This is a genomic window from Helicobacter sp. T3_23-1059, from assembly GCF_053654515.1.
The window spans coordinates 1-46,649 of record NZ_JBSIUV010000021.1 but is presented as its reverse complement, the minus strand read 5'-3'; the positions used below and the strand labels follow the sequence as shown (position 1 = coordinate 46,649).

At 40.6% G+C, this 46,649-nt stretch carries 37 protein-coding genes and 1 pseudogene; 12 read left to right on the top strand and 26 right to left on the bottom strand.

Annotation, left to right across the window (positions count from 1 at the left end):
- The 3 genes and pseudogenes from ACWIX0_RS07470 to ACWIX0_RS07460 all read left to right on the top strand — a co-directional run.
- The coding region (locus ACWIX0_RS07470; protein ID WP_454173282.1) for a TonB-dependent receptor at positions 1-2,159 on the top strand (2,159 nt) is incomplete at its 5' end.
- Entirely contained in the window at positions 2,146-2,568 is a 423-nt protein-coding gene (locus tag ACWIX0_RS07465; protein ID WP_454173280.1) for a hypothetical protein, read from the top strand. The genes ACWIX0_RS07470 and ACWIX0_RS07465, both read left to right, overlap by 14 nt.
- A gap of 476 nt (positions 2,569-3,044) precedes the next feature.
- Positions 3,045-3,783: pseudogene (locus ACWIX0_RS07460) on the top strand (hypothetical protein); the annotation flags it as partial.
- A 187-nt stretch (positions 3,784-3,970) separates the two neighbouring features.
- Here ACWIX0_RS07460 and ACWIX0_RS07455 read toward each other — a convergent pair.
- Positions 3,971-4,162 (bottom strand): hypothetical protein, encoded by a 192-nt coding sequence (locus tag ACWIX0_RS07455; protein ID WP_454173278.1) that lies wholly within the window; start codon positions 4,160-4,162, stop codon positions 3,971-3,973.
- Between the two features lie 372 nt (positions 4,163-4,534).
- Here ACWIX0_RS07455 and ACWIX0_RS07450 point away from each other — a divergent pair, with 372 nt between their 5' ends.
- Positions 4,535-5,737: a hypothetical protein gene (locus ACWIX0_RS07450; RefSeq protein ID WP_454173276.1), complete on the top strand. Its 1,203-nt coding sequence runs from the start codon at positions 4,535-4,537 to the stop codon at positions 5,735-5,737.
- Between the two features lie 662 nt (positions 5,738-6,399).
- Here ACWIX0_RS07450 and ACWIX0_RS07445 read toward each other — a convergent pair.
- The 3 genes from ACWIX0_RS07445 to ACWIX0_RS07435 form a co-directional block, all read right to left on the bottom strand.
- On the bottom strand, positions 6,400-7,647 hold the full coding sequence (locus ACWIX0_RS07445) for an AI-2E family transporter (protein ID WP_454173274.1): 1,248 nt from the start codon (positions 7,645-7,647) through the stop codon (positions 6,400-6,402).
- A 140-nt stretch (positions 7,648-7,787) separates the two neighbouring features.
- Positions 7,788-8,537, bottom strand: a complete 750-nt coding sequence (gene thiE / locus ACWIX0_RS07440; RefSeq protein WP_454173272.1) for a thiamine phosphate synthase — start codon at positions 8,535-8,537, stop codon at positions 7,788-7,790.
- Positions 8,538-8,573: 36 nt separating this feature from the next.
- Positions 8,574-9,110, bottom strand: a complete 537-nt coding sequence (locus ACWIX0_RS07435) for a DinB family protein (protein WP_454173271.1) — start codon at positions 9,108-9,110, stop codon at positions 8,574-8,576.
- Between the two features lie 231 nt (positions 9,111-9,341).
- Between ACWIX0_RS07435 and ACWIX0_RS07430 the strand changes: the two genes are divergently transcribed.
- A complete protein-coding gene (locus ACWIX0_RS07430; RefSeq protein WP_454173270.1) occupies positions 9,342-10,448 on the top strand; it encodes a hypothetical protein in 1,107 nt (368 codons plus the stop codon).
- A gap of 219 nt (positions 10,449-10,667) precedes the next feature.
- Here the strand turns inward: ACWIX0_RS07430 and ACWIX0_RS07425 are convergent, their stop codons facing one another.
- The 10 genes from ACWIX0_RS07425 to ACWIX0_RS07380 all read right to left on the bottom strand — a co-directional run bounded on the left by ACWIX0_RS07425 (position 10,668) and on the right by ACWIX0_RS07380 (position 24,771).
- Entirely contained in the window at positions 10,668-10,790 is a 123-nt protein-coding gene (locus ACWIX0_RS07425) for a hypothetical protein (RefSeq protein ID WP_454173268.1), read from the bottom strand.
- 77 nt (positions 10,791-10,867) lie between these two features.
- Positions 10,868-13,603: a hypothetical protein gene (locus tag ACWIX0_RS07420; protein ID WP_454173266.1), complete on the bottom strand. Its 2,736-nt coding sequence runs from the start codon at positions 13,601-13,603 to the stop codon at positions 10,868-10,870.
- 400 nt (positions 13,604-14,003) lie between these two features.
- A complete protein-coding gene (gene mfd, locus ACWIX0_RS07415; protein ID WP_454173264.1) occupies positions 14,004-17,309 on the bottom strand; it encodes a transcription-repair coupling factor in 3,306 nt (1,101 codons plus the stop codon).
- Positions 17,287-17,694, bottom strand: a complete 408-nt coding sequence (locus ACWIX0_RS07410; protein WP_454173262.1) for a bactofilin family protein — start codon at positions 17,692-17,694, stop codon at positions 17,287-17,289. Before ACWIX0_RS07410 ends, mfd begins: the two co-directional genes overlap by 23 nt.
- Complete coding sequence (locus tag ACWIX0_RS07405; protein ID WP_454173260.1) at positions 17,652-18,542, bottom strand: M23 family metallopeptidase; 891 nt, start codon at positions 18,540-18,542, stop codon at positions 17,652-17,654. The genes ACWIX0_RS07410 and ACWIX0_RS07405 overlap by 43 nt, the downstream gene beginning before the upstream one ends.
- A 75-nt stretch (positions 18,543-18,617) precedes the next feature.
- Positions 18,618-19,580, bottom strand: coding sequence for a M23 family metallopeptidase (locus ACWIX0_RS07400; protein ID WP_454173258.1), 963 nt, complete (start codon positions 19,578-19,580; stop codon positions 18,618-18,620).
- Positions 19,567-20,949, bottom strand: coding sequence for a bifunctional folylpolyglutamate synthase/dihydrofolate synthase (locus tag ACWIX0_RS07395; protein WP_454173256.1), 1,383 nt, complete (start codon positions 20,947-20,949; stop codon positions 19,567-19,569). The genes ACWIX0_RS07400 and ACWIX0_RS07395 overlap by 14 nt, the downstream gene beginning before the upstream one ends.
- Before the next feature lie 3 nt (positions 20,950-20,952).
- Complete coding sequence (lptE, locus tag ACWIX0_RS07390) at positions 20,953-21,480, bottom strand: LPS assembly lipoprotein LptE (RefSeq protein WP_454173254.1); 528 nt, start codon at positions 21,478-21,480, stop codon at positions 20,953-20,955.
- Between the two features lie 58 nt (positions 21,481-21,538).
- Entirely contained in the window at positions 21,539-24,406 is a 2,868-nt protein-coding gene (locus ACWIX0_RS07385) for a leucine--tRNA ligase (protein WP_454173253.1), read from the bottom strand.
- A gap of 23 nt (positions 24,407-24,429) precedes the next feature.
- On the bottom strand, positions 24,430-24,771 hold the full coding sequence (locus tag ACWIX0_RS07380; protein ID WP_454173251.1) for a DUF6394 family protein: 342 nt from the start codon (positions 24,769-24,771) through the stop codon (positions 24,430-24,432).
- Between the two features lie 160 nt (positions 24,772-24,931).
- On the opposite strand from ACWIX0_RS07380, the gene ACWIX0_RS07375 reads away from it, so the two are divergent.
- Positions 24,932-25,078 carry a hypothetical protein gene (locus tag ACWIX0_RS07375; protein ID WP_454173249.1) on the top strand — a complete coding sequence of 49 codons (147 nt, stop codon included), beginning with the start codon at positions 24,932-24,934 and terminating at the stop codon, positions 25,076-25,078.
- A gap of 28 nt (positions 25,079-25,106) precedes the next feature.
- Here ACWIX0_RS07375 and secF read toward each other — a convergent pair whose 3' ends face one another.
- The 4 genes from secF to nhaA all read right to left on the bottom strand — a co-directional run bounded on the left by secF (position 25,107) and on the right by nhaA (position 29,678).
- Positions 25,107-26,090 (bottom strand): protein translocase subunit SecF, encoded by a 984-nt coding sequence (gene secF, locus ACWIX0_RS07370; protein ID WP_454173247.1) that lies wholly within the window; start codon positions 26,088-26,090, stop codon positions 25,107-25,109.
- Positions 26,091-26,133: 43 nt separating this feature from the next.
- Complete coding sequence (gene secD / locus ACWIX0_RS07365) at positions 26,134-27,816, bottom strand: protein translocase subunit SecD (protein WP_454173246.1); 1,683 nt, start codon at positions 27,814-27,816, stop codon at positions 26,134-26,136.
- Between the two features lie 15 nt (positions 27,817-27,831).
- Positions 27,832-28,146 (bottom strand): preprotein translocase subunit YajC, encoded by a 315-nt coding sequence (yajC, locus tag ACWIX0_RS07360; RefSeq protein WP_454173245.1) that lies wholly within the window; start codon positions 28,144-28,146, stop codon positions 27,832-27,834.
- Between the two features lie 80 nt (positions 28,147-28,226).
- Positions 28,227-29,678, bottom strand: coding sequence for a Na+/H+ antiporter NhaA (gene nhaA, locus ACWIX0_RS07355; RefSeq protein ID WP_454173243.1), 1,452 nt, complete (start codon positions 29,676-29,678; stop codon positions 28,227-28,229).
- A 272-nt stretch (positions 29,679-29,950) separates the two neighbouring features.
- Between nhaA and ACWIX0_RS07350 the strand changes: the two genes are divergently transcribed.
- Complete coding sequence (locus ACWIX0_RS07350) at positions 29,951-30,268, top strand: hypothetical protein (RefSeq protein WP_454173241.1); 318 nt, start codon at positions 29,951-29,953, stop codon at positions 30,266-30,268.
- Positions 30,269-30,558: 290 nt separating this feature from the next.
- Here the strand turns inward: ACWIX0_RS07350 and def are convergent, their stop codons facing one another.
- The 4 genes from def to tig all read right to left on the bottom strand — a co-directional run bounded on the left by def (position 30,559) and on the right by tig (position 34,452).
- Positions 30,559-31,155, bottom strand: a complete 597-nt coding sequence (gene def, locus ACWIX0_RS07345; protein ID WP_454173239.1) for a peptide deformylase — start codon at positions 31,153-31,155, stop codon at positions 30,559-30,561.
- Positions 31,121-32,233 (bottom strand): GGDEF domain-containing protein, encoded by a 1,113-nt coding sequence (locus ACWIX0_RS07340; protein WP_454173237.1) that lies wholly within the window; start codon positions 32,231-32,233, stop codon positions 31,121-31,123. Before ACWIX0_RS07340 ends, def begins: the two co-directional genes overlap by 35 nt.
- A gap of 161 nt (positions 32,234-32,394) precedes the next feature.
- Complete coding sequence (clpP, locus tag ACWIX0_RS07335) at positions 32,395-32,982, bottom strand: ATP-dependent Clp endopeptidase proteolytic subunit ClpP (protein WP_454173235.1); 588 nt, start codon at positions 32,980-32,982, stop codon at positions 32,395-32,397.
- Between the two features lie 21 nt (positions 32,983-33,003).
- The gene (tig, locus tag ACWIX0_RS07330) at positions 33,004-34,452 is read right to left on the bottom strand and encodes a trigger factor (RefSeq protein ID WP_454173234.1); all 1,449 of its coding nucleotides are present in this window, start codon (positions 34,450-34,452) and stop codon (positions 33,004-33,006) included.
- Positions 34,453-34,630: 178 nt separating this feature from the next.
- On the opposite strand from tig, the gene fliI reads away from it, so the two are divergent.
- Entirely contained in the window at positions 34,631-35,935 is a 1,305-nt protein-coding gene (gene fliI / locus ACWIX0_RS07325) for a flagellar protein export ATPase FliI (protein WP_454173232.1), read from the top strand.
- A gap of 220 nt (positions 35,936-36,155) precedes the next feature.
- Here fliI and ACWIX0_RS07320 read toward each other — a convergent pair whose 3' ends face one another.
- Positions 36,156-36,404: a hypothetical protein gene (locus ACWIX0_RS07320; RefSeq protein ID WP_454173230.1), complete on the bottom strand. Its 249-nt coding sequence runs from the start codon at positions 36,402-36,404 to the stop codon at positions 36,156-36,158.
- Between the two features lie 105 nt (positions 36,405-36,509).
- Between ACWIX0_RS07320 and ACWIX0_RS07315 the strand changes: the two genes are divergently transcribed.
- Entirely contained in the window at positions 36,510-36,845 is a 336-nt protein-coding gene (locus tag ACWIX0_RS07315; protein WP_454173228.1) for a hypothetical protein, read from the top strand.
- Positions 36,815-37,018 carry a hypothetical protein gene (locus ACWIX0_RS07310; RefSeq protein WP_454173226.1) on the top strand — a complete coding sequence of 68 codons (204 nt, stop codon included), beginning with the start codon at positions 36,815-36,817 and terminating at the stop codon, positions 37,016-37,018. The genes ACWIX0_RS07315 and ACWIX0_RS07310 overlap by 31 nt, the downstream gene beginning before the upstream one ends.
- 27 nt (positions 37,019-37,045) lie before the next feature.
- Here ACWIX0_RS07310 and ACWIX0_RS07305 read toward each other — a convergent pair whose 3' ends face one another.
- Positions 37,046-39,979: a hypothetical protein gene (locus ACWIX0_RS07305; protein ID WP_454173225.1), complete on the bottom strand. Its 2,934-nt coding sequence runs from the start codon at positions 39,977-39,979 to the stop codon at positions 37,046-37,048.
- Positions 39,980-40,202: 223 nt separating this feature from the next.
- Positions 40,203-40,394 carry a hypothetical protein gene (locus tag ACWIX0_RS07300; RefSeq protein WP_454173223.1) on the bottom strand — a complete coding sequence of 64 codons (192 nt, stop codon included), beginning with the start codon at positions 40,392-40,394 and terminating at the stop codon, positions 40,203-40,205.
- A gap of 223 nt (positions 40,395-40,617) precedes the next feature.
- Here ACWIX0_RS07300 and glmU point away from each other — a divergent pair, with 223 nt between their 5' ends.
- Complete coding sequence (gene glmU / locus ACWIX0_RS07295; protein ID WP_454173221.1) at positions 40,618-42,021, top strand: bifunctional UDP-N-acetylglucosamine diphosphorylase/glucosamine-1-phosphate N-acetyltransferase GlmU; 1,404 nt, start codon at positions 40,618-40,620, stop codon at positions 42,019-42,021.
- A 200-nt stretch (positions 42,022-42,221) separates the two neighbouring features.
- Here glmU and ACWIX0_RS07290 read toward each other — a convergent pair whose 3' ends face one another.
- Positions 42,222-43,607 carry a S41 family peptidase gene (locus tag ACWIX0_RS07290; RefSeq protein ID WP_454173219.1) on the bottom strand — a complete coding sequence of 462 codons (1,386 nt, stop codon included), beginning with the start codon at positions 43,605-43,607 and terminating at the stop codon, positions 42,222-42,224.
- Between the two features lie 371 nt (positions 43,608-43,978).
- On the opposite strand from ACWIX0_RS07290, the gene ACWIX0_RS07285 reads away from it, so the two are divergent.
- Complete coding sequence (locus ACWIX0_RS07285) at positions 43,979-46,570, top strand: ATP-dependent Clp protease ATP-binding subunit (RefSeq protein WP_454173218.1); 2,592 nt, start codon at positions 43,979-43,981, stop codon at positions 46,568-46,570.
- Positions 46,571-46,649: the final 79 nt, after the last annotated feature.

Sequence of the window (46,649 nt, the reverse complement as noted above, 5' to 3'; positions counted from 1 at the left end):
TCTATCAAAACAACTTCCAAATCGATGGCTTTAATATGAATAATGATTTAGAACCAGCTGGTGGGACTACAAATGGACCTACAACATTGAGAGGTGGGCGTTCTCAAGGGTTAAATATTGATACTAGCCTTTTAGAATCTATCACCGTGCTTGATAGTAATGTAAGTGCAAGTTATGGGGGCTTCACAGGTGGCGTAGTGGAGGCACAGGTGCGCAAGCCACGCAAAGATAATAGTGGTATCAATGGTTGGCACGCAAATATTAGCTATCAGCATACTTCAAACCACCTCACACAATACCATATCCACCAAGACCAAGAAGCAAACTTTGCGACAAGTGCTGATGAAAACTACCAACCACAATTTCATAAGCATCTAATAAAATCTAGCGTGGAGGGCTATATCACGGAGAATCTAGGGCTTATAGCGAGCTTTAACACCACGCAGAGTTTTATCCCGCTACAAGCCTACGGAGATTTTATGGGTGCTGGGGCAGATTCTAAAAAGACACGCGAACAAAAACGACAAAGTTACAATTATTATGCAAAGATATTTTATAACCCGAGTGAAAATCTCACGATAGAGGCAAACCTCGCTTATATGCCACAATTTAACACCTATTACCACGCACTTGCAAAAGACAGCTACTATTCAATGGAAAGTGGCGGATGGCAAGCGGGACTAAAAGCGTTATGGCAGAGTAATGCGGGGCTATGGACAAACTCGCTAGGATACTCAAGGTTAGAAAATTCTAGGCGCAGTGATACAAACTATTGGCTAAGCTGGTTTGTGAGTGATGAGAAAAATTGGGCGTATTCTCCTACTGCGAGCGTAGGGACTGCAAGGGCAAATGAGGGTGGTTATGGTGATATAGATGAGTTACAAAATACGCTTAATTACAAAAGTGATTTTACATTTAGTCCATTAAGCGTGTGGCGCACTGCGCATAATTTCCGCGTAGGAGTCGATTTGGATTATCAAAAGTTAGGCAAAAATCGCTTAAATGAGTATTATGGCTTTACTAATCCAGCTCCATTAGTAGGGCAATCTTGTCCAAATACGCCTGATAGCTTTGGTATTTGGAGTTGCTCAAATGTGCGACCAAAAGACAAAGTGCCTAACAATGCCACATTTAATCAGTTAGGTTGGAATGCAAATTGGGATACAATCGTAGGGCAGTATTTTAATCTGCTTACATTTTATTTACCAAAGGGCAATGTAGAGTTTGATAATATCGCTTATGGGGCTTTTGTCGAAGATGATATAAATTTTGATTTAGGAAAGGTAGGAGAGATAAATACGCGCCTGGGCTTGCGCTTTGATGGGGATAGCTATATGAGCAAGCAAAGCCTTGCGCCTAGATTCTCTATTAACTATGCCACGCCTGCAAGTTCAGAATTTAAAACACAAATCACATTTGGGGCAAATCGCTACTATGGACGCAATCTTTTTTCGTATCGATTCTATGATTATCTCAATAGCTCTGCTAGCCAATGGACTAGAAATTCTCCAAATGATGCGTGGGTAGAATCCACAAATCCAGCCGCAATGGTGTATTCAAGTTATAAATTTAGCAAACTAAAAGTTCCATATAGTGATGAGTTAATGGGCGCAATCACACAAAATCTAGGAATCTTTGGCGCGACACTGAAATATATTTATAGAGATGGTAAAGATGAGATAATGCAAATGCAAAGAAACAATTTGAAACCTCAACCGCCACTTGAGCCGGGCTATGGATATGGCACAAATGGCGGAAACTATACTACTTGGACAAATGATGGAAAAAGCGAAAGTCATATTATTTCTTTCATTGTGCAAAATACCAAACTCATACAAACTTATGGAATAACACATAATTATCTTTTTGCCTTTGACTATACACAGGTTAATCGCGGATACAACATTTATGGCACAGATAGCGCGTATTATGACAACGATGATGTGGTGTATAATGGGCAGATTATCAAGTATAGAGATAGACCTGTGGATAACTATGCGCGACCTTGGACTTTGCGATTAAATACCACACACACCTTTAATATAGGCAAAACTAAATGGCTACTCAATAACTTTTTTGGTTACAAGTGGGGTATAAATTTTAAAAAGTTGTCATACTTAAGCGCGTGCGTGCAAAGTATCTCAAATGCAAAAAAATAACAAGAGAGATATTTCGCTAACGCTCAATATGACAAAGAAAACTCCGTCATTGCGAGTGAGTGAAACGAGCGTGGCAATCCAAAATAAGCCCCCTCCCTTAGCACGATGGGGACTAAGGGGGTGGTTAGATTTTACGCTAGCAAAATTTGCATTATTAGATTTTGCTTTTTCAAGGCTTGCAACGCTAGATTTTTCTTTTGCAATATCTACTTTGCTAGAATCTGCTTTTGAATTGTGCAAAGAAATCTTGGAAGTGGAATCTAAAGATACCCACCCCCTAGCCCCCTCCGCACGGGAGGTGGAAATTCTGTCATTTCAAGAATTTGTGTTGCTGTCATTGCGAGCGAACGCAGTGAGCGTGGCAATTTATCGCTATAAAATGTCAAAAAAAAAAAAAAAACACTTTTGACAAAATCTAATAAATGGATTGCCACGCGTTTCATTTGAAGCTAAAAATGCAACGCGTGTAATGACAGCACGAGTGTAGATTACCACGATTTTGCAATTTTTGTTCAGGTAGCAAAAACTCGCAATGACAATAAAATCTGCTAAGATAGTTTCTTGTCAAAACGCTAAGCCTTTAGAAGCAAAATTTCAAAGGTTTAATATGGAAGTCTTAAATAGCACAATCATAATCAAAGCATTTAGATTTTATGTTTAAATGTTTTCACTCCTTAGGTTTTTTATTAAGGCTCAATCCAACTTAATCTCACATAAAGGAGTCTTAAGTTATGATGTCAGCGATAAAAAACAAGTATATTGATACACATAAAAACCTTTGCAAGAATTTAAGAGGCTAAGAGAATCAAAAACAAGATAGATTTAAAAAAAGATTCTTAAATATGTTTCTACTTCGCTTACACTCTTAACTTTGCAAGAAGTCTTGATATTGAAGCTGTTAAAATTGCAAAATTAAGCAAAATTTCTCGTCAAAGTATCAATAAAATCATCAATCAAATCCGCATTTTAATCGCCAAAGAATGTGAAAAAATCTCTACATTAAATGGTGAAATCGAAGTTGATGAAAGCAATCTTTTGATATAGATTTTGGGTGCTAAAAGAGTGAGAGGCAAAAGAGGGCGTGTAGCAGATAAGAAAACTTCTGTATTTTTGCTTTGTTTCACTTACAACTGCAAGCAAAAGGTATGCTAAAACGAAATAATTGTGTTTATACTCAAATTGTAAAACATTGCTTGGCAGATGAGCTTTTGCCTATAATACAGAATTTAAGCAATATGAGTGAGACAGAATTTTATAGTGCAAAATTGTATGATGATTGGAGGGCTTATGATGGGCTAGTAGATTTTTTGCTTCGCTTACGCTTACAACTGCAAGCAAAAGGGGCAAAGGCACATCATCGTGTCAAACATAGCAACAATGAGTTTGCAAAAGGCAAAAATCATATAAATGGCATTGAGAATGTTTTTGCTTCGCTTTTGCTCGCAAATGTAAGCAAAATTGGCTATGCAAAGCATAGATTTGCTAATTTAAAGGAATCAAAAAAGAGAATTTCTTGCTTCATTTAAAAGAAACAGAATTTAGGTATAATACTCAAATTAAACAGCAAGATTTGTATAAAATCTTGCTGAAAATGATAAAAGAAAATCTGTTTAAGTTGGATTGAACCTATGTTTTTTCCATACATTGCGGATTTATAAGCCTCTTAATCTCCCCTCCCTTAGCACGAGGGAGATTAAGGGGTGGTAAAATTGTCATTGCAAGTGTTGCTTATGCCACGCGTGGCAGTCTATTATTTTTTCATTACATTGTAGATTTTGCTTACACAATTTGCGACCACTTGCGCTTGCACGCTAAATTGCTACTTTGTAGCTGTAGGCTTGTGCCACGCTCACTTTGCTTGCTCGCAATGACAAAAACTCATCAAAAAACCCTACCTCAACCACAAAAACCCCCAAACAAAATCCACCAAAAGCCACCCCACAAAAAACCCCCAACCACATAAACCCAACACAAAATCTAAAACCCAAAAAATCCAAACTCACTACAAAAACCCATAGATTGCCACGAATTTGCAACTTTTAACAAAGCCACAAATTCTCGCAATGACAAAAAAACCCTCACTACAAAACCCCAACAACACATAACCCCAACAAAATCCAAATCCCAAAAAAAACCAAAAACCCCCCTCCCAACAAAATCCAAAACCCAACAAAAATCCACACCAAAACCCAACAGCAAGCCCACCAAAAACCCACAAAACCCCCCAAACAAAATCCAAAATCCCATCGTTTTACACGATTTTTACATTTTTTGTATCTCATTTTTACTTCTTTTTGGCAAAATACCAAGCATTAGGATTTTGTGCCTATCTCAAGTAGGCAAATCCTAAAATCAAATCCCAAAAAGGAGACAAAATGAAAAAAGTGGCTTTAAGTGGCGCGCTAGCTGCGCTAGTAGCACTTCCTGCGCTAGGTATCGAAGTGTATAACAACGAGGAAAAAGATGCTTCTGTAAATATTTATGGAAGTTTGCGGGGCTTTCTAGGTGGCAGTGGCAATTTGGGCAATATAGGTCAAGCAAACTACGAACAATCAAGCAATAAAGGAAACTTCCTAATCGGTTTCCAAACCAACTCTCACTTTGGTATCGATACCAAGTATGGCAAGCTAACCACCAAAGTAGAATTTGGCTTGAGTGAGAATAACTTTCTTGGTAGTACTGATAGTCCTACTGATGCTAATGCTTTTAGACCCGGGCTACGCAAAGTCTATGGCACTTATGACTTTGGCTCTGGTGGTAAGCTAACCTTTGGTAAGCTAGATACCCCTACGATTGAGGGAGGGTTTCAAACCAACTTTGCCAATAATGACGCAGGTGGAAATGGCTTTGGCTCTATCACCACAGGCTCTCGCAAACTCCAAGTCCAATACGAGCACTCAGGGGCAAAAGTAGCGATAATAGCAGATGAAGCAAAAGCGGGTAGTTCTGCGGCTACCGCTTATACACAGAGTTATGGTGTAAATACTAGACTACAAACTTTCCCTAGAATCGCCCTTAGCTATGAGTCCAAGCTAGGCGACAAAGGCAAGCTAAAAGCTGGTATCACTTATAAATACTACGCAAATCGAGGCAATACAAACAATGTCCACGCTGGACACTTGCTAGTGGGCGCGAAGTTTGGCGTGGGTGGAGACTCTACACTATCGACATTTTTCCACTACGGGATAAATGGGCATCTATACGGCGAGCAACAAACTGCGCAAAACACAGGTTTGTATGGATATGATAGCAAAGCCATCAATGCAGGGATATGGGCGCAAAGAGCAGGCTTGCTTTTTGAGTTTGGCACAAAGCTAAATGATACATTGTCCCTAGCAGCAGGTGCTGGCTACCAAGCGACATTTAATGGTGTTGGAAGTGAAAGGGAAAACTACCATAGCGGACAAAACCAAATACACGGCTACCAAGTCTATGCAAACCTCCCTATCAATGTCGCAAAAGGCTTCCAAGTCGTCCCACAGCTCGCTTTCTATGACACTATCCAAACATACAGAGGTGCTAAAGCGACTCACAAAAGCGCACTCGTAGGACTTCTCCGCCTCAAATACGACTTCTAAAAGTTTGTTTTATAGCCTCTAACCTACGCGCTTTAATATGATTTTAAGAGGGGGTTTTTAAACCCCCTCTTATAAGACTTAGCTTTCACAAGAAAACAAAAATATCTCAAAGCACAGCTTCTTTAGAAAAACTTCAAAACACAAACAGAGATATTTCGCTAAACACTCAATATGACAATAGGTAAGAGATAGAGATATTTCGTTTTCTACGAAAACTCAATATGACAATAAAAGGTTTTTGCGCTTCATAAGCCTGTCAAAAAATTCCGTCATTGCGAGAATCTAGGATTTTGTTAAAAAACCTAGATTCGTGGCAATCCAAAATCCCCCTCCCTTTGCACGAGCGGACTAGGGGGTGGGTATCTTGTCATTGCGAACGGATTTGTCAAAATCCGCGTGGCAATCTATATCTTTGTCATATTGAGGTTTCGCAGAAACCGAAGTATCCAAAACATTAACCATTGTCATACTTAGCGCAAGCGAAGTATCTATAAAATCTAAAAACGCAAATAGAGATATTTCGATCGTTTCACTCCCTCAATATGACAAAGAAAAATCCGCTCACAATGACAAAACCTAAGACAAAAATCCATACAAATCTAATGATTTTCTAACGAATCTGCGCTTTGTTTGTGTGGCTTGCAATGACAAAAATACAAACTCTACACAAAATCTTTTTCATAAATCCTAAGCAATGCGATAAAAAACACACTAATAGCAGGTCCAAAGATAATCCCCCAAAATCCAAATGCCCCAAGCCCCGCAAAAATGGCAAAAAATATGATAAATTCATTAACTTCTAATGGCTTATCAAGCAATCGTTTATTGACTACCCGAATCAAAAATGGCTTTACCACACTATCGATGATAAATGCGATAAACACCAAACTATATAACGCCAAAAATACCGCTTGATACGCCTGCCCCTGCGCATATAGCAAAAGCGCAGTAGGTAGCCACACCAAAATCCCACCAACAATAGGGATAAGAGAGCAAATCCCATATAGCACGCCCAAAAGCACGCCATCAAGCCCAAAAAAATACGCACACACGCCAAACGCCACGCCCTGCAAGCATACATTTAAAATCGTAGAAAAAAACACCACTCTAAGCATGCCATTTATTTCCCCTGCTACAAGTGCTACTTGCCCCCTCCCAAAAGGCAAAATCCGCTCTAAATACTTATAAATCCGCCCTCCATAATAAAAAAACACAAACAAAAACACCATAATAAAACAAATATCAATTAGAAAATTTATGCTCTCTTTGATAATGTATGAGGCGATATTTGTGGCATTTGAAGCGATAGATGAGAGTGAAAATTTGGATAAAAGATTTTCGTTATTTGGCAAACCTAGATTTATATCAAATGGCAAATGAGAGAGAATATAGGAGATTTTGTCATTTGCGCTTTGGTAGAGAGTTTGGGCTGCAAGCCAATCGATATTTAGCAATGATAATGCCCCACGATGAATCACAAAAAATAACGGCACAATGATAAGCAAAAGTAGCACAAATACGCTAAAAAGCGAAGCTAGTCCGTTGTTTTTGACAAGCCTCATAAACCACTGCTTGATAAAATAGCTTGCCACACAGAGCAGAGCTGCGATACAAAGGGCATTTAAAAACGCATAATAAAGATATGCCATAAGCCCGAGCGACACACAAAAAGCAATCCCAAAAAATACCTGTGCGCGAAATGAATGCGTATGGCTATGATTTGCTTCTATGCTAGAATCATCTCTCATATCTAAAGCAGATTTGGCAAAATCCACGCTAGTTTTTGTGCTAGTTTTGTTGCTAGTGTTTATGTCGATTTTGGTGTGTGTGTCTTGCTGATTTTGTGGCTTGTCTTTTTTGGACTTAAATGGCTTATTTGCCAAAATCTTATTTAGTATATTTGCAAACATTTTTTTCCTTTTTAACGCGTTGTGGGATTTACATTATTTAGATTTTGCGTTGCGTGGATTTTATATTTTTTAGGCAAAATGATTTTGACAAAAAACACTTTGATAAAAAACGCTTTTTAGACAAAGCTATTTTAACAAAATCATTTAGACAAAGTAGCTAACATCTTTTCTTTTAGATTTTGGCTTGCTAGTTTTGGATTTTTAGCGTCCATTATCGCCCTCACTACTGCTACTCCTGCTATCTCTAGCCCTGCTAGCTCGCATACATTATGCTCATAGATTCCGCCTATGGCGATGATGGGGAGTTTTTTGACATTTTTTGCGGTGGATTTTAGTGTGGATTTTGTGGCAGATTTTGAGATAGTGGCGATTTTGGCAATGATATTAGCTAGCCCATCTATGCCGATGGTTATGGCATCTGCTTTTGTCGTGGTATCCCACACCGCGCCCACTCCTAGATAATCCGCGCAAAATATATCCTCACCCAAAGATTCTATCTCGCTTATTTGATTTAGGCTTAGCCCTAGTATTTTATCCTCGCCCAAAATCTCTCTTGCCACGCGCACGGGCAAATCCTTTTTTACCCCGATATGCACTCCGCTTGCCTTGCAGGCTAGGGCTATATCGATTCTATCATTGATGATTAGTGTCTTGCCAAACTCATCGCAAATAGATTTCGCCCTGCACGCAAGGGCGTAAAAATCCTTTGCATCAAGGGATTTTTCACGCAATTGGAGCATATCTACGCCATTTTCCCCACCTGCCAATGCCTCACGCACAATGCCTAAAAACTCATCTTCGCTTCTTTTCCCTCCAAAAGTATTTTTGCTAGCGACAAGGTAGAGGATAGGTTTTGTTGATTCAAAGATTTTTAGATTTTGGTTAGACATTGCGATATTCTATGTATGCAAGATTTCTTCGTCTAGCTAGATTCCAAGCGCGCCGTTAAAGTCGTTTTCTACCCCCATAGTATCAAGCACGCTTGCTATCATTCCTCTATGGTGCGTGCCGTGATTGAGTATGGCAAAGATGAATTGATACACGGGCTTTTTCATCGCTCCCCACGGGAAATCTAGCTCTTTAAGCACGCTAAAATCCTCTATGCCCGCGATTACTTGCAAGATATAGCTATCGATTTCCTCGCGTGCGGCAAAGAGGTTTGTCGCGTCATTGTGTATTTCAGGTTTGAGTGTGAATGGAGATTCGAGCATTGCTTCGATTTTGTTGCTACTTGGCGCAGAGACACAAAAGAGTGCGAAATAATCTTTAAAAAATGTGGCGTCTGCGGCGGTGTAATGCGCCATAGTCCCCAAAATCGACTTAAAATACAGCCCCCTATCTTTGTGGAGCTCGCCCTCATCTAAATCCTCTAGCACCTCTATCATCGCTTTATTTGCGCGTTGGTTGTATGTCGCCATTAGCTCTAAGATAGCTTTTTGTGAAGTTGGCTGCGAAGTTGGCATTGTGTGTCCTTTGGTGTTTTTTGGTGTATTTTTTGTCATTTGTATTTGCGCGTTTGCATAAATCTTTAGGCTAGCAAGACATTCAAATACGCTACAATTCTAGCACCTAAAGCGCAACAATCATAACTTTTATGCAAAATTTATCCCCCAAACGCAACTAAACGCAACCAAATGCGACAAAACACCAACAAAAAGCGTTTATTTCAAATGAACACTTCACAAGGAGCAAGTATGAGTAAAAGCGCAAGATTTCAAAATCTAATCCTCCAAAAATACTGCGCAAATGGCAATGATTTTCTTATCTTTCATACCTTTATGCAGGGCGATTTTAGCGAGCTAGCAAAAAGACTTTGTGATAGATTTTATGGTATCGGTGCAGATGGGCTAGTAGTCGTGCTACCGCAAAACCAAACAAAAGATTCTACCAAAGAACACACAAAAGAATCTAGCCCAAAAAGCACGGCAAATATCGCATACAAATGGGATTTTTACAACTCTGATGGAAGCAAAGCAAGTATGTGTGGCAATGCTAGCAGGTGCGTGGGGCATTATGCTTTTTGCTTTGGGCTAGCAAGACAGAAGCATAGCTTTTTAAGCGAAGCAGGAGTCATAGGCATAGAAGTAGATGGCGACATAGTGCAAAGCAATCTAGGGAAATTCCATAGCCTAAAAAAGCTAGGAAAGCTAAAAGAGATTGTATCGCTAAAAGAAATCACAAACTATATGGAAAGCGCAAAATCTAGCTATGCACCCGCGCTAAAAGCTATAAAAGAATCTAAAGATTCTAGCTTTGATTTAGCATTGCGCTGGGCTATGGGGGATTTTGGGAAAAATAGCGATTTGGGTGGAGATTTTGGGCAAGATTTTGTGGAGGATTCTAAAGAGTTAGCACATTTTGCGCTTGATAAACTTGAAATATTAAAAAATAGCGAGTGGTTTTATATCAATACAGGCGTGCCTCATTTGGTATGTTTTTTGAGCGAGGATTTATTGCCAAATGCCAAAGATAATGCCCAAAATAAGCCAATCCTAGCCATTCTTAGAAATAAATTTGATGCAAATGCCACCATAGCGCACAAAGTAGATGATAAACGCATAAAATTTGCTAGCTTTGAGCGCGGAGTGGAGGCTGTAACGCTATCTTGCGGTAGCGGTATGGCAGCAGCACTTGTGGTGGGGTATCGCTTTTTTGGGGTAGAGAGCAAGGCGATGCTTATCCCCCCTAGTGGCGAGCCTACACAAGTAAGCGAGGATAGCGAAGGCTATGTATATTTGCGTGGGGCGGTTTGCCATATCGCAAGCTGCAATGTATCCGCAAACTTGCTTGCTAAAATCTAATCAAAAAATATCTTTAATCCATCAAATAAATAAGCGTAATTTTTATAAAAAACATAGGATATATCTTTTCACTTGCGCAGGGCAGTCTATTTGGATTTACAAATCAGCTTTTACTCCGTCATTGCGAGAATTTAGGCTTTTGTTAAAAAGACTAGATTTGTGGCAATCCATAAAAAATTTTGTCATATTTAGCGCGTAAGTGCGAAATATCTCTAAAATCTAGGTTGCCACACAAGTCTTGCGACTTTCTCGCAATGACGCAGTGGTAGAATCCTTGCATACAATGACATAAGTTTCTTTGTCATTACTTGAGTGAGTGAAACGAGCGAAGTATCTAAACATATAAAATCAAAAATAGAGATACTTCGGTTGCTTTGCAACCTCAGTATGACAATCTAAAACCACCTAACTAAAAGCAACTAAAACCAATGCGCAAAGCGTAGAGAAAATGCCGTGCTTACGCCATTGCTAGCTTTAGGGCTAAATCCTGCAAAAAATACCCCCGTGTAGTTTAGGCTTAGCTCGCTATTTTTCTTTAGCACCCATATCGCGCTTAAATCTATATTTGCATACAGCGGGGGTAGGGCGATTGCTTGCGTGTCTGGATTGCCCGCGTAAGAGAAGCTAGCTTTGTTTAGGTTGTGGAAAATATTATATTTCGCGCCTATTGTCGCGCTTGTCTTAAAGCTATTTTTCCAGCTTTTATAGTATTTCACGCTCGCACTTATCATAGGGAAATGCCAAAAATGCGTCTTGTAGATTTCATTTGTAGGCTCTATCTCAAAGCCATTTAGGCTTAGCATATCATAGCTTAGCCCGATTTCAGGGGATATGTAGGAGTTTTTCTTTGGGAAAAATGCCGTGATTCCACCGCGCACATCTGCCCCTGCGGAGTAGGCAAATGGCTTAAAGTTTTGCGTAGAGCCAAGTGCGATAAAGGATAGATTTGGCAATTCTATACTTCCGTGCAGGCTAGATTTTATGTAGTATTCTGCGGGCTTTTGGCTAAAAGAATAGGTTTTAAATAGATTTAGCCCTGCTTGGAGGCTATTTGTTTGTATTGTGATATTTGTGGTGGGGAGTTTTGTATCTAGGTTTGCGTATTCATAGCCTAGATAGCCACCTAGCACGCCTTTTCCTTGTAGGTTTTTTTGGATTCCAACTATCGCGCCTCCTGCCCACTCTGCGGTGCTAGAGGTGCTATCTCCTAGCGTGGTGCTATGCGCACCATAGGGCAGGATAAATGCTCGTTTGTTTCGTTCGCTTTCATAGGAGATAAACATTTTATCAAGCTGGTCGATTAGCTCGTAGTTGTTGTAGCCTTTTTTTAGATTTATCCCCTTGCTTTGTCGCAGGGTGTTTTTTGCGAGCTTGTCGCGCACTTTGTCTAGCTGCTTTTGGTCGCGCTTTTTTTGTTTGGCGTATTTGGAGCTACGATTTGTAAGGCGCGTCATATCATCTTTGAGAGATTTATACTCTGCTTCTTGCTCTAGCTTGTAGCTCGCACGGAAGCTCTTTGTCGTCATAGAATCTAATATATTTTGTGTCATTATGTAGCGGCGCATATATTGCAAAGTGATACTGCGCAGTATGCTAGCACCATAGCTTGTGCTGACATCAGGGGAGAGGGAAAATCCTTCTTTATTATCGTCTTTGTTTGTTTGATTGTGTTTGATAAATAATCCCGGTGCGGCTACCACATTTGTATCGTTAAATTTATTATCCCCCTTGCTATTTGTAACGATAGAATTATACGCATAGACTTGATCTCTTTTTCCACCTTGCGCTAGGCTTACGGTTACTTTGCCTGTTATGTTGGTTATGGTGGGTCCTTGTGCGCTTACATATAGGTGCTCTTTGTTGTTGTATTTTGTAGTGTCATTGTCTTTATTCCAATTTCCTGCAGGGCTCGCTAGTCGGATAGAAAAATTATTTAGATTTAGGTAACCTATCGTGCCTGCCCCCGATATTTGTCCTAATGAGCCACCATTTAGATTTAGGTTGCCAATGTTGCCAGAATCTACTTGTAGAGTAGTAAGGCTAGAATCTACTTCTATATTTATATTACCTATACTTCCATTTTTATCTAATGTTAATGTATTTATCCTGCCACCTTTACTTAGGCTTATTGTGGTTATATCTCCGCCAGAATTATTTAATCTATCAATAAAACCACTTACGCTTATACTGCCTATTGTCCCGCCTTCTTTTTCAAGTTTGTTTAGCGTCCCGCCACTATTTATGTTAAAAGTGTTGATATGCGCTCCATTGTTCATTGTTAGCGTATCGATTTTGCCACCATTATTTACGCTTAGCAGATTGATAAGTCCGCCACTCATCGTAAAAGTAGTGATGCTACCACCTCGCTCCACTCGGAAATCATTGATATTTCCTGTGTTTGTTAGCGTGCCTATTGTGCCATAGATTAGCGTATGTGTCCTAATCCAACCATTATTTGTAAGATTCATTATTGTTGCAGGTGATTGGACGATTAAAGAAGCACCGCTTTCAAAGCCTTGAGATAGCCCACCACTGCCTGCAAAGCCTGCATTTAGCTCGCCATCTTGCTCTATGGTAAAATTTTGCGTAGTGCCTGAGCGAAAATTAAACCCTCCAAATTTGCCCGTAAAGTATTGGATAGTATTTGGGCGATTTTGCCTTTTTAGCGTGATTGATTGCATATTACCCTCTACTACCACAAACTCTGCCCAATTATTTGGCACAGCACTTATGTATGACGCATTGTTCGGCTTAGTAACCCAAGTAGTAGCACCTGTGAGTTTGTAATATAGTGCATTTCCTGTGAGCTGTATGCGATATGGATTATTTAGCAGTTGATTTCCGCTAACATTTGGTTGTTGCCATTCCGTGATAAGTCCTGCAATCGCAAAATGCGCAAAACTCGCAGGAAATAGCAACGATGCGATAAGGATTTTGCTAGGTTTTGTGTTGGTGGGATTTGTTTTTGGGGTTGCTTTGTGGGTGGGATTTAGGGTAGATTTTGAAGTGAGGTTTATTACAGAAACGATACGCGCACAAAGTGGCGTTATTTGCCTTAGAAGCGCAAATTTTGCTAGTTTGGTATATCTTTTATGTGGTTGCCCCCCCCCCCTTAGGATTTTCGTAGTTTTTGTGGTATTTATAGCATTTGTCATTTGTTGTCCTTTTTTGTTTTTATGTGGCTTTGTGCCTACATAGAGAGACTTGAATTAGCAATGTGTGTAAAACGCAAATGCTGATTCAAGAAAGCAAAATCAAACCCTAGTAAAAAAGTAAATGTATTATAAATAAATTTAGATTAAAAAAGTTTTAAGCCACACAAAAAAAATGATTTTTGGGGAATGTTTGGGAATGTTAGAAAATGTGGATTTTGTAGATTTTGAATAAAACGCTTTGGTGGTATCGCCTATGCGATAAAAAGCTAAGCAAGGCAAAAAACAAAATCAAACAAGCAAAGTAAAATAAACAAAAAAAGGCAAAAAAATAAAATCCCCTGTAAAAAATCTGCAAAAGATTTTATAGTTTTTTTTGAATGTGGTGTTTGTGTGCTGTTTATCACGCTTGGCGCAAAAATACCAAAATACTCTCTAGCACATCATCATCATCTTTGCTTGGGGATTTTAGTGAGATTTTGCGGCTAGACTGCGCTAAATGTGTGTTAGAAGTCATAGATTTTGTAGAATCATTAGATTCCATAGATTCTCTAAATTCTACTTGGATATTTTGCTCATAGTGCAAAATCTTTGCCACGCCCTTGTCTTTTGCCAAAATCTTTATCACAATGAGTTGCAAAAAAGCCCTACTCATCTCATCTAGCTTGCCAAATCTATCCTCTATCTCACGCTCAATCTGCGCTACTTCGCTTACTTCCTCGCATAGCGATAGCCTGCGATATATTTCTAAGCGCAATCTATCGCTAGGGATTAGCTCTGGGTTTAGATACGCACTGACATTTAGTCGTAGCTCCACGCCTTTTTTCTCGCCCTCATCGATTTTGCCACCGCTTAGCGCGTTTATGGCTTCTTCTAGCATTTTTAGATAGAGGCTAAGCCCGATATTTTTGATATGTCCGCTTTGGGATTCTCCTAGCAAGTTCCCACCCCCGCGAATCTCTAAATCGTGGTAAGCGATACTTGCTCCACTGCCTAAGTATGAGTTGCGCTCTAGGGCTAGGAGTCGTTTTGTGGCTTCTTGCGTGATAGATTCTATGCCCTCTATCAAAAAATAGCAAAATCCCTCTTTGTCCCCTCGCCCCACTCGCCCGCGTAGTTGATGTAAATCTGCTAGCCCAAATCTATCTGCACCATCGATTATGATTGTGTTTGCATTTGGGAGGTGGATACCTGACTCGACAATGGCGGTGCAAAGCAAAATGTGGTATTTTTTTAGCAAGAAATTGTGTATTATTTCCTCTGTGTCATTTGCGCTGATTTGAGAGTGTAAAACGGCTATGGATAAATGTGGGAAAAGCTCCTCTAGCTCGGATTTTAGGGATGGGATTTGTGCGATATTATTATGCACATAAAAGACTTGCCCACCGCGTCTTATTTCGCGGTTTATGATTTCTTTTAGCAGGGCATCGCTTTTGGTTTTGATAAATGTGCGAGAATCTTTGCGCTCTTTTGGTGGGATTTCTAAGCGAGATAATCCTTTGATTTTGGAGAGTGCCATATTTAGCGTGCGCGGGATTGGCGTGGCTGACATACTTAGGATATGCGCGTTTTTGCAGATTTTTTTTAGCCCTTCTTTTTGTTTTACGCCAAATTTATGCTCCTCATCAATCACTACAAGCCCAAGATGCGCAAACTCCACGCCAAACGCGCTATGCGTGCCGATAAGCACATCGATTGTTCCATTTTTGCACGCGCTTAAAATCTCGCGCTTTTGTTTTGCGCTACAAAATCTATCAAGCCTAGCCACTTTAATCCCAAGCGGGCTAAGCCTAGAATCTAGTGAGGCAAAATGCTGTGAAGCAAGCAAAGTCGTAGGCACGATAAACGCGCTTTGAAAGCCACTTTTTTGCACGGCAAAAATGGCATTCATCGCTACTTCTGTCTTGCCAAATCCTACATCACCGCTTAAAAGCCTATCCATAACCGCACCACTTTGCAAATCTTTGTAGATTTCATCTATGGCTTTTTCTTGATCTAGGGTTAGGGTAAAACCGCTTGAATGCCTAAAAAGTGCTAATTCTGGGTTTTTGGTATCAATGGCTATGCCTTTGGTAAGATTTCGCGTGGCAGCTAGTTTGATGATAGAATCTGCTAGCTCAAAAAGTTTGATTCTAGCTTTTTGCTTGAGTTTTGCAAAGCTACCTTTGCCTAGCCTATCGACAATGGGAAGCGTGCCACTAGAGGCGATATATCGCTCAATCAAATGTAGATTTTCCACAGGTAAAAATAATTTATCCTCGCCCTGATAATCAATAGCGATAAAATCTCGCACCGCTCCTAAAATCCTATCTTGCACGATTCCGCGAAAAATCCCTATGCCATACTCGCTATGCACGACATATTCGCCGATATTTAGCTCATCTAGTTGGAGTTTGGGCTTTTTGCGAGATTTGGTATGGTGTTGGGTAGGATTTAGGCTTAGGATTATCTCACTTGGCGTGGCACAATGCACATTTGCATTTATAGGCAAAATCTCTATATTTTGATTTATGCGTCTTAGCTCATCGATATTTAGCGCGCTTAATATCGCCTCGCTATCGCAAAGAAGCGTGATTTTTTTGTGTGGATTGTGCGTGATGATGGGTGCTAAAGAAGCTGTATAAAAATCTATATCTGTGTAGTCATTGGTATATTTTAGGCAGGACAGAGTAGATTTTGCGCTATGCCAAAAGCTATCTAAATGCGTCCTCACGCTCAATATCTCATCTAGCTCACTTAGGGCATTTGGCGTGAAAATGGAGCTCAATTTTTGTGGCAAGATAAAAGAATCTATCCCTGCTTTGTCTAAAAACCAAAGCCCACAAGAAAGAATATCTTTGCTAAAAATACTGCTAAACATATCACTAAAATCATTGTGCGTATCGTTTGCCACTGCTTCATCTATGGTATCTTGCAACGCGCTAAACTCGCTAGAATCTAGCCCAAAAAGTGCGGGCGCAATAGCGATAGATTCTAAGTTTGTATCCTTGTCGCTTAGCTGTGTAGCGCAATCAAATGTGCGAATATCCTCGCACTCATCATCAAAAAAACTAATGCGATAAGGACGCGACAAAGGCGGATAAATATCAATAATATCGCCTCTAAAGCTAGCCTCCCCCTCCATCTCGATGACTTCTACTGCTTCATAGCCATAGCAAACTAGCTTAGATTTTAGCTCCTCTAAATCGTAGCGTTGCCCGACTTCTAGGGTAAAGTGTTGCAAATATTTATGCGCTGGCAGGGCATAAAGTAGCGAATAAATAGGTGCAATAAGTAGCGTATCATCTCTCTCATAAAAATCACGCAACACCGCTAAAATCTGCAAAAACTCCGTATAAAAACTGCGCAAATCCTCATTTTTGCTAAATCTAGCTTCTGGCAAAAGTAGTGGCATAGGTGGCAAGATAGTGGCAAAATCTTGTTTTAGATTTTGGGATTTTGGGTTTTGGGTTTTAGGATTTTGCGTGCTGCTAGGATTTTTAGCGGGGGTTTTTGTGGGGGTTGTTTGGTTGGTGTGTGCTAGATTTTGGCAAGCATTGTTTGGCGTATTTTGACTAGGAGTGTTTTGGTTTGGCACATTTTGCGTATTTTTAGCGTGCGCAAATCTAGCTAGCTCAAAAGCCTGCCTTGCCTCTTTTTCATCAGCGACAAGGAGGATTCTATACGCAAAGTGGTTGTTTAGGTGTTTATACAGATTTGCTTGTAGCATTTTTTGTAGCTGTTTGCATACCTTTTAGTTTGCTCTCTCCTATAAACACGCCCTTTTTCTCAATGACTAATTCTGTGGAGGTTATAATCCCCTCAAATCGTCCTTGAGATGAAATCTCCACCGTGTCGCTCTCTGTCAAGCCCTTTAGTTTGCCACTTACGACAAGTTTATTTGCATAAATCTCGCCATCTACTTGCCCATTTTTGCCTATCATCACGGTGTTTTTAGAATCGATTTTGCCCTCAAACTCGCCATCAATATGCAAATGACAATCTGTGGTAATGTTGCCTTTTATGCGTGTGCCTTGCGCTATGATGGTAGCTGCGCCAGCTTTTTGGGCTGCTATTCCATTAGATTGTTTATCGTCGCTAGTAAAGATTGCCATTCGATGCTCCTTTCTTTGGTAAAGATAAAATCAAAGTTTTTCATATCCCATTGCACGAAATTCATCGGCTGTATGGGATTGTCTAAAAACCTGACTTCATAATGCAAATGCGGTCCTGTGCTTACGCCTGTGTTGCCTGTTTTGGCGATGAGTTGTCCTTTTTTGACAAAAGTGCCTGCCTCTATAAGCACAGAGCTTAGATGTGCATAATATGTTTTAAACCCAAATGAATGGGTAATTTTGACTAATTTTCCATATCCACCATTATATCCGCTATCTGCAAAATCCACCACGCCATCAGCCGTAGCATATACCGCAGTCCCAATCGGTGCGGCTAAATCTAGCCCTGTGTGTTGTTTCCACTCGCCAATCAAAGGGTGAAATCTAGGTCCAAACGCCCCTGCAAGCCCAAAAAAATTGCCACCTAAAGGATTGCCATTTGGGATAAATTTCATAAAAAATGCTTTTTGCGCTCCTGTGATACTTGCGACATTTATGCGTTCTAATAATTCCTCATTAGGCACATTATTTACGCCGATTTGCTCCTCTAGGTTGCCTACTTTGTCGCTTGCTATGGTGATTTCTTCCATTCGCTGGTTTATCTCCTCATAAAGCGCGGCATTGCCTAAAAGCATTGTTTCATTGCGCTCTTTTATGAGCGAGGTTTTTTCATCGATGTTGCGCACTTCAGCGCGAAAGACTACCAAAGAAATGACGATAAAAAATGCCCCACTTAAAAAAAAGAGTAGCACATACAATGATAATTGACGGAAAAATATGCTGACATTGATAAATTTTGAGCCATCTTTGCTCGTTATCATTAGCACAAGTCGTTCATCAAAATTCATTTTGTATCTTTATTGTGTGTTTTTACGCTAGATTTGGGGATTTTATTGTAAGGTTTATGGATTTTTAGCCAAAGATTATTGATGAGTTCGCTTAGTAGAATCTAGCTTTTGAGTAGCGGAGCTTATGCGAAATTTTTGCAATTTAGCGATGTCTTCCATAGCCCATACTAAGTTTTTCCAATCAATTCCGTCTTTTTTGTGAAATACGACTTCAAAATTATCTATACTCCATTCTGCATACGCGCTAGGATTTAATCGATTGCTTAAAAAGCTAATCTCATAGTATAGCTTGTCGCCATTACTTCTACCACTAGAGCCACTATACCCGATTAGTTGCCCTTTTTGGACGAAATCGCCTTTTTTGATAACGACAGAATCTAAATGCGCATAAAGGGAGCTAAACCCAAAAGAATGCGTAAGCCTAATCACATTACCAAAGCTTGTTACGCCGTGCTCTTGCACAAGCACTACTACGCCATCAGCTGTGGCATATACGGGGGTTTTTTTATCAGCCATATAGTCCATTCCGCCCTCTACACCGCCTATATCGCCTAATGGGTGGTATTTGTTATTTGTAGTTGGGATTTTGGAGTGGAAATTTTTAAGAGGGTCGCCATTTGGGATAAGGCTTAAAAGAAGTTGTTTTTGCGTGTCGCTAAGATTTTCTAAATCTACTTTTGTGATTTGGGCTACTTGCTGTGGCTTTGCGCTATGAGATTTTTGCAAACTCATAATATCTTCTAATTTGCCGATTTTAGAATTTACCGCGCTTAGCTCATCGGTTTTTTTGCGTATGAGGTTTTTTAGCACGGCATTTTTTTGGTAGATGGAGTGATATTCAGCTATGGCAGAATCTTTTTGTTTAGCGATACTATTGATTTGGTGCATAAGTAGGTTCATAGCCAAAAAACTAGCCAAAAATAGCACCGCCACTACGCATAGAGCTATCAAAAAGAGCTTTTTGACATTTCGAGGCAGGGCAAACTGCCTAGAGCCTTTTTCATCGACAATAGAAACCACTAATTTATCTTGCAACATTATAAAACTCCATAAATTCTTTTACTACGCTAAATGAACCAAATACAACGCATAGCATATTTGGGTTTTCCTTTATTTTTTCTATGTTTTGTATAAAATCTGACTCTACAAAATCCGCATATTTTATGCCAAGATTTTGGAGAATCTCTATCAGTTTATCTTTGGGGAGGATTCTACTATGTCGCACTTCTAAAATCAAAAGCCTATCAATGACAGGTTTTAATATCCCCAAAATCGTTTTTGCATCTTTGTCAAAGAATGTATTATACACCAAAATAACGCGTTTTTGTTTAACAATTTGTAAAATAGAGTGCGCACAATGGGCATTATGCCCGACATCTACTAAAATATTTGGCGTGATATATTGCGCCCTAAAAGGCAAGTCAAACTTGCCTAAAGTGTCAAAATCAACGCTTATACCGATAGATTTTAACGCCTTGTATGCGACAAAAAGATTTTGTTGTAAAAATGGAGCTAGATTTTGTGCGTAGTGGCTAAAATGTGGTGGCAAAGCGATTTTTTTTGCAGAATCTTTTGCAAAATCTAAAGTGTTTTTTGAATGATTTTCTACACTGCTTTTTGCAATAGTGTCCACATTTTCTACGCATAATAGCGTTGCCCCCTTTTGTGTGGCGATTTTTTGTGCGATTTGTTGGACTTCTTTGTAGGCTTGCGGTGCTAATATCACGCGCTTACTCATCGCCTTTAGCTTTGTGGTGGCGATAGCTTTGATACTGCTTCCTAGCATATCTTGATGATCAAAAGAAATAGGCGTAAAAATGCTTAAATCCGCATTTAGCACGCTCGTGCTATCAAACTCCCCGCCAAGCCCCGCTTCACAGACAAAAAAATCACAATCCTTTGCCAAATACAACGCCAAAAAAGTCGCGTATTCAAAGTAGCTTGATTCTCGCACGATAGGGAATCTTTGCAACCATAAATGCGCGTTTTCTAGCTCGCTATGAGTGGTGATTCTATGTCGATTAGAATCTTGCGTGCGACAATCTGTAATTTTTGCCTTCGCGCTAGATTTTGCCCCATAATCCACGCAATCCACCAAATCCGCGCAAGATTGCATATTTGCCATATAAAATCGCTCATTAAAATCAAATAAATGTGGCGAGGTAAAATGCAGGACTTTATAGCCATTTTGTGCTAGCCCAAGCGTGATAAATCGCCCCGTGCTACCCTTGCCATTTGTCCCTAAAATGTGGATAATAAAGGGGGAGTTTTGTTTAGATTCCCTGCTTTGCCTGTATAGCTTCTCTAAATGAGGCTCTAAGAGTGCATAGATTCTATGCACTCTTTGCGTGTCAAATGGCGCGTATTCTGCTCCCTTTTTTGTCAAAAATGTATCTAAATCCTCCATATTTTATTTCATCTGCCCTTCATACGCCATCATCGCTACAAATCCATCAATCGTCTGCAAAAACGCCTGATTTATCGCATAATATCGATTGTTGTAAGTTGTGAGAGGGTTATCTAGCGAGACATTGTAGTCAAAATATCCGCTATTTTTTACGCTCCTTTTGTTGCCCTTTTTGTCATCATAAGTGTAGGTGGTAAATACGCTAACGCGGTAATAAGTCGCAAAAGCATCGCTACTTACCGCTATATGCGTATCTGTGATTTTGTCTATGTCTATGGTGATTATGCTATCGCTATCATCTGCGTTTGCGATTTTGTTTTGGAAGCGCGAGATGATGACTTTGTTAAACTCATCTTTTAAATCCACTGAATTTTCGGGGTTTGGCAAATTGATATTGAGTTTGACAAATACGCTATTTCCCAATGCTTTTTGGGCAAAAACGCTTGATGGCATATAGCCACAGCCATTTAGCAAAAAACCCATAGCACAAACCAAATACGCACAAAAATATAGTGAGTGTTTGCTAGACATTTGATACTCTTTTCATTGTTGCACTTGCTTTTATGTGGCGTTTTTTAGCCCTCTTTATCTAGCCCACCACAAAATTTACTAGCTTATTTGGCACGAGGATTTCTTTTTTTATATCCACATTTTGTAGCCATTTTTGCGCAGTTTGCTTTGCTAGGGATAAAATCTCTTCTTTGCTAGATTCTATGTTTGTGGTGATTTCGGCGCGTTTTTTGCCATTTATAGTGATTGCAAGAGTGATTTGACTCACTTCTAATGCCGTTTTGTCAATGGCAATGGGTGCGAAATTTTTGCGATTAAATAGCTCCTCGCTAAGCTCCCACGCGATATGCGGGATAATTGGCTCTAAAATATTAAGCAAAATAAAATACCCTTCTGTCCAAATATCTCGCCAAATGTCTTGCCAAATATCGCTATTTTGCGCATTTTGCTCGCTTTGCGTGTTTTTATTTGCTTTGTTTGTATCGCTAGATTGCGCGTTAGATTCTGCCACACTTAGCGCGTTTAGTGCCTCCATACACGCCGCAATCACCGTGTTAAACGCATAGCCATTTGCGCGTTTTTCAAAGAGCGCATTGCTTTTTTGCAATGCTTCATAGACTTTTTTGCGTGCGTTTTTTTGCGCTTCATTGAGCGCGGGAGCATCAATTTTTGGCAATGCGCTACACTTTTTTGCATATTTTGCCCTCTCATAAAGCCTACGGATAAAGCGATATGAGCCCTCCACCGCGCTATCATTCCACTCTAGCTCACGCACAGGTGGCGCGGCAAATAGCACAAAAAGCCTCGCAGAATCTGCGCCATATTTTTGTATAAGTGCGTTTGGATCGACTACATTGCCTTTAGATTTACTCATTTTTGCGCCATCTTTTAGCACCATACCTTGCGTGAGTAAGTTTGCAAATGGCTCATCAATATCCACATAGCCCAAATCACGCAACACTTTGGTGAAAAATCGCGCATACAGCAAGTGCAAAATCGCGTGCTCAATCCCACCGATATACTCATCAATATTTAGCCAATAGCGTAAAGAATCGCTATCAAACGCAGCTTTTTCCCACAGCTCGCGTGGCGTGGTGTAGCGCAAAAAATACCAGCTAGATTCTACAAAAGTATCCATTGTATCGCTCTCTCGCAACGCCTTTGCACCGCATTTGGGGCAGGTGCAATGCTTCCATAAATCGTGCTTATCAAGCGGATTTCCCTCGCCATCTATGAGAATATCATCGGGTAGGGTTATGGGGAGATTTTCTAATCTCTCAGGCACGATTCCGCATTTCTTGCAATGCACCATAGGGATAGGCGCACCCCAATACCGCTGACGCGACACACCCCAATCGCGCAATTTGTAGTTCGTTACGCCTTTGCCTAGATTTTTGGATTCAAAATGCTTTATGATTTTGGCGCGTGCTTCCTCGCTACTAAGCCCGCTAAACTCGCCAGAATCTAGCAAAATCCCGTCATTTACAAAGGCTTGCGTAATTTTTTTTGATTCTTTAGAGGTTTTAATATGTCCCCCTTCCATTGCGGAATAGCGACTTTTAAAAATTCCCCCTCCCTCTGCGGAGGGGGTTTGGGGGCGGGTAGAATTTGCGCTACTTTCCACTTTAAATTCTGAATCTTTTTTAAAATTTGCGCTTTGAGATTTTGCGCTTTGAGATTCCGTAACTACGCGCTTTATCGGCAATTTATACTTACTTGCAAACTCAAAATCCCTCTCATCGTGCGCAGGCACAGCCATTACCGCACCACTTCCATATTCGATTAGCACATAGTTTGCTACCCATAGTGGCAGTTTTTGCCCTGTGAGCGGATGGAGTAGCTCTAATCCCAAATCAAAGCCCATTTTTTCTGCTACCGCCCTGTCGCGCTCGCTTGTGTTTTGCATAGCCTGTATCGCGCTTGCCACACTAGAATCAAGCAAACCTAGCTCTAAGACGCGCTTGACTATGGCGTGCTCGGGAGCTAGCGCACAATAAGTTACGCCATAAATGGTATCAGGGCGCGTGGTAAAGACGCTAATTGTGGAATCTAGAGCGTTTGATTGCGTTTTTTTCTCCCCTTGCGGGAGTGGATTAAGGGGAGGGGTTTTAGATTTTGCACCCACCCCCAAACCCTCTTTGCAGGGGAGGGGGCTTTTTTGCGAGGGCAAACCCAATTTCTCACAAGACTTAGAATCTAGACTAAAGTTAAACTCTAGCCCGCGAGATTTGCCTATCCAATTTCGTTGCATTGTGATGACTTGATTTGCCCAATGCCCCTCTAAGCCATCTAAATCGCGCAACAATTCCTCCGCATACGCGGTGATTTTCATATAGTATTGACTCATTTCTTTTTGCACCACAGGGGTATCGCACCGCCAGCATTTGCCATCAATGACTTGCTCATTTGCAAGCACGGTTTTATCATTAGGACACCAATTTAAAAACGCCTCTTTGCGATAGATAAGCCCTTTTTCCCACATTTGGATAAAAAATTCCTGCTCAAAGCGCGTATAAATAGCATCACTTGTGGCAAACTCTCGTTGCCGTGAAAAGCTAAGCCCCAAAGATTCTAGCTCGGCTCTCATCGTGTCAATGTTTTCATAAGTCCATTTTTTGGGGTGGATTTTGTGCTTTATAGCGGCGTTTTCCGCAGGCATACCAAAGCTATCCCAGCCCATAGGGTGTAGCACATTGTAGCCCATTGTGCGATAATGGCGAGCCAAAGCGTCCCCTATGCAGTAGTTTCGCACATGCCCCATATGGATTCTCCCGCTTGGGTAGGGGAGCATTGAGAGGATATATTTTTTGGGTAGAGTGAAATCAACTTTAGATTGCGCGTTATTAGCGTTTGTGCTAGATTGCGTGTGGATTGGCTCAAAGCAGGCGTTTGCTTGCCAAAACTCCTGCCATTTTTTTTCGATAATTTTAGGATTATAATCTTGCATTATGCTGCCTTATGTAGATTTTGCTAGTAGTCATTATCTTGCTTTTGTGCACTTTCTATAAATAGCAAGATTAGCGAAAAAATATTTGCCATCATCGCACCGATGACAAAGACATAGGCAAGTTTTTCATTGTGCAAGACTTGGAGTATGCCAAAAGCGGGCAAAAGATGAAAATCTGCCACAATCGAGCTAGCAAAGAGTTCAGATGACAATCGCTTGCGAACCCCGATTTTAAGTGTGGTGGCGATTAGGTTTAGCGCGACTGCTACAAAGAGTATCGCCACATCGGGCGCAAATAAAAATCCAGCCGTTGAAGTGGCACTGCTTAGGGTAAAGAATATAAAAATGATTTTGCCCCAGTCCATTGTTGCTCCTTTATTTTGTGTTTATACGAAATTTAGGAAATTCGCCTTTGGGTAATCATTGCATAGATTTTGTATTTTGCCACAAGGCACGCACGATAAGTGCGCTAACCTTGTGTCAAAATACAAAAAACTACACAAGCAATACCACAAATGCTAGAATTTGGATTTTAAAAACGCTACGATTTTTACACAAAATCTAAATTCTAGCATTTGCGGTATTGCTTTATGTAATCGTTTTGCCCAGCGAATGAGGCGTATTAGACATACGCCGTTAGACGAAGCGGGGGATAGGGATTACACAAATTGATTACCCAAAGGCGAATTTCACAAAAAAGCTATACGCGTCCTCCTTCATATTGCGCCCGCATCCTCGCCCTCTCCTGCGCCCTCTTTGCTTTCATCATCTCTTTTTTGTGATAATCCTCGATATTAAACCCTAGTAAAATCGCTAGTTTTGGTGCGACATACATCGAGCTATAAGTCCCAACGATGACGCCCACAAGCATAGGCAATGAAAATCCAACAATAATCCCACCACCAAAAAGATACAAAGTCAGCACCACAAAAAACACCGTGAGTGAAGTCAAAAGCGTGCGAGATAGCGTGTGCGAAATGGCTTCGTTGATGACTAGCTTAATATCATTTGTTTTATCAGTTAGCATTTTTTCACGGATTCTATCAAAGATAATGATAGTGTCATTTATGGAATATCCAATAAGCGTGAGAAGCGCGGCTACCACTTCTAAGTTTAAATCAATCTCAAATACAATCACACTTGCAGCGGTCAAAATCACATCGTGGATAAGGGCTAATATCCCAGCAAGCGCAAATCTCCACTCATATCGAAAACTCACATACACCATCATCGCTATAAATGCCATCAGCAATGATATGATTCCTTTTTGTCGCAGTTCATCCCCTACTTGCGCTCCCACAGAATCTAGCTTGCGTATCTCAAACTCCCCGCCATTCTCTTTGCTAGGAGCTAGCAATGTCTCTAAAATAGGAGCGATATTTGCGCCCTCTAATGCGTCATTATGTGGGATTTTAATAGAAATCTCTTGGGCAGAATCAAACTCACTAACGCGAACACCTTTAAAGCGAGAATCCGCTTCAAGCAATGTGCGCACTTGCTCTATGGGAGCGATTTTTTCATAGCGCACCTGTCCTGCACTCCCCCCTGCAAAATCAATCCCCGCATTAAAGCCTTTGAAAAATAGCAGGGCAAACGCAATGATAAGCAAAAATACGCTTGCGATAATGCCATAATTTGAATATTTGACAAAATCATAAATCTTAATCTTTTTAAACATTTCCATTTTTATACCTTTTTGCCATTTTGTTATGTTTTATTTTGCGTGATTATGTCGAGCTAGTTTTGCGTTTTTGGATTTTGGTGTCTTGGTTTTTAGCAACTTGGACTTTGGAAACTTGCGTTTTTGTGGGATAGCTTACGCCAAACCAAAATCCCATTTTATTACTTTTGCTAAGTCGCGGGAGCAATGCTTGATAAACGCCCTGCGTGCCGATAATCGCCGTGATAATAGAGGCTAAAATCCCTATCCCTGTGGTAATGGCAAAACCTTTTATCGCGCCCGTGCCATAGGCATAGAGTAGCACGGAGGCGATAAGTGAAGTAATGTTTGAATCAAAAATAGCCCTAGAAGCATTTACATAGCCGATTTGTATCGCACGGGCTATGCCTTCACCTGCGCGAAGCCCCTCTCTTATGCGCTCATTTATGATGATATTTGCATCGACTGCGACACCCACGGTTAGCACGATTCCAGCCATACCGGGCAAAGTCAAAGTCGCTTCAAAAATCGCCATTACAGCGATGATTAACGCTAGATTTATGATTAGCGCAAGTGATGCTATCACGCCAGCCATACTATAATACACTATCATAAATCCAACTACTAGCACAAACCCCCCTATAAGCGCAATCATAGAGGAGCGAATCGAATCCGCACCAAGACTTGGTCCCACGCTTCGTTTTTCTAGCACAGCTAGCGGTGCAGGAAGCGCACCAGAGCGAAGTGTGATAGCTAAATCTGTGGCTTCTTCGGGGGTAAAGCTACCTGTGATTTGCCCGCTAGAGCTTATGCGTGCTTGTATGGTTGGGGCGGAGTAGATTTTATTATCTAGCACGATTGCCATTCGTTTGCCGATGCTTGCACCAGAAAAATCCGCAAACCGCTTCGCACCAGCAGAATTTAGCTCAAAGGCTACGGCGGGGCGATTGTTTTCATCATAGGCTACGCGTGCATTGCTTATCATCGAGCCATCTAAAATCGGCACGGCTTTTAGCAATAATTTTGGCAGGGAATTTGGATTGATTTTTTGATAAGATTGCGCTTCTTTGGTGCTTTCTGCATATTCTAAAATCACATCTCCTAAGCCTTGTGCTTCTACTTCGCTCATAGATTCTACGCGTGAATTACTCCCCTCATCAACAGCCATTAACTGCAAAAATGACGCCTTTGAGATGAGGTTTCGCACACGCTCTTCTTGGGCGATATTTTCTTGTCCGGGGATTTCTACTAAAATATTATCCCTGCCTTGACGCGTTACGCTTGGCTCGGCTAATCCAAACTCATTCAAGCGATTGCGAATCGTGGAGATTGCTTGCTCTAGGGCTTGATTTCGCACCTCTTGTTGCTCTTCAGGACTCATCGCTATGGTGTAGTGCAAATCGCTAGAATCCACCTTTATCCCACGCATCGAGCCTAAAATATCATTTAGCCCGCTTACATCATCACTATCGATTAAATCAAACTCCACGCTAGAATCTAACGCCTGAAGTGAATTTAGCAAAATATCTTTTTGCCCTGCTTCATATTCTATGCCAGAGGCTAGAGAAGCATAGCGGGATTTGATAGCTTCATCAGTATCCACGCCCAAAAGCAGATTTAGCCCACCTTGCAAATCAAGCCCAAGCGTAATCTTTGGTCCCTTTGTATCAAAAAAGCTAGACACACAAAACACCACGCCAAACACAATAGCAACGATAAAAACCAAAAGTCTAGGATTGTTGATTTTCATAATATGTGCTTAAAACTATGCTTTTGTTATATTTTTACTAGAATCATTTTGCAGAGTTTCATCGACTTTGAAAGAAACAAAATCTTTTGAAAGCCTAGCCGTGCTATCATCGCTTAGACGCACGGTAAAAAATGTATCTTCTACTTTTATGACTTCGCAGACAAAGCCACCTGTGGATACGATTTTATCGCCTTTTTTTAGGGATTCTATCATTTCTTTATGTCGCTTTGCTTGCGTTCTTTGCGGACGAATCAGCAAAAAATAAAACACCGCAAAAAGCACGATAAAAGGAATCAACGCCTGAAAAATATCACCAAAATTACTACCCATTTTGTATCCTTTATGTTATTTGTATGTTTGTTTAAGCTAACTTACGCTTTGCAAACAAAGTCGTTATTTTAACACTTGTTTTATGGATTTTTCTTTACTTTTGATACCAAAATCAAAAAAACCGCCCCCACAATGCCAGATAAAATCGAGCCACTAAGAATGGCTACTTTTGAAATATTTGTCGCTATTTCAAAATGCTCCGTGCCTTTGAATGCCAAATCTGATACAAACATAGACATCGTAAAACCTATCCCGCCTAGTATACCAGCACCCAAAATCTGCGACCAAGAGATTCCGCTAGGACGAGCGGCTATGCCTAGTTTTTCGCTTGCAAAAGTGATGGCAAATATGCCTAAAGGCTTGCCAATAAGTAGCCCTAGCACCACGCCTAAAAATATCTTATCCACGCTTAAAATATGGCTAAAATCCATATCCGCCCCACTTAGGCTAACCCCCGCATTTGCAAACCCAAAAAGAGGCATTATCACAAACGCAGCCCACGGCTGAAGCCCTCTCTCTAGCCGTCCTAGAGGGCTTTGGACAGATTTTAGGCTATCTTTTATCGCCCTTAGGCTTGCGATTTGAGAATCGCTTAGAAACTTTTGTGTGCCTTTATTGTCCTTATCTTCATCAAACTTATCTGCGGTATCTTTGACTAATGGTGCAAATTCTGCAAACGAAATCTTAGGACGCACAGGGATACAAAACGCTAATGCTACTGCTGAAATAGTCGCGTGAATCCCACTATAATGCACTGCAAACCATAGCAAAAGCCCCACGCAAAGATATGGGGTTAGGGATTTTATACCAAATTTATTTAGCCCGATTAGGACACATAGTAGCAAAATCGCCAAAAATAACCAGCCTAAATGCAAACCATTTGCATAAAATATCGCAATCACCACAATCGCCCCTAAATCATCAACCACCGCAAGCGTAACCAAAAATACTTTCAACGCCATAGGCACGCGACTTTTAAGTAGCATTATCACCCCTAGCGCAAAGGCAATATCTGTCGCCATTGGAATCCCAAATCCGTGCACACTAGGCGTGCTAGCATTTAGCGAAAAATAAATAATCCCGGGCACAATCATACCTCCAAGTGCCGCTAATGCAGGGAAAATCGCCTTTTTAAAGCTAGCTAGTTCGCCTGCGACTACTTCGCGCTTGATTTCTAGCCCCACCATAAGAAAAAAGATAGACATAAGCACATCGCTAATCCACTGATGAATACTAAAACCTACAAAAAAACTACCATCTTCTGCGCTAAATCCAAGCGAATGCGCGCTTAGAGATTCTAACCATTCCGCATTTGGAAAAGCGTGGATAAGCCCTTGTGCCTCGACTCCTAGCTTTATATGCCAAAAGTTAAAATAATGCTCGCTTAAAGGGGAGTTTGCCACTATAATCGCTAATAGTGCTGCAAAAAATAGCACTATTCCGCCCATCGCTTCGTTTTTAAGGAAGCTAGCAAATACCTCACGCAATCCGTGCGCTTCTATTTTTTCACTTCGGCTACCTAGTCGCTCCATTTATGCTCCTTATTTTTTGCTATTTTTATATTTGATTTTGTGATTTTTGGTTATTAGGCACGCAAAATCAAAATTGTATCAAAATCAAATCCAAAATCAGTTTAAAACTTTATAAGCGTGTGAATTTTGCATAATGTCAAAATCTAGCACAAAGATTAGGCAAAATACAACTTAAATGAATTGTTGTTTAGTGGTTTTGGTAAGTTTTGTAAAAAAACTTGTTGTTTGATTTTTTTAGTTTGGCTAGTTTTTGCTTTTTCAAAACCTCAATTATGACAATGTTGCCGTCATTGCGAGAATTTGTGTTGTTATCATTGCGAGCGGATTTACTAAAATCCGCGTGGCAATCTATGCTTGTGCCATACTTAAGCGCACGCCTGAAGTATCAAAAAAATACCAATCCTTGTCATATTGAGCGCATAAGCGCGAAATATCTCTATTTACATTTTGAAGTTTTTAGATACTTCGGTTTCAGTATGACAAGTGTTGGCATTATGACAATTTTTAGCTTGTGGATTACGACGCAAGTCTTGTGTTTTTCTCGCCGTGACGATAACGCTTCTTATACCTCAAACTCTTGTCATACTTAGGTTTTTTACAAAAAACTGAAGCATCTCGCATAAAAAACAAAAAACAGAGATATTTTGGGCTAATGCCATCAATATAATAATAAATATGACAAAAAAAGAGTTTTTGGCTTTTTTAAAGTCTCAATTATGACAAAAGAGATGATTTATCGAGATTATACAAAAATAGTGCGATAAATTTATCTCTGCAATGTTTTTTGAGGTGGATTTAGCCTTGCAATGATTTTAGCCTTGTGATATTGTCGGTGCGTTTGTGAAGTTAATTTGTGAATATAAAATGCGATGATTTTTATCTATGATTCTTGTGTGGATTTTGGTTTAAGATTTTGTCTTTGCTCTCTTTGGAGTTTTTTTAGCTCTTTTTCAAATTTTTTTCTACGCAAAATGGGCAATTTATCTACAAAAAGGATTCCATTTAGGTGGTCTATTTCGTGTTGGAGGCAAATCGCAAGCGTGCCATCTGCTTGCAAAATATGCTCCTTGCCAAATCTATCTTGGTATGCCACACTCACACTCTCAAATCTCTCAATATCCTCAAAAAATCCCGGGACAGATAAGCACCCTTCTTTATATAAAGTCCGCCCATCTTGTTTCAAAAATACAGGGTTTATGATTTCTAGTAAATCCTCTTTGCGCTGTTCTGTGGGGATAGCATAGCTCCCGTCCTCTTGGAGCTCTGGCTGTGCGCCCTCTATCTCACGGGGGATATTTATCACTAGCGCACGGATAGGCTTGCCTACTTGAATCGCCGCTAATCCTATACCCCCACTATGTATCATCGTCTCATACATATCATCTAAAAACTGATGCAGATTCTCATCAAAATCCTCCACAGGATTTGATTTTTGCTTAAGTTTAGAGTTTGGGTGCTTCAATATCGTCAATAACATCGGCGTTTTCGTCATCTTGTTGGTAGATTTTGCAGTGCTGTTTTTCCTCTAGGGCGACTTTTAGGGTAGAGAGACAGGCACTTTGAGTTTCTTCGATGGAGCGTTCTGGCATTATCTTTGCGATACTTGTAGAAATGTCTAACTGTAGATTTAAATCCCCCACAAAAACATCGGTGATTTGGGCTGCTTGATACAATGCCACACAGATTTCTTGTGCTTCTCTAATGTCTGAATACTTTAGCAAAATCCCAAAAATCCCCTCGCCAATATAGCCGATAAAATCACTCGTAGGCACATGCTTTTGCAAAAATTTTGCCAAAGTCTTTAGCAATATCATAAACACAGGCGAATCCTGCCCTACATTGCGTGATAGCTCGTTTGACAAAGATGAATACACAAGGATTGAGGGGTGGTTAAATTCTTGGCAGAGTTGTTGTTCTTTTTGCAATGCGGCGTTAAAAAAGTTGCGATTATAGACATCAAGATTTAAATCATAAACAGAATTTTGGCTAATTTGTTTTAGATTTTTATCAGTTTTGACATACAAATCACGGATTTGGTCGAGCTGCTTTGAAGTAATGGTGGTTACTTTATTCATATCACGCACGAAAAAATCCATTACATTTCGCAAGGTTAGTTTATTATCCGCTTGCTCCATATCTTGGCTATATTGACGGACGACATTTTGAGCGATTAAGAAATTTTGATACACCACCGACATACAATTTAGCACCTGTTTTATCACGCGCAAACTCTCCCCGACAGATTTTTCAAAGATTAAAGCGCGATTTTCTAAATCTGATTGCAAGCGCATAATCGTGCGGATTTTTTGCTTTGTCGTGGGGGATTCTTTTTCTAAAAATTTTTCAAAATAAAGTCGGTAATTTGATGGCAGGCAGGGCAGGGATTCTTGTTGGATAGTTTGCACAGCAGTCTCGGATAGTCTAGCCACTACACTTAAAAAATCCTCCCCATCGCCCGGTGCGACATCGCCATCTTCGCCACCTCTAGGCACTGCAGGATTTACGCCAGATAAAAATGGATTATCTGAAATGCTTGCTTTGTCATCTTTTGCCATTTTGTGCCTACCTTTTTTTAAATTTTGTTTTTTGGACTTTATGTTAGATTTTGTGCTTTTTTATTTTGCACTTTGTAGAATCTATTTTTATCGTCCGTTTGTTTTTTTTGTCTTTAACTTGATTTGAAATCGACTTTATAAAGCGATTTTGAGAGGGTAAATTATTTTGCGCTACGCTCTAAGATTTTATCAATCAACCCGTATTCTTTGGCTTCTTTAGCACTCATAAAAAAATCTCTCTCTGTGTCTTGCGTGATTTTTTTTAGATTTTGCCCTGTGGTGGCTGCCATTATCTCATTTAGCTTTGCTTTTAGTCGCAAAATCTCTTTTGCTTGGATTTCGATGTCGCTAGCCTGTCCTTGTGCGCCACCTAAAGGCTGATGAATCATAATCCTAGAATTTGGCAGAGAAAATCGCTTACCCTTTTCGCCACAGCTTAGCAAAAACGCCCCCGCACTAGCCGCTTGCCCGATACATATCGTGCAAACGCTAGGACGGATATAATTCATCGTGTCATAAATGCTAAACGCGCTTGTGATAACGCCACCGGGAGAGTTTATATATAGATTTATATCTTTTTGTGGATCTTCTGCTTCTAAGAAAAGTAGCTGTGCGACAATGGAGCTAGCCACCATATCATTTATCTCGCCACTTAGCAAAATCACTCTGTCTTTTAGTAGCCTTGAGTAAATATCGTAGCTTCGCTCGCCTCGCCCTGTTTTTTCGATGACATAGGGGATATAGTTCATTTGATTGCCTTTGTATGTTGTTTATGATTTTGTGGATTTTTTTGTGTCATTTTTGCTTGCGTCATTCTTGCTAGAATCGGCTTTAGATTCTTTGGTTTTAGATTGTGTTTGCTCTTTTGTGCTTTTTTCGCTTTTGGCAGAATCTTTATTTTGGCTATTTTTTGTCGCAGTTTTTTGCTCTAGCCCTGCTTTTTTATCAAGCATTGTGTGGAGGACTTTATTTTCTATGAGCGACATTTTTACCGCAGGTAGCAGATTGTTTTTTTGGTAAAACTCTAGCGTATCTTTTGGATTTTGCCCACTCATCAACGCTTCATAATAAATCGCATTCATTACCTCTCTATCATCGATTGTGATATTTTCTGCCTTTGCAATCGCATCAATGATGAAAGTAACTTTGACATTACTTTGGGCTTCTTTGCGGTATTCTTCGCGTTTATCTTTTGCTTTTTTGGCATCTTGTTGATAGGTTTTTAGCTCATCTTGTGGTATCGTTGATAGGGCATTGCGAAATAGCATATCCATTTCTTGCTCGACAATCGTTTCTGGCAAATCAAAATTAAAGCTAGAATCTAGTGCTTCTAAAAATTTGCTTTTCATTTCCTCATTGTAGTGCTGGATTTTTAGCTCATTTGCTAGCTCATCTTTTATGCTAGATTTTAGCTCTTGTAGTGTCGCGTCCTCTTTGCCCATTAGTTTTTTTGCTAGCTCGTCATTTATGTCTTGTTTTGCTTTTTCTTTTATGGCATTTATTTTGACTTTAAAAGTAGCTAGTTTGCCTGCTAGATTTGGTGCTTGATAAGTCTCGGGAAATGTTACTTGTATGTCTTTTTGTTCGCCTATTTTTGTGCCGATTAGCCCTTCTTCAAATCCTGCGATAAATTGCCCAGAACCAATGGCTAAATCAAAACCACTAGCCTTGCCCCCCTCAAACGCCACGCCATCTACAAAGCCCTCAAAATCAATATTTGCCACTAAGCCGTTTTTGACACTTTTGCTTGTGGATTCTACCAAAGGTGCGTTGCTAGAGGCAAAATTTTCTAATCTTTCTTGGACTTGTTTGTCAGTGGGGGTTGGGATTTTAGGAGTTGGGATTTTGGATTTATAATCGCCTAGTGAAAATTCAGGCACGATAGAGATTTTTATCTCCACTTCTATGTCATCTTTGTCTTTTTCAAACTTGCTTACTACGGGGTTTCCTATTAAGTTTTGTTCTGTTAATCCTAGTTTTTGCAACGCCTCTTTTAGCATTTCTTGGATAGATTCTCTCTCTGCATCTTGTTGCATAGAATCTTTGTAGCGCGCTTTTATGATATGGGTTGGGACTTTGCCTTTTCTAAAGCCATCGATTTTGATATTTTTGCTAGCTTTTTGTGCGATAGATTCTAGCTTGGATTCTAGCTCTTTTAGGGTGATTTTGCCTTTTGCTATGGCGTTTGCGGCATTTAGCTTTGTGGTTTCTAGGTTCATTTTTTTCCTTTTTTTATCGTTTTTAGTCGCTTTTTGCTTGCTTTTTTGTCATAAAATTTAGCACAAAATAATCCGCCATTTTAGCCAAAAATCCCAAAAAACATTATAAAATTGCTGAAAAACTTTGTGCTTTTAGCGCGTTTGCTTTAAAAAATTTAAACAACATTTAAGGATTGTAATGTCGCTTGATTTGCTAAAAAACAAGCTAGCCACTCGCCCAAACCTCTCTCCCCAATATGGCTCTATCCACAAAATCACACCTACGATTATCTACGCACGCGGGATTACGCCTAGTGTGGGCGATATAGTGCAGGTTTTGCATAAAGATGGCAGTCAATCGCTAGGCATAGTAACAGTAAGCGAGGGAAATGGTTTTGGGTTTAATCCATTTGAATTTGTGGAAAATTTTGGCATACACGATAAAGTCATTATCCAAAAAAATGGGCTTACTTTTCCTGTGGCAGATTCTATGCTAGGGCGTGCTTTTGATCCTTTGGGAGAGCCTATCGATGATAAACCGCCTTTAGAGAATCCTATTTTTGTGCCTATTATAAATCCCCCCATAAAAGCCCTAAAACGCGGAATCATAGATGAAGTTTTTGATGTGGGGGTGCGCTCTATAAACGCGCTTTTGACTTGTGGCAAGGGGCAAAAGCTAGGGATTTTTGCAGGCTCAGGCGTGGGGAAATCTACACTAATGGGAATGATAGTGCGCGGGTGTAATGCACCTATAAAAGTCATAGCTTTGATTGGCGAGCGGGGTAGGGAAGTGCCAGAATTTATCCACAAGTCTTTGGGAGGGAGTTTGGAAAATACGGTGCTGATAGTAGCCACAAGCGATGATTCTCCGCTTATGCGCAAATACGGGGCATTTTCGGCTATGGCAGTGGCAGAATATTTTAAATCACAGGGCAGAGATGTGCTTTTTATTATGGATTCTATCACGCGCTTTGCGATGGCACAGCGCGAAATCGGGCTAGCATTAGGCGAGCCTCCCACAAGCAAAGGATACCCTCCAAGTGTGCTAACGCTTATGCCTCAACTTATGGAGCGAGCGGGCAAAGAAGAGGGCAAAGGCTCAATAAGCGCGTTTTTTACCGTGCTTGTGGAGGGAGATGATTTGGCAGACCCCATAGCCGACCAAGCTAGAAGCATACTAGATGGGCATATCGTGCTAGAGCGCAATCTTACGGATTTGGGAATCTACCCGCCCATAAATGTGCTATCCTCTGCTTCACGCGTGAGTAATGATATAATCGATGAAACACAAAAAGAGTTGATTCAAAAATTTCGCCGTTATTATTCTCTTTTGCGCGAAAATGAAGTGCTTATCCGCATAGGCTCTTATCAGCGCGGTAGCGACCCAGAGCTAGACTACGCGCTAGATAGAAAATCTGCTATGGAGCATTTTTTAAAACAAGCAGAAAAAGAAGTCATCAGTTTTGAAGAGTCCTTAGGGCAATTAAAAGCACTTTTTGGGTAGAAGTGGTTTTTGCCTTGCTTTATATTTGTTGGTTAATTTGTATCGTTGTCATATTTAGCATTGGCGAAATATCTAGTCATTGCGAGCGGGTAAAACTAGCGAAGTAGCCAAATGTTTTTGTAAAATCGCATTATGTTGCAAAATTTTGGTTATTTACAGGATTTACTTTTTTGGATACTGAAATGTTTTGCAAAAAGTTTAGTATGATAATTTATAGCTTTTAGATTATTGCGCAAGTCTTGCGACTTGCTCGCAATGACGAGATGCTTTGGCTTTTAAAAAACATAAGGCTGACAAAAAACCAACCCCCAAACCCCATCCGCAAGGGAGGAGGGATTCTGTCATTGCGAGAATTTGTATTGCTGTCTTTTTGAGATTCTAGGCTTTTGTCAAAAAGACTAGAATCGTGAAAATCTATCGCTATAAAAATGTCAAAAACACGCTTTTTGGTAAAAAATAATAGGCTCAAGACAACTTAAGCGGTTGATTTCTTATCATTTTTGGCAAGATTTTATACAAAATCCGCTCGCAACGACGGCGTTATTTCCCACTCCCTTGCGGAGTCGCAAATCTTTTGTCCCCCCTCCCTTGCGGAGGGGTTAGGGGGTGGGTATCTTTAAAAGTATCCAAATCACCCGCTTCCTTAAAAAACGCCACTTCGTCATTGCGAGCGTTGCAACGCAACGCGTGGCAATCCACGACAAAAAACGCTACAAATGATTCTAGCGTTGCAGATTTTGCAAAAGCAGATATTGCAAATGCAGATTCTAGCGTTGCAAATTTTGCTAGCGCAAAATCTACCCACCCCCACCCAACGGGTTGCGAGGCGTTAGCCGAAGCAAAACCCCCTCGTGCTAAGGGAGGGGGCTTTAAGAAGCATTGCCACTCTTTCAAGGGAGGGGGCTTTTAACTATTCAAGTAAATCGTCATTGCGAGCGAGCAAAAGCGAGCGTGGCAATCTATCATTCAAGCAAAGTAGATTGCCACGCATTAGATTCTGCAAAAATGCAGAATCTAATTGTTTTGCAATCACAGCAAAATCACAAAAATCTAATAACAATGCAATTAAACTTCCCCTCTTAAGACTTCCACAATTAAAATTTTCACTAATTAAGATTTTCCGCCAAACCAATACACATATTTCATATTAAAAGCCGTGCTAACCCCGTGAAATCTATCATTTTCACTTGCCTTGCCAAATTCATTAAAATTTGAGTAAAAAAGCCCATTATACCCTGCGCTTAGTTCGTGGTTTTGCTTTAGCGTCCATATAAAATCCAAATCAATATTGCCATAGAGTATCGGCAATGCGATTGTCCCGCTACCACTAAGCCCACCGATTTTAAACTCCCCTTCAGGCTTGTTTAGCACATTGTATCGTAGCCCACCTATCGCGCTCATTTTAAAGCCCTTCGTCCATACTTTGTAGTATTTCACACTCGCAGCGACTTGTGGGAGATGCCACATTTGCATAGGGTAGTATTCATTGCCACCTAGTTTATATTTTGCCTTTTGTAGCTTCATATCTAGCGGAGATAAAACATCATAGCTTAGCCCTAGCTCTGGGGCTATGTAGCTATTAAATTTTAGTTGGTAAAAGTTGATTCCGCTTCTTAGAGACGCTCCCGCACTCCATATCAGCGGTATCACAGAATCAGGCGTATTTGATTCTAGTTTAAATTTGATATTTGGCAGTGGGCTTTGCGCGCTAAATGAAGGCATATCTAGCCCTGCGCGCAAATTTAATTTAAGATAAAATTCCTGTGGTTTTGTCTCAAAGGCAAAACTTTGGAAAAAAGTCGCGCCGATATTTAGCGAGCTATTATGCACGGTGGCTTGCGTGCGGAGTAGTTCTGCATCGACATAGGCGTATTCATACCCTAGATAGCCACCTAGTATCCCCTCTCCCACTGCTCTTTGCACGCCCCCTATCATTCCTCCGCTCCACTCTGTCGCGCTTGCTACGCCTAGCTCTGCGTAAGAATGCGCCGCATAGGGTAGCACAAAGGCGATATGATTTTTATTCCCCCCATAGTCCAAAAACGCCTTATCTGTCTTAGATTTTCGCTTTGTGGATTTATCTTGCTTCATTGCTTTTCGCATAGCAGGGGAGTAGCGATTGATTCTAGCGGGGTTATTGACATCGCGTTGGTTTCTAGCGCGGTTTAGGAAAATCTCTTTGTCTTTTTGGGCGTATTTTGATAAATCGCTTCTAAAGTTCTTTTTCATCAAAGAATCTAGCGCGTTTTGCGTCATCACCGCTCGTCTCATATAGCTCATCGTGATGATGCGCCACAGCGAAGCCCCATAGCTTGTGGCAATATCTGGGCTAACGCGAAATCCAACTCCCATATCGTGCAGTGCCGTGCCTAGCCCTGCGCTTAGGTGGGAAAAATTTAGCTGACTTGTTGTGCCATCGGCATTTGTTATGTCTTTGCCACCATTGCTATCTAGTATTAGTTTTTCATAGTAGTAAGTGTTGTTTGCGTCTGTTACGCCCTCGCCTATGTTGATTCTTATCGCTCCTGCCCCTACTTCGCTTACTTTTGTGATTGTATTTGCACTGATATGCTCGGGGTATATGTTTGTAGTGTGGGTTTGGTTATTCCAAGTGCTAGGATTGCTATTTATCGTAAGGGTTGATTGATAGATATTTAGATTTTCTATCGTGCCGCTTCCGCCGATATTATATAGCCCTAGCACAGAGGCAAAATCCCCCGCAAACTTTTTCCACCCCAAATTTAGCTCTTTTATCGTGCCATTATTAGTTAGCTTGCTTACAAATGAGCTTCTATCCGTCCCTCCAAACCCTCCATAAATCGCCATAGCATTCACTGTCTTGTTTGCGTTTATGGTTATCCCTCCTAAGTATTCTCCGCTTCTCTCATCTACGCGTCCTATCTGCGTGCCTCCGTGTATGCTTAAAGATAACGCCCTGCCATAGACATTTTTCACGCCATAGCTATCGTAATCGACATTTGTGTCAATCTCCATTGCATAAAAGCTAGAGCCATTTGAGTTATGGTTTGCGGATTTTTCACTATATGGCATAAGGATTCCAAGTGGTTTACCTGCGTGAGTGCCTGTAAATTTTAGGGTAGTATCTGGCGCATTTACACCAAAAAACTGAAATGAAAAGTCAAATTGTGCTGTGCCTAGATTGGCTAAATCTAGTATGGCTGTGCCTGCCCCTATGGAAGTGGATATGGGGCTACTTTTATCATCAGTGCTACCTATGTAAAAAAGTCCGCCTTGAGTCGCGCTTTTGGCTGCGTTTTCTAGCTGGGATTGAAATAGGCTAGCAGAAGCAAATGAGCCTGTGCAATAGACTTTTTGCTGTGTGCTACTCCAAGGAAGTCCTGTGGAGGCTAATATACACTCTCCTGCCACTGCTACATTTAGGCTAGCTATGCCTGCTAGCAATGCGCTAGCGGCTAGGGATAAGGCTAGGCGTTTTTTTGGTGTTGTTTTTGCATTTTTGGATTTTAAAAGCCCCTCCCTTGCGGAAGAAGCCCAAAAAGAAGCCCCCTCCCTTGCGGAGGGGGTTTGGGGGTGGGTATTATTGTAACTATGGGAGTTTTCATTGCCGTCATTGCGAGCAATTAGATTCAGCATTTTTGCAGAATCTAATGCGTGGCAATCTACTTTTTTTGTATTATAGGATAGATTGCCACGCTCGCTTTGCTCGCTCGCAATGACGGAGTTTTCTTTGTCATTGCCTACAATGACGGCGGTGGAATCTAAAGATACCCACCCCCTAGCCCCCTCCGCAAGGGAGGGGGAACAGAAGGCAAAATCTTCCGCAATGGAGGGAGGACAAGAGTTTTGCGACTCCGCAATAGAGTGGGAAATCACGCCATCATTGTTAGAATTTGCGTTGCTGTCATTGCGAGATTCTAGGTTTTTGTCAAAAAGGCTAGAATCGTGGCAATCCACACCTACGCCATAATTGTGAGCGCAATTTGTTGTGCGTGGCAATCCATTGTCTTTGTCATCATAAAAATCCCCAAGCGTTTGCTTAGGCTTTGTGTGAGTATTTTTCATTTTGTTTTTCCTTACAAAATTTTATAGCGCGTAATGCGCGTTTTTATCATCAAACTTCCAAAGTGATTCATTTAAGGTAAATAAATTGTAAATCGTAAATCTTAAACAAAATAAACTTAATTGCAGCTGAAAATAAAAACAAAAAAAAAAAAAAAAAAACGGCGATTTTTACACATTTTTTTTAGAAAAAAGCGGAATTTTTATCAAAAATAGTAGATTTTTATCATTGCCTTTGTGCTAAATAATCATATTTTTTACAGATTTTCATAGATTTATTTGATTTTGGATTTTGTGTGGATTTGTTTTTGTAAAAGTCTAGGTGTGATAATGCTTGCTTGCTATTGCGAGTAATTAGATTTTGCATTTTTGCAAAATCTAATGCGCGACAACCTACAAAAATAAAAAACAAAAACATATTGTCGCGCTTTGCATTAAAATGCAACGCTCGCAATGACAAAAACATTTGTAAGATTTAAGCGCAAAGTGTAGTATCTCAAAATCTCACTAGCAATGATAAACAACGGCACAAATTTCATTAAGAGTGGTTAAAAGATTCTGTATTTTTGGGATAAAGTGCTAAAATTTGGCATTTTTACTTCTGCGCCCTGCATTCAAACATATCAACTAAGGACATAAATATGGATTTTTCAGTGATAATTTTAGCCGCTGGAGCTGGCACGCGTATGCGCTCTCACACTCCCAAAGTCTTGCATACGATATGTGGGAAGCCGATGATTTATTATATCGTGCGGGAGGCGTTGAGCGTGAGTGATGATGTGCATATCGTGCTATATCACAAGCGCGAAATGATAGAATCTTATCTAAAAAAAAGCCTAGAAAATGGCGAGCTAGAAGGAAATCTAGTCTTTCATACCCAAAATCACGAAGCATTCCCGGGGACAGGTGGAGCGTTTTTTGTAAATGAGGGCAAAAAATCTAGCCAAAATGATGGTAAAAAAATCATAGATTTTGCCCACGAATGCGTAGTGGTGCTAAATGGCGATATGCCTTTAATCACGCGAGAAACGATTGCAAAAATCGCACATTTTTTGAAACCTAATAATGACAAAAACACTGCAAAAATCGCCATAAGCACAATGAAGCTAGAAAATCCAAGTGGCTATGGGAGAGTGATATTTGACAACTCAAATGTGGCTAATGAGGCTTGTGGGGCAGAGGTGGAGGCAATCATCGAGGAAAAAGACTGCGATGAATCCCAAAAGCTCTTAAATATCGTAAATGCTGGAATCTATGCGTTTGATAGAGGGATTTTGCAAAATCTATTGCCAAAGATTTCTAATCATAACGCACAAAAAGAATTTTACCTCACAGATATGGTTGCCCTAGCGCGTGCGCAGGGGATAAAAATAAGTGCGTTTTGCGGGGATAAAGATGAATTTATGGGGGTAAATTCTAAAAGCGAGTTAGCAAAGGCAGAATGCAAAAAGCTAGAATATTTGAGGGAAAAAGCGATGAAAAATGGCGTGATAATGCACTTGCCACACACGATATATATCGAAGAAGAAGTCGAGTTTAGCGGGCAATGTGAGCTAGAAAGTGGCGTGGTGCTAAAGGGGAAGACGCTCATACAAGATAGCATTATCAAATCCCATACCGTAGTAGAATCTAGCCAAATCATCTCTAGTGATATTGGACCATTTGCACATATTCGTCCAAACAGCGTGATAAATTCTACGCACATTGGCAATTTTGTAGAGACAAAGGCAGCAAATCTGCAAGGGGTAAAAGCTGGGCATCTAAGCTATCTAGGGGATTGTCAAATAGGGCAAGGAAGCAATGTGGGAGCGGGGGTTATCACTTGTAATTATGATGGCAAAGCGAAGCATAAAACTATCATTGGAGAAAATGTATTTATCGGTAGCGATACGCAATTAGTAGCCCCTGTAAATATAGAATCTAGCGTGCTAATCGCGGCTGGCTCTACGATAACAAATGATATAAAAAGCGGGGATTTAGCGATTTCTCGTGTAAAGCAAGTGAATAAAGCAGGATTTTTTAAGAGATTTTTTGGGGATAAATAAAAATGTGTTTGTAAGTCGCTTGCACAGGCTAAAATTAGCCACTTACAAACTAGATTTTATAATATCTAGTTTGCTTGCTAGTTTTTTTGCGGTGATTGGCATAAATAGGGTTTTTGTAAATCGCAAGATTTTTCAAAACCCAAAGATTTTGAAAAATCCAAATTTTTTAAAAAAAAACTAGGCAAAAATGTTAGCCCAAATTATTGCTTAGCTTTATCTAGGATATTCCACGCAGTTAGGGCGTCTAGCGCGGATTTTAGCTGTATGTCATCGGCTATATCTGTTTGGGTGATTAGCTTTTTGGATTCTTGTTTGGATTCTGCTGGTTTGCTATCTTTATTGTCGATTTTGCGTAGCTCATTTTCTAAATGATTTTTTAAATCCGCTTCTTTTATCTCAAATCCATTATCGCCTTGAGGCACGCTACCGGGATGGACTATTATATCGGGTTTTACTCCTACTGCTTGTATGGTGCGCCCGCTTGGGAGGTAGTATTTTGCGGTGGTTAGTTTGATAGCTTCATTTGAGCTAATGGGTATTACCATTTGCACGCTTCCCTTGCCAAATGTCTCTTCGCCTACCACGATAGCTCTCCCGTGGTCTTGCAATGCGCCTGATACGATTTCGCTAGCACTTGCTGTGCCTGCATTTACCAAAGCTACGATAGGTAGTTTAGCATAAGGGGCTTTGCCTGTGGCTTTGTAGCTGATATTTTCCTCATTGACTTTGCCTTTTTGGGATACGATTACGCCATCTTTGATAAATAGATTTGATAAATCCACCGCTTGGTCTAGCAATCCGCCCGGATTGTTTCGCAAATCTAGCACAAGCCCTTTGATTTTGCTATGCTCTTTTAGTGCCGCGCTTGCAGATTGCGTTACATTCTCATCAAAAGAATTGACACGCAAATACAAATAATCCGTGTCTTCAATTTTTTTGGCATACACAGATTTTACTTTGATTACATCACGCACAAGTTTAAATTCCATAGGTTTGCCCTCACCCTTGCGAACTATGCTTATAGTGATAGGTGTTTTTGGCTTGCCTCGCATTAGATTTACGGCATCATCTATACTCATTCCTATGGTGCTTTGATTTTCGATTTTTAGGATTACATCGCCACTTTTTAGCCCCGCTCTTTGGGCTGGAGTATCATCTAGGGGAGCGATAACGGTAAGTGCGCCATCTTTTAGCCCCACTGTGATTCCTAACCCGCCAAACTCGCCTTTAGTTTGGATTTTTAGCTCTTTGTATTTTTTTTCATCTAAGTAAGCGGAATGCGCATCTAAATTGCCTATAAGCCCGTCAATAGCCTTATCTACAATATCTTCTACACCCATTTCATCGACATAGTAAGATTCTATGATAGACAATGTTTTGGAAAATTTTTCAATCGCTTGGGCGCGCTGCTTGCGCTCTGTTTGTGGATTTTGTGGTTTTTGTGTGGCTTGCGAGATAGCAAACACATTGCTAAACGCTAACAAAGCCCAAACAAAAGCTATGCCTATGCCTAAAAAAAAGTATTTTTTATTTACAAATGTTTTTTTTAGCCCCGTCTTTGTGCCTACTTCTTTAATGGTATTCATTTTGTTTTTTTTCTCCCGCTTTGTTTTGTGTGGATAATATAGGGCAACTTTTTATGCTATGTATCAAAAGTGCCACGATTTTGCCAAGCCCAAAATCTGCTTAACAAAAACGCGTATTCTACCCAAAAAGTATAAAGTATTTAGCAAATATCAAGCCAAATCCCACAAAAACGACAAAAACAAGCGATAATTTAGGCATTTTGTAACAATTTATCGCAGATTTTGCAAAACCTTTACAATAAATCAGTAAAAAAAGTTTATATGTTTAGACTAAAGTATTATAATGCTTTGCGTATAAAGTTTGATTTTATCCAAACAAAAACCGATTTTATACGCTAATTTTTTTCAACAAAATCCATAAGGAGCAACAAATGCAAAACAATCTTTTTGACAAACTTACCAATCATTTCAAAGAAACGCTAGATTCTGCGGCTTCTCTTGCCCTGCACGCGAGCAATGCCGAACTCACAACCAAGCACATAATCTGGGCAATGCTAACCAATCATCAAAGCCTACTAAACCAAGCCCTAAACAAGATGGGCGTAGAAAAATCGCCATTAGAGCTAGAGGCAAAAAGCGCGGTGGATTCCCTGCCAAAAAGCTCTGGCGTCTCAAGCGAAAATATTTCCATTGCCAAAGAGCTAAAAAGCGTGCTAGATTTAGCTCTAGCCCACGCCACGCAAAATGGCGATAGCTTTGTCGCGGTGGATAATTTCATCATCGCAAACTTCAAAAACGAGGATTTTAAGCAGATTTTAGGCAAGCATATCGATATGCACGAACTTGTAAAAACTCTAGAATCTATCCGCGCAGGGAGCAAAATCCTCAATCAAAACGATGATTCTACGCTCGAAGCCCTCGCCAAATACGGAATCGATTTGACCGCAAAAGCCATAGAGGGCAAGCTAGACCCTGTGATTGGGCGAGATGAGGAGATTCAGCGACTTATGCAGATTTTAATCCGCAAGACAAAAAATAATCCAATCTTGCTAGGCGAGCCGGGTGTCGGTAAAACCGCAGCCGTAGAGGGACTCGCCCAAAAAATCATCAAAAAAGATGTGCCACTCTCTTTGCAAAATAAACGCGTAATCGCGCTTGATATGAGTGCGCTAGTAGCGGGGGCGAAGTATCGCGGGGAGTTTGAGGAGCGACTAAAAGCCGTAGTCGATGAAGTCAAAAAAAACGCGAATGTGATTTTGTTTATCGATGAGATTCACACCATTGTCGGGGCGGGGGCGAGCGAGGGGAGTATGGACGCGGCAAATATCCTAAAGCCCGCACTCTCACGAGGCGAGCTCCACACCATAGGCGCAACCACGCTCAAAGAATATCGCAAATATTTTGAAAAAGATGCGGCTTTGACACGGCGATTTCAGCCTGTGGCGTTAAATGAGCCAAGTGTCAATGAATCTTTGCAAATCCTGCGCGGGCTAAAAGAACGACTAGAAGCCCACCACAAAGTCAATATCACAGATTCCGCGCTTGTGGCGGCTGCTAAGCTCTCTTCGCGCTACATTACGGATAGATTTTTGCCTGACAAGGCGATTGACTTAATCGATGAAGCCGCAGCCGAGCTAAAAATGCAAATAGAATCTGAGCCCTTTGAGCTCGCGAGCATAAAGCGCGTGGTGCAAAATTTGCGCGTGGAAAAAGAGGCGTTGAAAATGGAAAAAGACTCCACCCAAACGAGCAATCGCCTAAAAGAGATAGAAAAAGAAATCAGCAACGCCGATGAGGAACGCGCCAAGCTAGAAGCGAAATTTGAAAACGAAAAGAGCGTGTTTGAGCAAATCGCCAAAGCAAAAGATGAAATCGAGAATTTAAAGCGCAAAAGCGATATTTGCAAGCGCGAGGGCAAACTCGAAGAGGCAGCAAAAATCGATTATGACACGCTTCCAAAGGCGATTGAAAAACAAAAGGGCTTAAATGAAAAATGGGAGCAAATGCAAGAGGGTGGCACACTGCTTAAAAATGCCGTTACACAAGAGAGTATCGCTAAAATCATTAGTCGCTGGACGCAAATCCCTATCCAAAAAATGCTCCAAAGCGAGAAAGAAAAGATTTTGGGAATTGAGGAAACATTAAGCGAATCTGTCATCGGGCAAGAAGCTGCCCTAAAAGCAATCGCTAGAGCCATTAAACGCAACAAAGCGGGACTTAGCGATAGCAATCGTCCTATTGGGAGTTTTTTATTTCTTGGTCCCACAGGCGTTGGCAAGACAGAATCTGCTAAGGCATTAGCGCGATTTCTCTTTGATAGTGAAAAAAATCTGGTGCGATTTGATATGAGCGAATATATGCAAAAGCACGAAGTATCGCGCCTAGTGGGTGCTGCGCCGGGCTATGTGGGCTATGAGGAGGGCGGACAGCTCACTGAAGCGGTGCGCAGGAAGCCTTATTGCGTGCTACTTTTTGATGAAATCGAAAAAGCGCACCCCGATGTGTTTAACCTGCTTTTGCAAGTGCTTGATGATGGGCGTTTGACAGACAATAAAGGCGTAACGGTGGATTTTAAAAACACTATTATCATTTTGACAAGCAATATCGGTAGCGATAAAATAATGAGCATAGAGGATAAGACTAAGCGTGAGAGTGCTGTGAAAGAAGAGCTAAAGGGCTACTTTAAGCCAGAGTTTCTTAACCGACTTGATGATATGGTGATTTTTAATCCGCTGCGTGCGGAGGAAATCGCTAAAATCGTGGATATTATGTTTGAAGGAATCGCTAAAAAATTGCGTGAGAGAGACATAAGTATCACTCTAGATTCTAAGGCAAAAGAGTTTATCGCTAGCGTGGGGTTTGACCCCGTGTTTGGTGCGCGTCCGCTCAAACGGGCATTATACGAGGAAGTCGAGGATAGACTAGCCGAGCTCATCTTGCAAGATAAGCTAAAAGATGGGGATAAAGTAGAATTTAGCGCGGACAAAGAGGGGATAAAGGCGAGAGTTTCACATTCAAAGTAGCTTAAAAAATGGCTAATTTTTCTAATGAAAAATATCTAATTTTAAGGTGGAGGGTTTTTGCATTATTTGGTAAAAAAAT

What these genes read in the sequence shown, in the direction of transcription:
- ACWIX0_RS07465 (WP_454173280.1), top strand. Translation starts at nt 2,146, where the DNA reads ATGCAAAAAAATAACAAGAGAGATATTTCGCTAACGCTCAATATGACA.
- ACWIX0_RS07450 (WP_454173276.1), top strand. Translation starts at nt 4,535, where the DNA reads ATGAAAAAAGTGGCTTTAAGTGGCGCGCTAGCTGCGCTAGTAGCACTT.
- ACWIX0_RS07445 (WP_454173274.1), bottom strand. Translation starts at nt 7,647, where the DNA reads ATGTTTGCAAATATACTAAATAAGATTTTGGCAAATAAGCCATTTAAG.
- thiE (WP_454173272.1), bottom strand. Translation starts at nt 8,537, where the DNA reads ATGTCTAACCAAAATCTAAAAATCTTTGAATCAACAAAACCTATCCTC.
- ACWIX0_RS07435 (WP_454173271.1), bottom strand. Translation starts at nt 9,110, where the DNA reads ATGCCAACTTCGCAGCCAACTTCACAAAAAGCTATCTTAGAGCTAATG.
- ACWIX0_RS07430 (WP_454173270.1), top strand. Translation starts at nt 9,342, where the DNA reads ATGAGTAAAAGCGCAAGATTTCAAAATCTAATCCTCCAAAAATACTGC.
- ACWIX0_RS07425 (WP_454173268.1), bottom strand. Translation starts at nt 10,790, where the DNA reads ATGTTTAGATACTTCGCTCGTTTCACTCACTCAAGTAATGACAAAGAA.
- ACWIX0_RS07420 (WP_454173266.1), bottom strand. Translation starts at nt 13,603, where the DNA reads ATGACAAATGCTATAAATACCACAAAAACTACGAAAATCCTAAGGGGG.
- mfd (WP_454173264.1), bottom strand. Translation starts at nt 17,309, where the DNA reads ATGCTACAAGCAAATCTGTATAAACACCTAAACAACCACTTTGCGTAT.
- ACWIX0_RS07410 (WP_454173262.1), bottom strand. Translation starts at nt 17,694, where the DNA reads ATGGCAATCTTTACTAGCGACGATAAACAATCTAATGGAATAGCAGCC.
- ACWIX0_RS07405 (WP_454173260.1), bottom strand. Translation starts at nt 18,542, where the DNA reads ATGAATTTTGATGAACGACTTGTGCTAATGATAACGAGCAAAGATGGC.
- ACWIX0_RS07400 (WP_454173258.1), bottom strand. Translation starts at nt 19,580, where the DNA reads ATGTTGCAAGATAAATTAGTGGTTTCTATTGTCGATGAAAAAGGCTCT.
- ACWIX0_RS07395 (WP_454173256.1), bottom strand. Translation starts at nt 20,949, where the DNA reads ATGGAGGATTTAGATACATTTTTGACAAAAAAGGGAGCAGAATACGCG.
- lptE (WP_454173254.1), bottom strand. Translation starts at nt 21,480, where the DNA reads ATGTCTAGCAAACACTCACTATATTTTTGTGCGTATTTGGTTTGTGCT.
- ACWIX0_RS07385 (WP_454173253.1), bottom strand. Translation starts at nt 24,406, where the DNA reads ATGCAAGATTATAATCCTAAAATTATCGAAAAAAAATGGCAGGAGTTT.
- ACWIX0_RS07380 (WP_454173251.1), bottom strand. Translation starts at nt 24,771, where the DNA reads ATGGACTGGGGCAAAATCATTTTTATATTCTTTACCCTAAGCAGTGCC.
- secF (WP_454173247.1), bottom strand. Translation starts at nt 26,090, where the DNA reads ATGGAAATGTTTAAAAAGATTAAGATTTATGATTTTGTCAAATATTCA.
- secD (WP_454173246.1), bottom strand. Translation starts at nt 27,816, where the DNA reads ATGAAAATCAACAATCCTAGACTTTTGGTTTTTATCGTTGCTATTGTG.
- yajC (WP_454173245.1), bottom strand. Translation starts at nt 28,146, where the DNA reads ATGGGTAGTAATTTTGGTGATATTTTTCAGGCGTTGATTCCTTTTATC.
- nhaA (WP_454173243.1), bottom strand. Translation starts at nt 29,678, where the DNA reads ATGGAGCGACTAGGTAGCCGAAGTGAAAAAATAGAAGCGCACGGATTG.
- ACWIX0_RS07350 (WP_454173241.1), top strand. Translation starts at nt 29,951, where the DNA reads ATGACAATGTTGCCGTCATTGCGAGAATTTGTGTTGTTATCATTGCGA.
- def (WP_454173239.1), bottom strand. Translation starts at nt 31,155, where the DNA reads ATGTTATTGACGATATTGAAGCACCCAAACTCTAAACTTAAGCAAAAA.
- ACWIX0_RS07340 (WP_454173237.1), bottom strand. Translation starts at nt 32,233, where the DNA reads ATGGCAAAAGATGACAAAGCAAGCATTTCAGATAATCCATTTTTATCT.
- clpP (WP_454173235.1), bottom strand. Translation starts at nt 32,982, where the DNA reads ATGAACTATATCCCCTATGTCATCGAAAAAACAGGGCGAGGCGAGCGA.
- tig (WP_454173234.1), bottom strand. Translation starts at nt 34,452, where the DNA reads ATGAACCTAGAAACCACAAAGCTAAATGCCGCAAACGCCATAGCAAAA.
- fliI (WP_454173232.1), top strand. Translation starts at nt 34,631, where the DNA reads ATGTCGCTTGATTTGCTAAAAAACAAGCTAGCCACTCGCCCAAACCTC.
- ACWIX0_RS07305 (WP_454173225.1), bottom strand. Translation starts at nt 39,979, where the DNA reads ATGAAAAATACTCACACAAAGCCTAAGCAAACGCTTGGGGATTTTTAT.
- ACWIX0_RS07300 (WP_454173223.1), bottom strand. Translation starts at nt 40,394, where the DNA reads ATGTTTTTGTTTTTTATTTTTGTAGGTTGTCGCGCATTAGATTTTGCA.
- glmU (WP_454173221.1), top strand. Translation starts at nt 40,618, where the DNA reads ATGGATTTTTCAGTGATAATTTTAGCCGCTGGAGCTGGCACGCGTATG.
- ACWIX0_RS07290 (WP_454173219.1), bottom strand. Translation starts at nt 43,607, where the DNA reads ATGAATACCATTAAAGAAGTAGGCACAAAGACGGGGCTAAAAAAAACA.
- ACWIX0_RS07285 (WP_454173218.1), top strand. Translation starts at nt 43,979, where the DNA reads ATGCAAAACAATCTTTTTGACAAACTTACCAATCATTTCAAAGAAACG.